This window comes from Paenibacillus solani, assembly GCF_001277345.1.
In the GTDB taxonomy this organism is placed as follows: domain Bacteria; phylum Bacillota; class Bacilli; order Paenibacillales; family Paenibacillaceae; genus Paenibacillus_AQ; species Paenibacillus_AQ solani.
In genome coordinates this window covers 1,899,152-1,956,822 of sequence record NZ_LIUT01000001.1, presented here as the reverse complement: position 1 = coordinate 1,956,822, position 57,671 = coordinate 1,899,152, and the positions used below count along the sequence as shown (strand labels likewise).

Annotated in this window: 41 protein-coding genes, 3 pseudogenes and 1 other annotated feature (1 of these 45 cut by a window edge); of the genes and pseudogenes, 36 read left to right on the top strand and 8 right to left on the bottom strand. The window is 41.5% G+C overall.

Going from position 1 to position 57,671, the window contains the following annotated elements; all coding sequences use genetic code 11:
- From AM231_RS08800 to AM231_RS29870, 3 genes and pseudogenes are all read left to right on the top strand, one after another.
- On the top strand, nucleotides 1–661 hold the 3' portion of the coding sequence (locus tag AM231_RS08800) for an abortive infection system toxin AbiGii family protein (protein ID WP_054402288.1). Its footprint begins 530 nt before the window's first position; only the last 661 of its 1,191 coding nucleotides appear in the window; its start codon lies beyond the left edge, outside the window; the stop codon is at nucleotides 659–661.
- A gap of 456 nt (nucleotides 662–1,117) precedes the next feature.
- Nucleotides 1,118–1,537, top strand: a pseudogene (locus AM231_RS28050) (phosphotransferase-like protein); the annotation flags it as partial.
- A 150-nt stretch (nucleotides 1,538–1,687) separates the two neighbouring features.
- Nucleotides 1,688–1,861 (top strand): annotated as a pseudogene (locus tag AM231_RS29870) (chloramphenicol phosphotransferase CPT family protein); the annotation flags it as partial.
- A 309-nt stretch (nucleotides 1,862–2,170) separates the two neighbouring features.
- On the opposite strand, the gene AM231_RS08790 reads toward AM231_RS29870, so the two are convergent.
- Nucleotides 2,171–2,506: a helix-turn-helix domain-containing protein gene (locus AM231_RS08790; RefSeq protein ID WP_054402287.1), complete on the bottom strand. Its 336-nt coding sequence runs from the start codon at nucleotides 2,504–2,506 to the stop codon at nucleotides 2,171–2,173.
- A gap of 334 nt (nucleotides 2,507–2,840) precedes the next feature.
- Between AM231_RS08790 and AM231_RS28045 the strand changes: the two genes are divergently transcribed.
- From AM231_RS28045 to AM231_RS08690, 22 genes and pseudogenes are all read left to right on the top strand, one after another.
- Nucleotides 2,841–3,011 (top strand): aspartyl-phosphate phosphatase Spo0E family protein, encoded by a 171-nt coding sequence (locus tag AM231_RS28045; RefSeq protein WP_082341571.1) that lies wholly within the window; start codon nucleotides 2,841–2,843, stop codon nucleotides 3,009–3,011.
- Nucleotides 3,012–3,632: 621 nt separating this feature from the next.
- Nucleotides 3,633–4,979 carry a helix-turn-helix domain-containing protein gene (locus AM231_RS08785; RefSeq protein ID WP_054402286.1) on the top strand — a complete coding sequence of 449 codons (1,347 nt, stop codon included), beginning with the start codon at nucleotides 3,633–3,635 and terminating at the stop codon, nucleotides 4,977–4,979.
- Between the two features lie 709 nt (nucleotides 4,980–5,688).
- A complete protein-coding gene (locus tag AM231_RS08780) occupies nucleotides 5,689–7,149 on the top strand; it encodes an Msr family ABC-F type ribosomal protection protein (protein ID WP_054402285.1) in 1,461 nt (486 codons plus the stop codon).
- A 50-nt stretch (nucleotides 7,150–7,199) separates the two neighbouring features.
- A complete protein-coding gene (locus AM231_RS08775) occupies nucleotides 7,200–8,405 on the top strand; it encodes an MFS transporter (RefSeq protein WP_054402284.1) in 1,206 nt (401 codons plus the stop codon).
- 856 nt (nucleotides 8,406–9,261) lie between these two features.
- Nucleotides 9,262–9,696 (top strand): hypothetical protein, encoded by a 435-nt coding sequence (locus AM231_RS08770; RefSeq protein ID WP_207383552.1) that lies wholly within the window; start codon nucleotides 9,262–9,264, stop codon nucleotides 9,694–9,696.
- Nucleotides 9,697–10,470: 774 nt separating this feature from the next.
- Complete coding sequence (locus AM231_RS08765; RefSeq protein WP_054402282.1) at nucleotides 10,471–12,210, top strand: ABC-F family ATP-binding cassette domain-containing protein; 1,740 nt, start codon at nucleotides 10,471–10,473, stop codon at nucleotides 12,208–12,210.
- A gap of 165 nt (nucleotides 12,211–12,375) precedes the next feature.
- Nucleotides 12,376–12,465: pseudogene (locus AM231_RS30415) on the top strand (Virginiamycin B lyase); the annotation flags it as partial.
- A gap of 44 nt (nucleotides 12,466–12,509) precedes the next feature.
- On the top strand, nucleotides 12,510–12,728 hold the full coding sequence (locus tag AM231_RS29480; RefSeq protein WP_054402281.1) for a hypothetical protein: 219 nt from the start codon (nucleotides 12,510–12,512) through the stop codon (nucleotides 12,726–12,728).
- Nucleotides 12,729–13,009: 281 nt separating this feature from the next.
- Nucleotides 13,010–14,455 carry an MFS transporter gene (locus AM231_RS08755; protein WP_054402280.1) on the top strand — a complete coding sequence of 482 codons (1,446 nt, stop codon included), beginning with the start codon at nucleotides 13,010–13,012 and terminating at the stop codon, nucleotides 14,453–14,455.
- A gap of 129 nt (nucleotides 14,456–14,584) precedes the next feature.
- Nucleotides 14,585–14,911, top strand: coding sequence for a metal-sensitive transcriptional regulator (locus AM231_RS08750; RefSeq protein WP_054403581.1), 327 nt, complete (start codon nucleotides 14,585–14,587; stop codon nucleotides 14,909–14,911).
- A 353-nt stretch (nucleotides 14,912–15,264) separates the two neighbouring features.
- Nucleotides 15,265–15,508, top strand: a binding site (T-box leader).
- Between the two features lie 120 nt (nucleotides 15,509–15,628).
- The gene (locus AM231_RS08745) at nucleotides 15,629–17,500 is read left to right on the top strand and encodes an alanine--tRNA ligase (RefSeq protein ID WP_054402279.1); all 1,872 of its coding nucleotides are present in this window, start codon (nucleotides 15,629–15,631) and stop codon (nucleotides 17,498–17,500) included.
- Between the two features lie 260 nt (nucleotides 17,501–17,760).
- Nucleotides 17,761–18,108 carry a hypothetical protein gene (locus AM231_RS08740; protein WP_242615095.1) on the top strand — a complete coding sequence of 116 codons (348 nt, stop codon included), beginning with the start codon at nucleotides 17,761–17,763 and terminating at the stop codon, nucleotides 18,106–18,108.
- Between the two features lie 331 nt (nucleotides 18,109–18,439).
- Entirely contained in the window at nucleotides 18,440–19,102 is a 663-nt protein-coding gene (gene lepB, locus AM231_RS08735) for a signal peptidase I (RefSeq protein ID WP_054402277.1), read from the top strand.
- A 142-nt stretch (nucleotides 19,103–19,244) separates the two neighbouring features.
- Complete coding sequence (locus AM231_RS28775; protein ID WP_131724730.1) at nucleotides 19,245–19,481, top strand: hypothetical protein; 237 nt, start codon at nucleotides 19,245–19,247, stop codon at nucleotides 19,479–19,481.
- A 22-nt stretch (nucleotides 19,482–19,503) separates the two neighbouring features.
- Nucleotides 19,504–19,881 (top strand): hypothetical protein, encoded by a 378-nt coding sequence (locus tag AM231_RS08730; protein WP_054402276.1) that lies wholly within the window; start codon nucleotides 19,504–19,506, stop codon nucleotides 19,879–19,881.
- Nucleotides 19,882–20,705: 824 nt separating this feature from the next.
- Nucleotides 20,706–22,445 (top strand): Rieske (2Fe-2S) protein, encoded by a 1,740-nt coding sequence (locus AM231_RS08725; RefSeq protein WP_054402275.1) that lies wholly within the window; start codon nucleotides 20,706–20,708, stop codon nucleotides 22,443–22,445.
- Between the two features lie 914 nt (nucleotides 22,446–23,359).
- Nucleotides 23,360–23,743, top strand: coding sequence for a hypothetical protein (locus AM231_RS29475; RefSeq protein WP_053493442.1), 384 nt, complete (start codon nucleotides 23,360–23,362; stop codon nucleotides 23,741–23,743).
- 375 nt (nucleotides 23,744–24,118) lie between these two features.
- Complete coding sequence (locus AM231_RS08715; protein WP_054402274.1) at nucleotides 24,119–25,348, top strand: copper amine oxidase N-terminal domain-containing protein; 1,230 nt, start codon at nucleotides 24,119–24,121, stop codon at nucleotides 25,346–25,348.
- Nucleotides 25,349–26,970: 1,622 nt separating this feature from the next.
- Nucleotides 26,971–27,216: a hypothetical protein gene (locus tag AM231_RS08705; protein ID WP_054402272.1), complete on the top strand. Its 246-nt coding sequence runs from the start codon at nucleotides 26,971–26,973 to the stop codon at nucleotides 27,214–27,216.
- Between the two features lie 78 nt (nucleotides 27,217–27,294).
- The gene (locus AM231_RS08700) at nucleotides 27,295–27,534 is read left to right on the top strand and encodes a hypothetical protein (RefSeq protein ID WP_054402271.1); all 240 of its coding nucleotides are present in this window, start codon (nucleotides 27,295–27,297) and stop codon (nucleotides 27,532–27,534) included.
- Nucleotides 27,535–27,702: 168 nt separating this feature from the next.
- Nucleotides 27,703–29,577 carry a hypothetical protein gene (locus AM231_RS08695; protein WP_054402270.1) on the top strand — a complete coding sequence of 625 codons (1,875 nt, stop codon included), beginning with the start codon at nucleotides 27,703–27,705 and terminating at the stop codon, nucleotides 29,575–29,577.
- Nucleotides 29,578–29,581: 4 nt separating this feature from the next.
- Entirely contained in the window at nucleotides 29,582–29,872 is a 291-nt protein-coding gene (locus tag AM231_RS08690; RefSeq protein ID WP_054402269.1) for a hypothetical protein, read from the top strand.
- Nucleotides 29,873–30,221: 349 nt separating this feature from the next.
- Here AM231_RS08690 and AM231_RS08685 read toward each other — a convergent pair whose 3' ends face one another.
- From AM231_RS08685 to AM231_RS30200, 3 genes are read right to left on the bottom strand one after another with little or no spacing between them, the layout of a single operon-like run.
- Nucleotides 30,222–30,581 carry a hypothetical protein gene (locus AM231_RS08685; RefSeq protein WP_207383550.1) on the bottom strand — a complete coding sequence of 120 codons (360 nt, stop codon included), beginning with the start codon at nucleotides 30,579–30,581 and terminating at the stop codon, nucleotides 30,222–30,224.
- Nucleotides 30,582–30,610: 29 nt separating this feature from the next.
- Complete coding sequence (locus tag AM231_RS29470) at nucleotides 30,611–30,748, bottom strand: hypothetical protein (RefSeq protein ID WP_207383549.1); 138 nt, start codon at nucleotides 30,746–30,748, stop codon at nucleotides 30,611–30,613.
- Nucleotides 30,749–30,771: 23 nt separating this feature from the next.
- Complete coding sequence (locus tag AM231_RS30200; RefSeq protein WP_278044615.1) at nucleotides 30,772–30,900, bottom strand: hypothetical protein; 129 nt, start codon at nucleotides 30,898–30,900, stop codon at nucleotides 30,772–30,774.
- A 1,140-nt stretch (nucleotides 30,901–32,040) separates the two neighbouring features.
- Between AM231_RS30200 and AM231_RS08680 the strand changes: the two genes are divergently transcribed.
- From AM231_RS08680 to AM231_RS30195, 4 genes are all read left to right on the top strand, one after another.
- Nucleotides 32,041–35,769: a hypothetical protein gene (locus AM231_RS08680; RefSeq protein ID WP_131724728.1), complete on the top strand. Its 3,729-nt coding sequence runs from the start codon at nucleotides 32,041–32,043 to the stop codon at nucleotides 35,767–35,769.
- Between the two features lie 82 nt (nucleotides 35,770–35,851).
- On the top strand, nucleotides 35,852–40,561 hold the full coding sequence (locus tag AM231_RS08675; RefSeq protein ID WP_131724727.1) for an RHS repeat-associated core domain-containing protein: 4,710 nt from the start codon (nucleotides 35,852–35,854) through the stop codon (nucleotides 40,559–40,561).
- The gene (locus tag AM231_RS08670) at nucleotides 40,554–41,099 is read left to right on the top strand and encodes a hypothetical protein (RefSeq protein WP_131724726.1); all 546 of its coding nucleotides are present in this window, start codon (nucleotides 40,554–40,556) and stop codon (nucleotides 41,097–41,099) included. Before AM231_RS08675 ends, AM231_RS08670 begins: the two co-directional genes overlap by 8 nt.
- Nucleotides 41,100–41,259: 160 nt before the next feature.
- Nucleotides 41,260–41,391 (top strand): hypothetical protein, encoded by a 132-nt coding sequence (locus AM231_RS30195; RefSeq protein WP_278044614.1) that lies wholly within the window; start codon nucleotides 41,260–41,262, stop codon nucleotides 41,389–41,391.
- 639 nt (nucleotides 41,392–42,030) lie between these two features.
- Here the strand turns inward: AM231_RS30195 and AM231_RS08665 are convergent.
- Nucleotides 42,031–43,269, bottom strand: a complete 1,239-nt coding sequence (locus AM231_RS08665) for an RNA polymerase sigma factor (RefSeq protein WP_054402264.1) — start codon at nucleotides 43,267–43,269, stop codon at nucleotides 42,031–42,033.
- A 599-nt stretch (nucleotides 43,270–43,868) separates the two neighbouring features.
- Here AM231_RS08665 and AM231_RS08660 point away from each other — a divergent pair.
- Together AM231_RS08660 and AM231_RS08655 are read left to right on the top strand one after the other, a co-directional pair.
- Complete coding sequence (locus AM231_RS08660) at nucleotides 43,869–45,344, top strand: amidase family protein (protein WP_054402263.1); 1,476 nt, start codon at nucleotides 43,869–43,871, stop codon at nucleotides 45,342–45,344.
- Between the two features lie 211 nt (nucleotides 45,345–45,555).
- On the top strand, nucleotides 45,556–46,011 hold the full coding sequence (locus AM231_RS08655; protein ID WP_242615094.1) for a RidA family protein: 456 nt from the start codon (nucleotides 45,556–45,558) through the stop codon (nucleotides 46,009–46,011).
- Between the two features lie 216 nt (nucleotides 46,012–46,227).
- Here the strand turns inward: AM231_RS08655 and AM231_RS08650 are convergent, their stop codons facing one another.
- The gene (locus AM231_RS08650) at nucleotides 46,228–47,874 is read right to left on the bottom strand and encodes an RNA polymerase sigma factor (protein WP_054402262.1); all 1,647 of its coding nucleotides are present in this window, start codon (nucleotides 47,872–47,874) and stop codon (nucleotides 46,228–46,230) included.
- A 1,345-nt stretch (nucleotides 47,875–49,219) separates the two neighbouring features.
- Here AM231_RS08650 and AM231_RS08635 point away from each other — a divergent pair.
- The 5 genes from AM231_RS08635 to AM231_RS08610 all read left to right on the top strand — a co-directional run bounded on the left by AM231_RS08635 (nucleotide 49,220) and on the right by AM231_RS08610 (nucleotide 54,384).
- The gene (locus tag AM231_RS08635) at nucleotides 49,220–50,113 is read left to right on the top strand and encodes an AraC family transcriptional regulator (protein WP_054402259.1); all 894 of its coding nucleotides are present in this window, start codon (nucleotides 49,220–49,222) and stop codon (nucleotides 50,111–50,113) included.
- A 23-nt stretch (nucleotides 50,114–50,136) separates the two neighbouring features.
- Nucleotides 50,137–50,895 (top strand): class I SAM-dependent methyltransferase, encoded by a 759-nt coding sequence (locus AM231_RS08630; RefSeq protein ID WP_054402258.1) that lies wholly within the window; start codon nucleotides 50,137–50,139, stop codon nucleotides 50,893–50,895.
- A gap of 1,043 nt (nucleotides 50,896–51,938) precedes the next feature.
- Complete coding sequence (locus tag AM231_RS08620) at nucleotides 51,939–52,952, top strand: SMODS domain-containing nucleotidyltransferase (protein ID WP_054402256.1); 1,014 nt, start codon at nucleotides 51,939–51,941, stop codon at nucleotides 52,950–52,952.
- Nucleotides 52,949–53,419: a type II CBASS E2 protein gene (locus AM231_RS08615; protein WP_053493507.1), complete on the top strand. Its 471-nt coding sequence runs from the start codon at nucleotides 52,949–52,951 to the stop codon at nucleotides 53,417–53,419. The genes AM231_RS08620 and AM231_RS08615 overlap by 4 nt, the downstream gene beginning before the upstream one ends.
- Nucleotides 53,419–54,384 carry a CBASS cGAMP-activated phospholipase gene (locus AM231_RS08610; protein WP_054402255.1) on the top strand — a complete coding sequence of 322 codons (966 nt, stop codon included), beginning with the start codon at nucleotides 53,419–53,421 and terminating at the stop codon, nucleotides 54,382–54,384. Before AM231_RS08615 ends, AM231_RS08610 begins: the two co-directional genes overlap by 1 nt.
- 524 nt (nucleotides 54,385–54,908) lie before the next feature.
- On the opposite strand, the gene AM231_RS29015 is transcribed toward AM231_RS08610, so the two are convergent.
- Nucleotides 54,909–55,082 (bottom strand): hypothetical protein, encoded by a 174-nt coding sequence (locus AM231_RS29015; RefSeq protein WP_165593382.1) that lies wholly within the window; start codon nucleotides 55,080–55,082, stop codon nucleotides 54,909–54,911.
- A 138-nt stretch (nucleotides 55,083–55,220) separates the two neighbouring features.
- Entirely contained in the window at nucleotides 55,221–56,894 is a 1,674-nt protein-coding gene (locus AM231_RS08605; RefSeq protein ID WP_054402254.1) for a ribonuclease J, read from the bottom strand.
- Between the last annotated feature and the right edge of the window lie 777 nt (nucleotides 56,895–57,671).

Here is a 57,671-nt window from a genome sequence, read left to right as displayed (position 1 = left end):
TCGGTTTTCCTTTAATTTCAATCTGCAAATAGTTCATTCAATCGATGAACTATTAAGTGTTTTATTCGTATATCAGGCATTTATTCAAGGGGACGGACAAGTTGCTGGAATGAAATTACCTCCAGCTCCAACTAGCAACGTAGAGAGAGAGACATTGAATGATCTATTAACGTTCTGGAACAAGATGAGTAGTGTTGAGAAAAAGTTGGGGGTACAATTCCCATTAGATTTGCCACTAAGTGATGAGGAAGACATCTGGTTAATGAAACTGTACTCATCCTTTGTTAAGGAAGAGCCATTCAGAGAAAATATTAAGTATACTTCGATTACATTTGCTCCCCCTGAGAATTTTGATAAAGATCGGTTAATTAGTCAAGCCGCTGGTTTTACATTTTTGCAGCCTGAGAATATCAATTTAATCGGTGTAGATCTGGAATTGTTTGCAGTGATGGGCGTATATAATTTGCGTATTTCAGATATAATTCCTAGAAAAAAAGAGCAAGGTAAGTTGGAATGTATAGTTGAAAATGAGTTCGATCAGAAAAGCTTTCGATCGATGAGATACTTTAAGACGTATGAAGAGGCTTTGGAGTTTCAAAAGAACATAAGAGCACTTCATGAGGCCCGAGATTTGTTCAGCATATTTGAAAAAGATAAATAACTTTAGCTTAGTGAGCAGCGTTACTGTAATGTGTAGATTCGGTTGGTCGATTTTTTCATATCGTGATAAGATCGGCCCAATACCATAATATGGACTAACTAATAGAGAGAATGGTGAATAGATGCTCATTTAAACATAAAGTTGCCGTCATTTTCGTAGGGAACTGTCTGGTGACAAAAACATAGTAACATTAGAAGTCGCTGATTAAGCGGCTTTTTATATTTATGTTATCAAGTTCTTGTCAAATCACGATGACAAGAACTTGATAACATTCCCGACAGATGACTAGAACATTGTTACATTCCCGATATGGATACCATCGACAGCTCGTTGAACTAACTGGCAGGATATTTGAATCGTTTCTCGAATGTTTTCTCAGTGGAATAATTTTATAAATTTTGTGAATATAACGTTATCTGAAAGATACACAATGATTATTTTTGAAGGATGATTAAATTGAAGCAAGGGATATTAGTTTATCTAAATGGAACTTCAAGTTCTGGAAAGACCTCCATATCGACTGAACTGATAAATCAGAAAGAGATTCCTTTTTATCATTTATCAATTGATGATTTTTTTAATAATTACAATGATTTTATTAATAATAAATTTCCAGATGAACCTACAAGAGAAATAGATCATCAAGTTGTCTCACAAATACTTGATGATTCCATATTTTCAGTGTATCATTCGACAATTAAATTGTTATCAGAACTAGGTTTTAATGTAATAGTAGATACCGTAATCGACAATGACAAAAGGTTTAATGAGTTTCTTGATCAATTTTTCGATCAGCCTACGTTATTTATAGGTGTAATATGCTCGAAAGAAGAACTCATAAGAAGAGAGCAAGCAAGAGGAGATAGACAGATTGGACTAGGGCGTGTATGCAAACCTAAGCGAGCCAGACCATAATTGATGCCAGCGTTAAAAAAGCCTTGAATGAGCTTGCNGTCACGTATTTCATATCGTCTCATCATACTTATTAATTACCCAAATTATAGGGTCACAGTTTGCATACAGGCCCTAGCAGCTTCACAGTTTAGCAAATTATATTGCTTTGATGAATATGACCTCGAAGTAAATACGGAAGAGATGAATCCAACAGAATGTGCCGAAAAGATATTAAGTTTTATTAAGTCCAATAAGGAATACTCGGTATTTAAAAAATCACGTAAAAGAAATGTTAGTGTTTCATAGATGACGTATCCATCAGACAACACCGTATTCAAAACAACCCCCAATCAAATGAAATGAATGGGGGTTGTTTTTGTTTCATTGAACAATCCGGGGAGGTTTTAGAACTTATTATTTGATGAAAAATGAGCTGTCGGTGTCGGGGGACGGATAAAGTTGTTTAATGCCATTTCAATAGATTCGTAAAAAGCTTACTGAGTAATCTCCTGAAGGGCATCAAGTAATGACCAGGTCCTTTTCCAAAAGCTACTGGAGGGCGGTGGTAAAGAATCTCTAGGATATACCATCTTACTTTTTGGAAATTGACTTGATTTATTTATCTTCAGTTAGCATTGCACTTAATACTTTATATATCATCTTTTGTGTTTTTTCATCTTGCTGAAGAATCAATGTCACACTATTCCAAACCCACGGTTTTTGGTATAGGTATTCCTCTTGGTCATTTTCTAACAATGCAAATATGCTAACTTCAAGAGCTTCCGCAATGCTGATAAGTGTTTGAATTCGCACATTCTTTTCACCACGTTCTAATCGCCCAATATAGGATCCCGTTGAGCCAATAGCCTCAGCTAATCGATCTTGAGTCCAATTTTTTGATAATCGATACAATCGAATTTTTGCCCCTATAAGTTCTTGGAAGTTTACCATTTCTACACCTCATAATTAAGTGTAGTCATGTAACATGAGCATTTGGAGGTCTTATAGTGCCTAAATTCGAATAGGGATTGTTGTTTTCCGAATAGTTCTGTATAATTTTCCATATACCTCCATTAATTTGCTTGGTTTATAAATGAGAACTTGAATTAGTGTTGGCTAATTAAGAATATCTATTCCTCATTTCAATTTAGAGGTGATGAACAAAAGTGTTTGCTGTTACTGTTACAGAAAAATTCTAATCATACGTCATCAAACAAGACTATCCTTCGGTATTTGATATGTATCTGGTTGTATCTGGGGATAAGATGTTTAAATTGAGGCCATTATGCTATTAGATGATTTAAGAGAGCAAATCGAAACATTCCGTTTTCATTTGTATGAGTTGGTCGAAAAATATGGGATAACCGATCCAAACGTATTGGCGAAGTCTTCGGAACTTGATGAGCTATTGAATCAGTATCAAAAACACTATGCTGAAAACAAAAAAATAATCTAACGGACAAATGAGAGTAGTATGAAGATAATAGCTTTTGCTTTTAATTTTCATTGTGCGTAAGCTCTTATGGTGATAGCGTTTTCATTAAACCTAATTAAGGCATGAAGTTTTCACAACGTAATAAGCCCCGTATAACTTTAGTACGATTAAACTGAATCTGTTAATACTAGAGCTAATCTTTAGCTAATAGAGCTTACTAGCAAAGATCATCTAAGCAAAGAAAGCAGATTCTAATTAAGTATAAAAACCATTTTATTGAATATACTAATTAATGTGAAACCGTCTGGTGTAAAACTGCTGGTTGAGGGGACTGCAGGTGTGCAGTCTCTTTGTCTATTTTAAAAATCTATGAAGTTGAATTGTAAAATATATGCAATACGTTGAAAGTTTAATATGTCATCTGGACAGCCCTTGGTCGGAATATCTGATAATAATTGTCCAGGTAGTCGATTCAGAATAAATACACAACAGAAACAACAGTTACCATCCAGTCAGAAGTATAAGAAACTTTGAGACTTGGAGTATTAAAGGCTAATATATCTCGGATTGTAAATATATATTATAATTATTTAACCGGTGCTTAATTCTTTTATCCAGAATGTAATTTTTGAGGTGAAACAAATGAATGATCATATTTCCGAAGTAAGATCCGCATTGGAGAATTATCTTAGAGATACGAATATATCACTTTCAAATTTTGCAACGATTTCTGGGATTAATTCAGGTTCACTGAGCCGTATAATGAATGATACAAGACCGATGTCCATGAGAGAATTGGACAAAATTACAGCAACTATGGGGTTGCCTGAGGACTACTTCTTTAATGCATATGTTGATGTATGTTTATTTCAATTTAAAGTGACATGGCGTAGAATCAAGCCCTTTTTATATCGTTGTGCTGACTTGGATAGGATCGACTGCATCATGAAGATCGTCAATAATATCCTGGATGAACTTAACTACGTTCCCATGTTGTTTGACGTGGCAGAAGACTTCTTTAACGACAAAAAATATCCCGCAGCTAAAGTCATATACGAAGGAATTAGCGCGAGTGAGAAATTCCAACATTCTGAGCGATTAGCGCTTTGCCAGTATCGCTTATTCCATATTTCACTGAGTGAGGACTTGGATTCCAATTATAGAGCTGCAACTGTATTCGAGGGTTATGTGGATCGTCTAGAACTGAATGATAGACTTGGAGCAATTGTGAAATTGGCTCACGTTTTTGGACCGTTAGGTCGATGGAATAAAGTTGATATGCTCGCGGAAGATTTATATAGAATCGCTAAAATTCAATACGAACTCGAGTTGAAAAATAGCTACTTGCGTCAAAAGCGCAGCCGGCCAGCCTATTACTATATTCTCTATTCCTACCTAATGAGGGCGACGGTGGCTGAAGAATATGGACAGTTTAATAAGGCCCTATTATATGTATCTTCCTATGAAGATACAGACTGGATTGAGGAAGACACCGCTGAGGCTAAGCGGATAAGTAGTCAATTCAAAGAGTGGGCGCATGTGAACCGGCTTCTATATCGCTTGAAGTCAGGTGAATTACAAGTACTACCGGAATATATTAACTGGATCGCAGATAAAGATAGGGAGATACCGTTAGCAATTCTTACAATACTTAGTGTCGCTAATCATTATCAGACAAATATTGATTATGCTTTGTCTCGCTTTTCGGAATATATTACATACAGAAAATTACCACATTTCAGTGACTCCATCCTTTTAGAACGGCATGCAAGAACATTGATCGAGTTAGGTATTTATTATCTGAGAAACAAACCAGAGATGGGCATAAAAACTATACTGCAAGGATTGGAATTCTCCGTGAAGTGTAATAACGACAAAAACATAATCAGGTGCATAACTATTTTCGAACAAAATAGAAGATTGTCTACTTCAGAGGAAGAAAACAAATATCAATACTTAGTGAATAGCTACTTTTCTTCTAGTATGTAGTCTGAATCTTATATTTCAACAAATAGAAGGACCACAAGTAGTTATACATCCAAAACCAAGCCCTGGAATAACGACATTTGGTCATGGCTGGGGAGAGGGAGAGTTTTAAGATCTCTTATATATAAATGTTTTAGAAGAACCATTTCCTATGAGGGGAGATGGTTCTTTTTATACTTTCTGAGAAACTGTGTAAAGGTAGAGGGGCCAATTGTCTTGTATGTAAACGAAAGTGGAAGCGGAATGGTACCAGCAGATATGAATGTCACAAGATCCTGACAGTCTATCAAATCGAGCCGGGATACGAATATTGACAATTGTAGTAGTCGATGTTAAGATTCGTCTATAAAAATTGAGGAGGATTGCGATCTATGATTCCACGTATTTGGTAAGCACACGATAAAAAAGCTTATTTCCACCAATGTGGGCTTTTTTGAGTTGCTTATCTTTACGTATGAGGACATCGATTGCGATCTCTACGGCCTTTTTTACTGTGCCTTGTTTCGCTCTGTCCAATTGTGTAATTCAAGCAGACCAAAGCCCCTATGCGGACTTGGGTCTGTTTTTTTATTGCTTTGAATCCAATTATAAAAGGAGTCGTAACGATGCGAGGCATACATCTGTACTTCTTTATTTAATCCTCTCTAAGTAAATCGCGGGTCAGCCTGCGAACGGTAAAACGGAAACTGCGATTTTCGAAGGAGGATTAAGTATGTTATTGATAAAAGCGAAGGATATTTATGTGGAATTTTTGGGGCGCGGCGTGCTTGATATCGAGCAGTTGGAGTTGTATGAGTGTGATCGAATCGGTCTGGTTGGCGCCAACGGAGCTGGAAAAAGTACGTTGCTCAAAGCGTTGCTAGGCAAAATCCCTTTGCAGCATGGCAAGATTGCGAGGGAGGGGACGTTTACCTATATTCCCCAATTGGAAGAGGCGGTTACCCAAGATGTACAGGATCACGCTATAGCGGGCAAGTTAGGCGTCAGTCAGGTACATGTGGAGACAATGAGCAGCGGGGAAGAGACGCGGTTAAAAATTGCGCAGGCACTGTCGGGAGAGGCGCATGGCATTTTTGCAGACGAACCGACATCCCATATGGATCGTGAAGGCATCGACTTCCTCTTAAACCGGCTTAAACATTATTCGGGGGCGTTGCTCATTATTAGTCATGACCGTTACTTCCTAGACCAGGTCATAGATAAGATCTGGGAGCTTAAAGAAGGGAAGATAACCGAATATTGGGGTGGTTATACCGACTATTTGGCCCAAAAAGAAGAAGAACGAAAAAGCCAGGCTGCCGAATATAAACAATATGTAGTGGAACGTGAACGGCTGGAACAGGCCTTTGAGGAAAAGAAAAGTCAGGCCAGAAAGCTTGATCAAAAGGCAAAAGGAGCAGACAGAAAAAACAGGACGGATAGTGGCGGACGCCTCGGCCATCAGAAATCCCAAGGCAGCAAGCAGCAGAAGCTTCATAACGCAGCCAAAAATATGGAACGGCGAATCGAAGCGCTTGGCGAAGTCACTGCGCCTGAAGCCATACGAAACGTTCAATTCCGGCAGAGCAAAGCGCTGGAATTGCACAATCCATTTCCGGTTGTGGGAAACGAAATCAGTAAACGGTTCGGAGACAAGGTGATATTCGACAATGTGTCCTTCCAGTTCCCGCTCGGGGGCAAAATTGCAATAACCGGCGCTAATGGGGCCGGAAAAACCACTTTGTTCAACATGATTCGCGATCGGGAGAGCGGTATTAAGTTATCGCCCAAAGCGGAAATCGGCTATTTTGTCCAAACCGGTTACAAGTTCGATCGGAATCAGAACGTAATGACATTCATGCAGGAAAACTGTGAATGTCAGGTTTCGGACATTCGGGCGGTACTCGCATCCATGGGGTTCACACACCAGGATGTTCGCAAAGAGCTCTCGGTATTAAGCGGCGGCGAAATCATAAAGCTCCAGTTAGCCAAATTGTTGCTTGGACGCCACAACATCCTGCTTATGGACGAACCGAGTAACTTTTTGGATATTCCCGCCGTAGAGGCTCTTGAGACCATAATGCGAAATTACCTAGGCACCATCATATTTATATCACACGATGCCCGTCTGCTCGGGGGTGTCGCCGATCAGGTATATGAGGTGAGTGATGGCCGGCTTGTACTATTGAAGTAATGTGTAAGTAAGGCGATCCGAAAGAACGAAATTAGGGGGTACAAGACTTCATGTATATGCAATGGAAAAAGACGTTCGCATTAATCTTCAGCGGGCAAATTTTTTCGATTCTAACATCTTCTATGGTTCAGTTTTCAATCATCTGGTATTTGACTGAGACGACGGGGTCGGCTACCGTGCTGATGTTTGCAGGTCTTGCCGGGTTCCTGCCGCAAGCGCTCTTAGGCCCATTCATTGGCGTCTGGCTTGACCGATGGAATCGTAAGCTTACAATGATCGTTTCTGACAGCGTCATTGCGTTTTCCAGTTTGGTTTTAGGCGCCTATTACTTATGGGGCGAACCAAGTTTATGGGTCGTGTATGCAATACTATTTATTCGATCGATAGCCTCGTCCTTCCATGCTCCTTCGTTCCAAGCCGCGATCCCTCTGATCGCACCGGAAGAACAATTAACCAGGGTGGCTGGCTGGAATCAGTTAGTGTTCTCCGCATCCAGCGTACTCGGACCAGCGCTCGGAATAGCGGTATACTCGGCTACTTCACTAGGAACGGTATTGCTCTTGGATGTGGTTGGTGCATTAATCGCTAATCTTATGCTTCTATTGGTCAATATTCATCAACCGAAGCCGGAGATCATACCAACGTCTTCGTTCCGTAGGGAGTTTACTCTCGGTTGGAAAGCGTTCCTTTCTGAAAAGTCCATTGTCACGATTACAATCGCAATGGCGATCTTTAGCGTTGTTTTTATGCCTCTGGCGATGCTGTTTCCCCTGATGACGCTGTCTCACTTCGGCCGCGGGGGTTATAGCGCCAGCCTGATTGAGGCAGTATTCGGAATTGGCATGATCCTTGGTGGCGCACTGTTGTCGGTTCTTGCTTCTAAGTGGAAGGATTTCACTTATATGAGCCTGAGCTTGGTTGCGATTGGGTTGGCCTGCGTCCTGAGCGGGGTAGTAGGGAGCGATGCGTTCCTTGCTTTCATCGTCCTATCCTTCCTTATGGGTGCGGCTGCGCCTTTGTTCAACGGTCCTTACATGGCGATGATTCAGAAGTCCTACGAGCCTGAAATATTGGGGCGTGTGCTCTCATTTGTCACGAGCATTGGACTATTGTCTTCCCCGATCGGGCTCGCTTTGGCGGGACCGGTTGCCGACCGATTCGGGGTTCAAGTTTGGTTTTTCTGGTCAGGGGTTGTCGTGGCCTTGATCGGAATTTTTATATTTTTCAAGTTTTATGGTACAGGTAAAGAAAAGTAACACATCGGTCAGTGTTCGAATGAGTGTTTTTCGAAATATGCAGGGCGTGGGCAGGTTGTTTTCCCCGAACACAGCGACCGGTAGATAGAGCAAGATGCTAGTTAATTGAAGGGCGGCTACTTATTTGTATTACTAGAATCAATTTGTTGAGCTAACGGCGAACGATAGTTGAATGTACACAGCGGCAGTCGGTCATGTGATCATCCAGGATGAAGTTGAAAGGCACGAATCCCGAGACACATTCAAAAACACCAAACAAGGACAAGATCCACAGAGATCTTGCTCCTTGTTCTACATTTAGGGAAAGAAAAAAGAATCCTTGGCTGCTACGAAGACCCAATGTGGGACAAATTTCATAAGAAAAACAACTTAGTATTTCAAGCGAGGAGAACAACTCATAAACAAACCTATATAATGTGGCACATTGACACAAGCCATGCTGTCGGGGGACAAGAACATAGTCCCATTGAAAGTCGCTAATTTAGCGGCTTTTTTGTTTTATCGGTACAAGTTCTTGTCCTGAGCCAAAGACAAGAACTTGTACCGATTGCCGTAAAGGACAAGAACATGAGCCGATTACCGATTAGATAAGTATTTGGGATTCCATGCAATTTCGTTAAGCTAACGGGCAGTATTGCTGAATATCGAAACAGGAAAAAACCGGTAAGAAAATTCTCAAGACCTAAATTATTTATAATCCTTAATTTCATGGCGTAGAACATAATGTATATAACAAATATGTTCTACGCTTTTTATTGTGTTCGTTATTGATCTTAAGAACTTGTAAATGTTTAACATATCTAATAGTATATGATTAAGAGGTGATTTTTTGTTGAGAAAAATCTATATCATTTTCGTGTTCATTTTAAGCACCCTGACTCTCGGGTGTTCACAACAGGAATCAAAACCATTAGTTGTACCAAGCGAATATCAACATGCTAAGGATATGCTCGATCTTTTAAACAATGAGGGGCTCAACATTCAAGAGATTCATAACTCTAAGTACACTGCATTCTTCAATACAAATCCTAATTACTCAATGTACATTAAAACAGATATGGGAATATTCGAACTTGTACATCTTGAACATAAGAACGGCGAGGAAATAGATATTGTAGAAAAGGAAGCAACTGATAGTGGGGAATATAAATATGTCGTTTCAGAAAATGGTGTAGACCAACTATTAATCCTAGGCTCAGAAAATTATTTCAATAAATCGGACGAATACATTACTATATCGAGAGACAAAGATTTAAATGATAAAATTAAAAAAGCTCTAGAAGTTCAATAAACCTAATTGTGTACTCGGGACGTAGTCAAACTATGATTTCGAATCGAAAATTGAATTATGCAAAAACGCGTCATATAGGATGGACACAATTAATATTTGGATATAGAATGCCATAGTATACGACAGTCGACTATATCCAAAAATAATTCTTGAGTGAAGAAAAACAGCCGTTTCTAATAGAGATTCGGCTGTTTTTTCATGGGGTGGAACGTTATTCACGGGTTAGTGGCAATGGGTGGTAATTGTATAATAAGATGTCGGGGGACAAGAACATATTCCCGTTGAAAGTCGCTATTTAGCGGCTTTTTTGTTTTATCGGTACAAGTTTTTGTCCCGAGCCAAGGACAAGAACTTGTACCGATTGCCTGAATGGACAAAAACATGTTCCCATTACCGATTAGGCATGCATCTAATCGATTTATGTCCGTTAATTCATTAAGCTAACGGGCAGGTAGTTTAAGATTAATCGCGGGGAAGCGTATCATAAATCGTCTCGAAGCATGGCATAAATCATATCATTGTGCCAGGGCACAAAGCTTGGTCCCATAATATGCGTAGGGTGGAGCATTGTCATGATTTTGTTTGATGTATTTTCATGGGATTGGATAAACGGGCAACAAGCCACCATTCTAAAGTAAGTATTAGAATATCGAAGTGAGAGTAAGGGGTAAAAATGAATTGTACTTGGTAGTAAAGAGTGTTACTCTAAAAGTCTGTGTTCGACAATACATTTAATAAATAGTCACCATTTTAGTTATAAAGAAAGGCACTACTATGATAAAAGTTGAAAACTTATCCTTCTCATTCCCACAAAAAGAACTATATAAAGACATTTCATTTACGTTAGAAGAGGCACAGCATTGCGCTTTTATTGGAACAAGTGGCAGTGGTAAAAGTACACTGATCGATATACTGATGGATCCAGAAAGATATTTGTTCGAAGGCAAGTTAGAGATAGATCCAACCTGCAAAATTGGGTATGTAAGTCAGTTCTCCCAACTAGACAGTACTAAAGAAACAACTGTTTTTGAATATATCGGAGAAGAATTTATTAAGCTACAAAATGAAATAACATCTATTTGTAATGAAATGGAAACATCATCCGATATTGAGCCGTTAATCGAAAAGTATCAATTCGCTTTAGACGCATTTGATGCAATGGGTGGAGATCATTTTGAGAGTAACATCAATAAGAAGCTAAATCTAGCAAACCTCTTGAAGCTAAAAGATGTTAGGGTATCCGACCTGAGCGGCGGGGAATTCAAACTTATTCAAGTAATGAAGGAAATGCTTCATAGTCCAGACTTAATGATCATGGACGAACCGGATGTGTTTTTAGATTTTGAGAACCTAAATGCGCTTAAAAAACTTATTAATACTCACAAAGGCATACTGTTAGTTGTTACGCACAATCGATATCTATTGAATCATTGTTTCAACAAAATTATTCACCTTGAAAACACAGAGATCCAAGAGTTTGATGGGCGATATATTGAGTATAATTTCTCATTACTTCAGACAAAAATGGAGTTGCAAGAAATCGCAGTCGCTGAAGCTGAAGAAATTGAGAGATACGATAACATTATTGATAATCTTAGAGCTATAGCAACTATTAATTCAGATGCATCTAGAGGTAGAGCGTTAAAAGCTAGAGTTAGATTTCAAGAGAGATTGGAAGCGCGTAGAATTAAGGCACCATTTGTTGATATTAAGCAACCGAATATCCGTTTCGGTATTGAGAATGAAATTGAAGACAGCATGGTTGTAAAAGTCAATAATTATAGTGTTGCCTTTGATGAACTGCTGTTAGAGAATGTTAGCTTTGAGATAAAATCTACGGATAAAGTAGCCATTATTGGTCCAAACGGTACAGGGAAAACGACTTTACTCCGAGATATCTTTAACAATAATCATGAATCCATTGACATAAATGATGATGTTAAAATGGCTTATTTATCTCAGAATCAAGGTGAAGTGCTAAAAGATTCTAATACAATACTAGAAGAATTCATCGATGCTGGGTTTAAAACTTATGATGAAGTTAGAGCGTATATTTCAAACTATGGCTTTGAAGGCGAAATCGTTAATCAAAAGATTGAATCACTATCTGGTGGAGAAAAAAACATACTTCAGTTGGCTAAAGTTTCTGCTAGTCATGCAAACGTATTGCTTCTTGATGAACCGACAAGCCATTTAGACACATATACACAAATTGCACTGGAAAAAGCCATTGAAGACTATAAAGGTGCAATTCTCATGATATCTCATGATTTCTATTCTGTAGTAAATGGTATGGATTATGTATTAATCATTGACAATAAGACGATGAGAAAAATGACTATGAAAAAATTCAAAAAGATGATTTATGCTAGCCACTTTGATAAAGACTATTTAGAGGCGGAACAAAACAAAAAAGCAGTTGAAATGAAAATAGAATTGGCTTTAAAAGATACTAATTTTGAATATGCAAAAGTATTGGTTGATGAGCTAGAAAAGCTAATTGAGTTGCTTTAAATTACAATACAGCGAATAGGGCTAAAGTGATTTAGTCTGAGTTCAACGATGAAACACGATGCTGGTGAAATAAAAGACACTGATGAATAGAATATCAGTGTCTTTTTACTACATTGATTTCTTGTAGCTCTTGCTCTAGGGAGGGAGAGAGATCATACATGAAGGAAGACAACCACAAAAGGTGATGTTACGGAATATTCAATACCAACGTCTAACTCAGCTCCAGTCGGAATTACAAGTGGACCTGATGGTTCCTATTAAAAAATCATAATTAGAGGCCGCAGTCGGGGGACAAGATTATGGTCCCATTGAAAGTCGCTAAAATAGCGGCTTTTTTGTTTTATCGGTACAAGTTCTTGTCCAGTATCTCTGAAAGCAGAGAAGTTCGGCGTATAACCAAGACTGGCATGCCGAAACCTACAGCATTGATCGGGGTTGTCAGAGCACGATGTCTTGGATGGGGCACTGCATCCGATATCGAAAAACGCCTGACTGCTTGTGTGGATAAGAGTATATAAAATCATAGCTTACAAAGAGATCCATAAGCTAATTAGGGTTCTCTTTGTTATGTTAAGACTTAGAAAGGAAAGCCAAATGATTACAACCAAAAGGAAAAAGCACGATGTAACAGTCCAAAGTAAAAAATAATCCGCTTGACAATATAGGGTAGGGGGCTATACTATATATCCAAACGGAGGAATATGGATGGGTCGTAACTCGTTAATCAGACGGCCGTCGCGAGTTAAAACGAGTGTCCGTATGAAGGCCGGTAATCAGCACTTGTTGGAGGTTGAATAATATGTCAATACAAGTTAAGGGTCTTTCACAACCTGATCCCAGAAGATGGATGGCTCTTGCATTATTATGTCTTGCAAATTTTATGGTTATTATGGATACGTCAATTATTGGGGTTGCTTTGCCAGCCATCCAAGAAGCACTTGGATATTCTCAGGAGAGCTTGCAATGGGTATTTAATGCGTACGTCATTTTCTTTGGTGGCTTATTATTACTCGGTGGAAGGTTATCCGACCTTTTCGGGCAGAGACGGATATTCATGTGGGGATTTCTTATCCTTACTTTGGCATCCCTACTTGCGGGCCTTGCCTGGAACGAAACGGCACTGAATTTGGGCCGTGCACTGCAAGGCTTCGGATCAGCACTAATTGCGCCTTCTGCTCTGACCATTGTTATGATGTTATTTAGCGGTAATCCCAAAGAGTTAGGTAAAGCATTGGGGTTTTGGGGAGCATCAGCAGCTGCAGGGGGATCTGCCGGGGTATTTCTGGGCGGGGTTATAACCGAGTGGCTGAGTTGGGAGTGGACCTTCCTTATTAATGTTCCGGTTGGAGTTTTAGCTTTAGTACTATCTCCGGGCCTTATAGCGAAAGGAACACGAGGAAAAGGAAGCATTGATCTCATCGGCTCTGTTTTTGTAACTGCAGCATTGGTTTTGATTGTTTACGGCATTGTGGCCGCGGAACACAACGGGTGGAGATCACCGGAAACAATTTGGACATTGGTCTTAGGTGCAATTCTGTTTATTCTCTTCCTCATCATTCAGGTCGTAAAGAAGCAGCCCCTTGTTCCTCTGGGCATACTTAAAACACCAAACTTGGCTGCAGGAAATATTGCATTGATAATGCTCTCCGGTGGGTGGATTCCATTGTGGTACTTCTTAAACCTCTATATGCAGCAAGTTCTTAAGTTTTCTGCCTTTGCTGGCGGGGTTGCTTTGCTTCCGATGACGATTTTGATCGCCATCTTCATGATCGTACTCACTGGAAAGTTGATCGCTGCATTTGGTGTCAAAGCAAACATTGTTATCGGATTAACAGCCCTTGGAGGATCCATGATTTTGTTCTCTAATTATACCCCAGTCGATGGTAACTTCCTGATGAATGTGCTGCCGGCATCACTATTAGGTGCACTCGGGATGTCCCTTGCTTATATTCCATCCATGATGGCAGCGATGTCTGGAGCGAAGCCAGAGGAAGCTGGACTTGCGTCAGGCCTTGCCAATACCAGCTATCAAATCGGTTCAGCCATCAGCCTTGCCGTTATGGTGGCAATTGCAGCGACAACATCCGCATCTGAAATCGGAAGTAATACTATAGAAGCACTGAATAGCGGTTTTCAGGCAGCGTTTTTCTGGTCCGGAATAGTTGCATTTACAGGTGCAGTATTGGCTCTTGTATTCATTCGTTCACCTAAGAAAGCAGAATCTGACATACCAAAAACAATGTAAATTGAAATATTGAAGAACTTCAGCCGATCCGTAATAAATGGTTGAAGTTCTTCACTTAGAATGGATTTGGCAACTAACTTTTTGACTCATAGGGTAGGGGGGTATAAAATGAGCGTTAATTGGGAATTGATGAATGATGCTTTGAAACATAGTTCGGGGTGCTGCTCCATTGATTCCGGTCGAAAAAGCCATCATTCCGATAAAGTAAAAAATAATATCATCTCCAGGTTAAACCGAATTGAAGGTCAGATTCGAGGGATCAAGGGCTTAATCGAAAAGGACACCTATTGTGATGATGTTTTAAATCAGATCGCTTCGGTTCAAGCAGCTTTAAATGGTGTGGGAAAGCTTCTACTTGAGCACCATATGAAGAGCTGCGTGATTGATCGCATTCAGGAAGGCGATATGGACGTATTAGATGAGATACTAACAACAATGAATAAACTAATGAAGTAATTCCGAAAAAAGCAGCAGTCATGCTGCTGTTCGTATAAGGCGAATAAAAAAACAACAAAAGAAGGAAAGACCAGTTTATACATGGAATGGATTGACTTGAGGTATGTTGTCCAGCAGTCCGTCCAAAAGGTATCGTTAAAAGCAAGGGAGAAGGGATTGGAGTTGATTGTCCATCCCCTTGAATCTGTTCCATTTATTCGGGGAGATGGTGTACGGATAGAGCAAATTTAAGTTTAAGTGGATCTGGCACATTCATGCAGTTTGACGGATTTTTAAGTTATGCATATTCCGGTAATAATGGAATTAAATTGACGAAGCAAGTTGAGTGTGATAGCATTGGTTTAATTTAAAACGAAAAGGCTATGATGAGAAATAGTAGCTATTAGGGATCTCACAGAGAGAAGATGGTTGGTGCGAATCTTCATTGAACTAATAGTGAAGCAGTCTCGGAGCTGTGAACCGAACAGAGGAATCTTAGTAGGCTTCAACGGAGTTCCACCGTTATTCAGGAAACAATATCGGAGATATCCCGTATTGATAGAGTGCAGAGGAATCTGAAATTAGGTGGTAACACGGACATCATAGTTCGCCCTAAGTTGACAAGAAATATGTCAGCTCAGGGCTTTTTTGTTTTATTTCTTTTCGTTTGAATATTCGCAGAATAAAGACTTTTGGGTTTTCCAAGAATAAATAATAATTGAAATGGAGGTATTGAGCATGGTGAAAATGACACCAGATGAGTTAAGAAAATCATATATTGATTTTATGAAAGGAATAGGGGCTAGCCAAGTGCCATCTTCTAGCTTGTTACCAGAAAATGATCCCTCCACGTTGTTTACAGGAAGTGGAATGCAACCTATGGTTCCCTATTTATTGGGGGAAAAGCATCCGATAGGTAATGAGATTGCTAATATTCAGAAGTGTTTAAGGACAGTGGATATTGATGAAGTAGGAGATACATCGCATCTGACATTTTTTGAAATGATAGGTCGATGGGAGTTTAAAGCAAATGAAAATAACTATAAGAAAAAGCAAATCGATGCCATTTGGAATTGGCATATTATCGAATTAGGAATTGATCCTGGCAGGCTGTATATCAGTGCTTTTATAGGAAGTGATGATTTGAATATACAGAAAGATACGGAAGCTATTCAAATCTGGTCAGAAAAATTCAAATCAGTTGGTATAGAACCTATCATTGAAGATGATCCCTATCAATATGGGGCATCTAGAGGTGGAAGAATATTCTTATACGATGAAAAAGAAAATTGGTGGAGTCGAGCCGGAAGTCCACTCCATATGCCTGTTGGTGAACCGGGTGGGCCTGATAGTGAAATGTTCTATGATCTTGAACCCGGCGGTGATCCACTGGATCATCCTGCTTCTGTGAGCGAGAGGTTTCTGGAAATTGGGAACAACGTATTCATGTGTTACAAAAAAGAAGACACCGGATTTGTAAAAATGCAAAATCCCAATATGGATTATGGAGGCGGATTAGAAAGGGTTGCAACAGCCCTTAATGGTGACAAGGATATTTATAATACGGCTTTCTTCCTTAATCCCAAGAAAAAATTGATGGAGTTAAGTGGTAAACAATATACTGACGATTTAAAGTCGTTTAGAATCATACTTGATCATGTGAGAGCGGCTACTTTTCTAATTAATGATGGTGCGGTTCCAGCTAATAGTGATGCAGGGTATATAACAAGAAGGTTATTAAGAAGGGCGATTCGTGCTGGTAAAAAAATAGGTATACAAGGAAGTTTTGTGGGTGAGCTGTCTGAAGTTTATATAGATGAAGCAACAGCTTATGAAGATTTGATCGGTAATAAAAAGAAAGTTATCGAAATAGTAAATAAGGAAGAAAATCTTTTCTATAGAACTTTACAGCAAGGAGAATTTGAAATACAAAAACATCTTAAGAATAAGGGTAAAGTTACAGGTGCAGATGCCTTTTATTTTTACGAGACATATGGGTTTCCCTTGGAGTTGACGGAAGAGTTTCTAACTGAAAGTGGATATAGCATGGAGGACAAGGCGTCTTATATAGAGGCGGCAAAGAAACATGCTGAAAAGAGCAGAACTGCTTCTGTGGGTAAATTTAAAGGTGGATTAGCTGAACATTCAACAGAAACAACAGCGCTGCACACGGTATCTCATTTATTACTTGCTGGTTTAAGGGAAGTTTTAGGTGATCATGTTCATCAACAAGGAAGTAATATTACTTCAGAACGATTACGGTTTGACTTCAACCATGATGAAAAACTTACGCCAGAGCAAATAGCTGAGGTGGAAAAATATGTGAATGATGCGATTTCATCAAAAGCAGTTACCTATATTTCAGAGATGCCTAAAATTGAAGCGAAAGAAAGTAATGTTGAAGGGAATTTTTGGGATAAATATCCGGATATCGTTAAGGTGTATACAATCAAAGATAACGAAGGGAAAGTTTGGAGTCGAGAAGTATGTGGAGGACCTCATGTAGAAGATACAACAAACTTAGGAAAGTTCAGTATTAAAAAAGAACAATCTTCTGCTGCTGGAGTTAGAAGGATTAAAGGAGTCATTAATAAAAACGCGGAACAATAGCTGATGTTTCGGGAGTGCCATTTGTAACAACGTTATGAGTTGCCGAGAATCCAGAATGAATGACAAATCCGGCAATCGAAGAGGGCTTGGCATATCGCTTGGCCATTTTATCGGTACAAGTACTTGTATAATGAATGGAATGTACTTTATTGAACAAACGAAGCAGATTAGCTCAATAAGTGAAAGGATAATATCACCATTTTGTAGTATCGTGGAGAGAGATAACTGTATTAATACATTTTAATGTAAAGAAGGGGATTATGATGAAAATTAATTTAATGATTTTTATATCATCCATAAAAGAACAAAAAGAAAACAATATCGGAGAAATAGTTATAAAAACATTTGAATCTAATATTCGTCCTGTAAAAGGGGACATTTTAGATGATCCAGGATTTCATCCAGGATTTCATAATGGATATGAAGTTGTTAAGATTACAATGAATTATGCTTTAAATGAATGCTGGGTTTCACTATGCCCCCTTGAGTTAGAAAGGGAAGAAACCGAGATAGAGACCTATATAGAGAGACTTAAAGTAAACGGTTGGTGTGTTGTCTCAAAAGAAGATTTTAAAAATATGTTTGCAGAGAATGGTTCTAATAATTAGACAAAGCTTCACCAAAGTTTGTTAAGAATTGTTGACGGGGGCACTATGTAGATGCCAAGACTGAAATCGTATGGGAAATTATAAATGTCGGGTGACAAAAACATAGTTACATTAGAAGCTGCTGATTATGCGGCTTTTTATATTTATGTTATCAAGTTCTTGTCAAAACACAATGACAAGAACATTGTTACATTCCCGATATGATTTCATCGTCGGCAGTACGCCCTTTTATTAAACTAACGGGCAGATTAGTTCAATCAAGCTACTGTAATTTTGGACCACTTAACCTTATGTTTACGTATAAAGGAAAAGAAGTCGAGGGGAGTGGGAAATGATGAAAGTGGTCATTATTGTTATTGTATTTGGACTCATATTTGCAGCATGTAGTAGTTCAGATGAGTCAAGTAAAATCATCACTGATTCCATAACCAAACCAACGATTAAAACAGTAACAAAAAATGAGTTGGATTCCGGGCAGGTCATCTACAATCATAACTATGACAACATGGATCGTGGCAATCATGATTTAGAAGGTGAGGTTGTGATTGATTTGAAGTATTACAATGAGCATGCGATTAGTCGCGGTGATATCGTATACTTTACAAATCCTGAAACTAAAAAGAATCTTGGAGAGTACAGTATTTCTAGAGTAATCGGGTTACCTGGCGAAAAGGTGAAGATTGAAAAAGGACAGATCTATATTAACGGGAAATTGCTTGATGCTTTTTACGGAAGAGCACATAGACACGGTGCTGATCTCGATAGTTTGAAAAAAGCTATAGAGCGTATTGACTTAGAAGATTACATACGAAAAAACATGGAAAATAATGTGGATAATTTTGAACAACTGAGCATGGAGGAAATCGAGATCCCCGAAGACAGCGTTTATCTTGTAGGTGATGATTGGTTACGCAGTAATGATAGCAAATTGTTCGGCCCATTACCCACAGATAAAATTGAGGGGAAAGTGGTTGGGGTGATCGGTAGCCCGTAAAGCTAACGGTACACGATAGCTTAATAAATGTCGGGGGACAAGAACATGCTCCCATTATAAGTCGCTATTTTAGCGGTTTTTTTGTTATATCGGTACAAGTTCTTATGATCCTTAAAAAAGTTTTAGTATAAGTCAAGACTTCATGAAAAACAATGGACTTAACCATCAGGCTATGACCAACAAACAGAGAGAGCTATTCAAAGAACTTAGTGAAAGTGGACGACCAAATACTATGACTGAGCATACACGTATCGCAGTTGAAGCATTACAAGCAGGCGGAGCAACTCGTAAAGAAGCACGTAGGTTGGTTGCAGAATCTCTTAATAACCTTCGTAAACAGGGTGTAAAGGTTCCAAGTAATATTCCGTGGTATAAATAATGTATCTGGAGGAGATGTTTATATGAGTGAGCAACTTGCTTTGAGTTTTTTCGGAGAGTACTTAGTTAAAAGGGTTAGAGATGAAGCTATCGATGATTGGGAGAGAATACTCAGTGGAAAAATGAAAGACCAGGGATCGCAACAAGTATTCCAGGCATTAAAGTCTTTTGACGCAGAACAATTAAAGTTTATATTTAATATGTTTCCTAAAATTATTGATACCACTTTACATCATCTATTATGGTCATTAGAGCAAGAGGAAGACATAAATGTAATGATTAAATCAAATGACCACGTGTTTGTTAACATTAAAGAAGTTAGCGATGGATTAGCAGGAGAATTATACACGGAAGATGGTTGGATTTCACGTTTCAGTAGTAAAAAACAGTTAAAAATTTAATGGAAAACCTTTAAAAGGGTTCTAGGCTTGCCTAGGACCCTTTTAAATTTATTTGGATTCTCCATTGATGAACGGAACGTCAGGTGACAAGAATTTAAGTTAAACGTATGACGATAACGGGAACCGGTTGGAGCAGGGAAGCGGCAAGATATTCGGCCTGGGCAGTAGTTGAGTTAAAACACAATGTAAATGTCGGGTGACAAAAACATAGTAACATTAGAAGCCGCTAATTATGCTGCTTTTTATATTTATGTTATCAAGTTCTTGTCAAAACACAATGACAAGAACTTGATAACATTCCCGACTGATGACAAGAACATGGTTACACTCCCGATATGACGGCGGCAGACGGTAGAAATGCTTATCAAGCATATCGAGTTATACGATATGAGTATTTGCTATGCATATAAAGGGCGCTAAAATCAATAACAAAGGAATCGGAAGCTGTTTTCAATCCTTGGTTACAGTCCCGAGAGACCGCGTCGTTACTTTTCAGAGATAGAAAAAGAATGGATTGGTAAAGGTTGATGATACATTTTTTTGCGCAAAGAAAAGACTCGAAATGCATAAAAAATCGCTAAACTTATAGAGCCGAATTAGAATAGTGCTGCGTTCGAAAAAAAGTGAATCACCTAATAAAAGGTGCAATTACAAGGGAGGAAGAAAATATGTCTACTAGGGCTTTTTAAGTTCAAGAGTGAATTTATGACCTATGCTAAATAAAACGAACACTTTTTAAACATTTATGTTTAAAAAGTGTTCGAAATAAGATATTCTATAAGCGGTAAAAGTAATTCGATTATTTTATAATTGGAGGCGTTTACATGAATGGATGGATTCAAGCGGGTACGGTAGAAGTGCTTCAAGAACAAGGACCGAAACTGATCAAGGGGGGCATCGTAGTTTTTTATCACGAGGATAAAGTGCATGCGCTTGATAACCGCTGTCCACACCTCGGTTTTCCGCTTCATATGGGAAGTTTATGCAAGGGAATTTTAACATGCCATTGGCATCATGCACGGTTTGACGTATGCAGCGGCGGAACGCTCGATCCTTGGGCGGACGACGTTCCGGTACACGATGTAACCATTCAAAACGGATTGGTTTGGGTCAACCCGAATTCCCGAAACAGTTATCAAGTACAGCAGTACAAAGATCGACTTCTGAACGGCCTTAAACAAAATATCGGGCTTGTCATAGCCAAGGCCATAGTTGGATTAATGGAAGCGGGCGTTCCAGAAACGGAAATTGCAGCGATCGGGATCGAGTTTGGGGTCAAACAGCGTAGGCAAGGGTGGGGCTCCGGATTAACCATTTTGGCAGCGATGGCCAACGTATTACCAAAACTTGATAAACAAGGCCGCATTCTTGCGTTGTTTCAAGGATTGTTGCACACGGCACGCGAATCAGCCGGAAGCGGAACGCGCTACTTGCTCGATCCGCTTCCGAATACAAGCGTCTCGGAAGAACGATTAACGGAATGGTACCGTGATTGCATCGAGGTTCGGGATACACGGGGGGCGGAACGGGTACTATTGACTGCCGTACAGGCGGGGGTCGAAGAGAAGCGGTTATTCTCCATGATGAGCATGGCAGCGACAGACCATTTCTATATAAATGGCGGTCATACATTGGATTTCCATAATAAAGCATTCGAGAGTTTGAAGTATGTCGGACATGAGCAACGCAAATATGTCCTTGCTTCGCTCGTTCCAATGTTCGGGAACGTAACCCGCAGCGAAGAGCTTCATAGCTGGCAGTCCCCGGTCAATTTAGTTCAACCGTTGACGGAAGTCTTTGAGGAGCTTTCTAAACAGGACTTATCATCTGGAAGCGGTAGCCCTATCATCGATGACGAGGAGCTATTCCAAGCACTACTTGGAGACGATCCACTCCGGACGATTCGCATGTTGACGGAAGCATTGTTTGGAGGCGCCTCTCCTGTGCGCATTTCGCAAATTGTTGCTTTGGCTGCTGCAGAACGGATCGTCCGCTTTCATACGAATAACGATTTCGGGGATTGGATTTCAGTATTACACACATTTACACATGCTCACGCCGTTCACGAAGGTTTGATCCGTTCCACCGATTCCATGCTGGTTCGCGGTATTTTCCACACTGCAGCTACAATTTACATTGATCGGTTTTTGAACATTCCAGCTGCCCAGAGACCGAATGTAATGGACGCGACGAGTGAAGCACCGCAACCATCGGAGTTGCTTGAGATTCTCGACAAGCAACAGCAAGTGGCGCCGGCAGCGGCATGGGTGATTCGCTATCTACGCAGCGGTGGAGAGCCAGAGCCACTATTCAATGTATTGGGTCATGCGCTGCTTCGTGAGGATGCGGAGTTCCATACTTTCCAGATGTACGAGGCGGCTGTGGCGGAATATGACCACTGGGCATCCGAACCTGGGGCGTTTTCCGAGAAGGCCCGGGAAACGCTGGTCCTTGCGGTTACTCGGTATTTGGCGTCTCATGCGCCGACTTCCCGTGAGACGCCCCATACGGCTAAAATTGCTTGGCGGCTCCATCGCGGCGAGAAATTGTTCGAAGAAAAATAAAACACAAACGAATCCAGATAATAATTACTTAGGATAATTATTTCATGACGAGAGAAAACCGGATACGATAGCTAAGTAAACAATATTATGGCAACCGGTCCAAAAGGATCGGTTGCTTTAACTAGGGCGTGTATGGAATCCAAGAACATACAAGCATAAGAAGTCGCGGGATACATACGCGGCTTTTTTTATTTAACGATATAAGTTCTTGTCCAAACGGCCATTGCCGTGGTGGTGGATCAAGAAACTGTAAGGTAATTCTAAGGTATCTCGAAGTATATTCACGGGTATCTCACAAATATGTAAGGTACAATCAGACGGAAGCAGTCGTTCGCATAAGGGTCAGAGGTGATTCGAAAATAACGGGTTAGTTTTCCGTACACTGGGGATCATTTGTGCAGTTCTGTCCAGAAAAGGGAGGCAATCCAAAGAAGGAAATAGCATTTCAGAAAAAAAACTGCTTGTTGAAAGGGTGTTTCAATGAAAAATAAATTTAAGATCATTCGATTTTTCATTTTCACCGTGACTGGGCCTGGCTTTAACCATAGCTAGCGTTGGCGCCGCATATATGCCGGACATGTCCAATGAAACAGAGAATTTTTACAAGAGCAACAAGGTAACCAAGAAAAAGGATGAGTTTTTAACTAGCCATCGCTAAATCGATCGTGGAACTGCACGGCGGCCGAATTGAAGTGTCGGGTGACAAAAACATAGTAACATTAGAAGCCGCTGATTAAGGGGCTTTTTATTTTTATGTTATCAAGTTCTTGTCAAATCGCAATGACAAGAACTTGATAACATTCCCGACAGATGACAAGAACATTGTTACATTACCGATATGATCTCATCGATGGAGCAGGATAGTTCGATAAATTCATGGGCAAAATAGCCAAAATTAATGGAGGATATTTCTCATGTGGTGGAGATGTATTATTTTGATTTGGGCCATAGGGGTAATCAACTTTACAATATTGGATGGTGTTGATGCTTACAGCGATGAGTCACCAACTATGAATAATGTCGATATTCAACATAAGAGCTTGGAAGAAGTTCTAATTTTTGAACTTCGTCCAAAGATCATGGACGTACTTAGGAAAGAGTATGCCAGTAACTTTCTCATCGATAGACAGCATATCTTACCTTTGAGGAAATCGAACTCTTATCCTCAACATGAGTTCATACTAGAGGGAAGAGTTACTACGAATTCTTACTCGGATATAGTTCAAATTACTTTTAAAGCTAATTTTGACGGATACAAAGTGAGTGGTTTTCATGTTGTTAATCATTCATTGAACTAACGGGAAACTATAGTTTAATAAATAACTAAAACGCGGCTGCCGCTTAGTTCGGCAGCCGCGTTGCGCTAACGGACAGTAAGGTAGGAGGGAATGTTATCATCATAAAATCAGTGACACACCCATAAAAACTCATCTGTCGAGGGACAAGAACTTGTACCAATTTCCGAAAACACAAGAAGATAAATGGTTAACCATAATTGATGTTATCAATTACGATAAGCGAGATTTATGTAAAAGCCATCCTTTATCAAATTCTGCACAGCGATCGAGCCTGTTGATCTTGTTACCAATTATTCCATACCGTATAATCTCATTATGTGACAATGCGTGCACATTAAGAAAAAGAACAAATTCAAAAAGATGAGGAAATCACCCATGAGAAAAATGCTAGTATGCACGTTAGCTGTCATGCTAAGTTTAGCTGCGTTTACCCCCGCTATTTACGCTTCCGAAGTCCAAGTATCCGTGGATGGGCGTGATGTACTACAATTCCCGGATGAGCACCCATATGTCGATCAGAGATCCAACCTTACGATGGTTCCACTTGCTTTTTTATCCGACAAGCTCGGAGCTGCTACGAAATGGGACCAAAAATTAAAACAAATCACGATCTCGCTTAACCGTGATACTGTTATTTTGGTGATTGGCGATCAACATGCACTGGTGAACGGAAAAAGAGTAGACTTTGAAGGGGCGACAGTGCTCAAAAACGGCCGCACGATGGTTCCGCTGCGTTTTATAAGTGAAGCCCTGCATGCAAATGTGGAGTGGCAGCCCACGCGCAATCTGGTGAGCATTATGACCTCCGTGGCCAATGTTCCGAAAGGAACATGGATATGGGACAGTCACATCATCAAACAGGATCAAGAGAAAATTATAAGCTTCGCAAAAATGAAGGGTGTGACATCTATTTACCTTCAGGTAAATAGAGATATCGATCCAGCGATATATGAGGGATTTATTCGAAAAGCCAAAAGCGAAGGAATTCAAGTGGAAGCACTTGAGGGGCGTCCCGAATGGGTCTATAAGTCTAAGCAGGAGGATATTCGAAAATTCATCGCGTGGGTTAAAACCTATAATTCCTCTGTTGGCCCAGAAGCAAGCTTTACAGGACTGCATTTCGATATTGAACCTTATGCGCTAAGCGAATGGACAAAGGACAACAAGGCGATTATTGAAAGCTGGATGGACAATTTGAGACTGATCGAGAAAGAAACCAGAGGGAGCGGCTTGAAAATTGCTATCGATGTTCCGTATTGGCTGAATACGATTAATGTCCCGGGGAAGGATTACAGTATGAGCGCATGGCTGCTTGAGAAGTTTGATTGCCTCGTCATCATGAATTATCGGAATCATGCAATAGGCAGCAATGGAATTGTGGAAAATGCGCAGGCCATGCTGAGAGAAGCCTCCACGCTGAAGAAGAAAGTTGTTGTTGCTGTAGAAACAGTCAAAAGCACAGAGGGTCCGCGGGTCTCATTCTATTCCATGAGCAATGAAGTGATGGAAAAGGAGCTCCAATCTGCCCATAATCAATTGGCGCGCTACGCAAGCTATGCCGGCTTTGCCGTTCACGATTTCAAAAGCTGGCAGGACATGAAATAAACAGCTGGTGTTTGTCTAATTGTCTGACGTTTAGGTCGAAGACGTTAATTTCAACCCCATTAAGCGAATGGCCATTCCTACGATTAGATAGGCATTTAAACGGCTTACAGATCGGGGAGAAATCGAAGCGAATGTATATCCGCATCGCTTTAGACATACTTATGCTTGCCAGCTACTAGATAATGGTGCCCCTGGATTTCATCCAAGGTATGTTGGGTCATGAAAAGGCATCAACCACACAAATATATGCTCAGCTCTGTGGCGAACGCCGGAGGGAACTTTACCGCAGATTCTTTTAGCTTGTAATAGCGAAGGACTGTATTGATTGCCCGTCGCTAAACTAAAGGGCAGTTATCTTCAATGAATTGGAGAGGGTATGGTCCCAGATATATGAATACTGAGCAGATGTTTTATCGAGCGACTATCGAATTACTTGTAAAAAGATACCCTACTGGATGGGGTGGGGCAGCAGCAATTTCTTTTAGGATATTTTCACTCCCTCTCAATAATTCCAAAACACCAAAACACAACAAACAAGGAGTAAGATCCATGGAGATCTTGCTCCTTGTTCTACATATAGAGAAAGAAAAAGGAATCGTTGGCTGCAACGTCCGGGATAAACCTCATAAGAAAAACAACTTAGTATTTGTCGAGGGACAATAACATGGTCCCATTGAAGTCGCTATTTTAGCGGCTTTTTTGTTTTATCGGTACAAGTTCTTGTCCCGAGCCAAGGACAAGAACTTGTACCGATAAACTGAATGGACAAGAAAATAGTCCGATTGCCGATTAGATGTTCATCTAAATAATGAGCAAATGTACTTAGAAGCTCGTTAAGTACCATAATACATGAAAATGTTCACAAAGTTATGAAACAAAGGACACGATGAGAGGTAAAGACGGGCACCTGACTATATTAGATTTTTTATGGAGAATATCGACTCATTAAAAGGTCAGAGATCCCACACTTTGTACAAAATGAGCATATTTCATTTAATGAAAATATGCTCTCTATACGTTAACTTATGTAAAATTGCGATTATATCTCCTTAAGATTTCTAAGGTAGATATCTGAACCAGATTCAATTGGGGTCTTTATAGAAGATAGGAGGATTAGTTTGAGATAAAGCTGTTTTTGCTTGTTGGCTATTTGTTGTTGGCCGGCCCGTTATTCTCTCAGAGATTTTATTTAAAAGTTCCTCAACATAAACCGCTCTGCAGTATATCAAGATGAACTCGGGTGGGGATTAGAATTCAGTGTAAATGGCCTTCCTAAAGCTGGCTGCACGGTTTGAGTAAAACTTCAAAAAAGAACGTCAGGCAACACTGTAACAAGATCCATCAGCGCGAAACAACAACTCTGCTAAAATCACGAAACTAAGAGCTGGCGAATATGTGATGAAGAAAGATTATATTGGATGCTTATGAAAGTACCGATATACAATGTAGATACCTAATTAAGACTCAGGTATTTACTGCTAAGACATCAGGTGCATTTGATGTTGCATTGATTGAGAAGGGGGAATAGTATGGCTAACGTTAATGTTAAAAGGATCACTGGCGATGTTACTGAGTAAGGGACAAAATTAATTGAAGCAGAAACGGATCGTGATGATATTTCATTGAAGGATTACGACACATTTCTGGATCTATTTAGAGAATATAACATAAAAGTTGTTTTTATCAGTGTAGAGAGACTGGAGGAAAGTGGGATTGAGGAAGAGTTAATCTCAGATGAAGATTTGGAAACAAGAGAACTTAGAAGTATCAAAGAAAAAATTAGCCAACAAATAGTTGCAATCAATAACAGACTAAAAAATTTGCTTAATAATATTGGTGAAGAGCAGAACATAAAGCTATTCTTCTAACATGAGGGCATATTCTACAATTTCAACTACATCAATATCGATTTATACCCTGATTTCAAAGAGGATTTTTTAGAAGAGATGGAAGATCAATATGAAGATGCAATAAATGAATCACGTGAACAAGATAGGTCTATTAGAGCAGAGCATTTAGATAATGTCTTAGGAAAACTTAAGGACTTTCTAGTCAATAGTGATACATTCGAAATGTGTACAAATGCTCCAGCTAGAAAAGGTTATTTGTATGAGGTTATAAGATTAGAGCAGTTCAAGAATGATTTTGAAGATATGCCGAAAGAGACTAATGCTACCTGTTATTGATGCCTTTCGGAAACGCCGGTTCGGTGCGATTTGCAGCCGGTTCGATCCAGACGAATATTTGTATGCTATCTTTTTTGCGAGTTTTTTATAATTTGAACTCGCCCCCTCTTCCGTTACGATGAGAACAAGCTAAAGCAGTAAATATCTACTCTTAGGAGGGGAACGACGATGCAAAAGTTTTTCGACGATATGCTTAAAAAGAGATTTCGCGATCACGGGCTCGATCCGGACGAACCTTCGTTGCTGGGCGACCCGCGTTACGGCGAATTCAAAAATGAAAAGGTGTACTTCAATCAAATTTTCGTCACGTTGGATTACTACATCCGCCAGGAATGGTTTCCTAACGTGGCTGCAGCAGGGATGAGAGGGCGGTTCGATCCGCAGGCGAAGTGGGATGGCAAGCCGGTCAATGCGAACGATCTGATCGAGGAAATTCGCCTTGAGACGTTCAACGAACTAGCGGGGACCCCATGGGACGACGAGCCGAAGTACGATTACGAGAATATTAAGAACAAGCTGTTCGGCACGAGTGGGCTGCGCGATAATTTGAAGCAGCGGGTCGGCTTCGATACCGCGCCGTACCGGCAGTTTCAGAAGTACGAAGAGCTCAAGTTGCTCAAAATTTTGTACCGCACCGAAAAACATCACAGTGAAAAGGTGAACATCACGAAACTGCTCGGCGATTTATCGCTCGAAATCGTCGACCGCAGTGTCCTCGGCGAGACGAGCGTTCATGGTCAGATCGTTACGGAGTTGCTGACGCAAGTACATTTAGCGATTGAACAGCGGTTTCCTGCCAGCGCGAATCAAGCGATCATTGACTTGACGATGGCCTGGAACGAAAAGCTTCTACAAATCGGCGCCCTGACTCACTCGCCACGGCCGAAAGAAGTCCGTATGGCGGAACTGCAGCGAATACAGGACTACGGGAAGCGGCTTTTGGAAAGACTGGACGAGCCACAACCGGTGTCTGACAAAAACCTGCTCGAGTCATTCTATTTGCGAGTGCTCCAATTGAAGCAAATCGCACGGACTCACGACATTGATCGGGTTACAAACTTCATCGCCAGCTCCAAACAGACGGAGGACCTCAGAAAACAAGAAGTACGGCCAATGCCGTTCCCCCCTTCCGTTATCACGGATGCAGTAACGTTCGTACGGGAGCACATGAATGCTGTTGCACCATTTATCTACCCCGGGGAGCAGATAACCGAAAAGCATAGGAGATTTTTGCTGAAACAGGCAACGGCCGTTCCCGAATTGCTGGCGCAGTATAATAAGCAAAAGATCGGCGATCAGCAGGAACTGACCACGCTCTTCCTGCTCAGCTGCTTGCAGGAAATTGAGCTCAGCCACTCCTTGATTGAGGGGGATGATGAGTACGCCTTTAAGAATGAGTACTATTTAGCAGACGGGAAACCGCGCACTCTTACGTCTGTTTTTAAGAAGATGACGAAACAGATGAATGTCGAGGAAGTGTTTCAACTGGTCTGGACAATCAAACTAGAGCGAAGAATTAATGCCAATCTGGGAAGGCTGGACGAGTATTTACTGCTGGTGGACATCGGCACCGTTTGTAATCAAATGATTAAAAAAACGATGCAGCTTCCCGATTTAGGCACGATGCACGTATGGAACGAATTTTTGCTGTCGCAAATGATCGTCAACGAGACTGTGCCGATCGTGCTGGCCGCTGGAGAATTCGACCGTATCATAACCCAGATGACCGGGCTATCCTGCGACTTTAGGACAATGCGGCTGTTCTCGTATTTTACGAGCGAGGCCATTTCAGGTGCGCTCACACAACCGATCGTACGCAAAATCGAATTGGCGATGCGGCAACCGCGGCCGGAAGATCTGCAGGTCATGAAGTTCACCCTGTTTGAGGAGGAGTTTCTTCTGGGGTTTTCCATCGACTTGGCCAGGAGAACGTTTGTTTTGCGGTTTTTCATGCCCAGAACGAACAACGAAGAGTGCACTTTGATGGCGAATGCAGGGCTAGGAAAGTTCGTCAACGGTCACGAACGGTTGACTAGACGGTAAGTTGATGGCTGTCACTCTGCAAGTTAAACAAGCATTATCCGGAATTTCTTTTTGCATCGATTTTGGGGAATCTTGGGACGGGGATGCTCTTTTAATGCTATACTCTCTTGTAGGACAAAGTGCGGTGGAGCGATCACGGCTACCTCTCGTTAAAGGGGGTGATGCCATGATCGCCCTTGTCGAGCTAGTAGACGTACTCAAAGGTTTTGCAGCTGCACTCAGCATTTTGCTGAGTGTGCGTAAGCTGCTCCGCTGGATTCGTCGTAAGCTAAACAAGCGAAAACCCACCGAATAAGGTTTGGCGACCTTCGGTGGGTTTTCGCTGATTAATTAAGTTTGCCAACACGCCGTGGGTTTCACAGCCTTTGTTCCTGCTTAGAGTCCTTACCGTTGCGAGCGGTGAGGACTCTATTTTTAGTATAGTTAAATAAGACTTGAGTAATACCTAGTCTATTCATAGTCTATTCATAGCCTATATATAGACTATACATAGTCTATATTAACACAATACCGTTCACATGATAACATTATTGAACACAAATGTATTCAGTTTTCTGAACACATTGCCGGCACATTAAAACAATCCCAATAATTCCTTTCGCTCTCCATGTGCCTTGATTCTGGATACCAGAACATCTAATTTTTCATTCGTCTTCTCTAAATTCGGATGGAGTCGCGCTGATGTAATCCGCAGCCAACAGCGTGTACTGCGTGCCCTCCAGGAACTCACCGTCCATACTCCCAGCGGCGACCCAATCCGCTGCTCTTCCCTGTCCGGGTAGGTGGCAAACTCCTCCACCTCTCATCCCGTGCCCGCAGCACCAGCAGTTCCACGTCCAATGGCTGAGGCTTCCCTGCACGATGCCGCGGAACCCCCCATACAACTTGCTCCAGATGCGCTGCTTCCAGCCCCCAATTCCGTACGCCATGTCCTCCAGCGAGGCCAGGCGATCAGCCAGCTCCGTCGGCAAGTTCAGACAGCTCCTCTTCCTCGATCGGCTCATGCAACAACGGCGCCAGGCTGTCAATCACGTCAGCCCTTCCACCGGCCGGTCCTGCTTCCTCGGCTGCCGTCAACTCGTAGGCAAGTAATTCCCAACGACCAGCCCCCCAGCAGTACCGGACCCTCCGGCAGGTGAACCTGAAGCGCCTTCATATACCGAGTCGCCATCACCGGCTACTCAAGATGCCCGCTCAGCTCACCGTAGCACACATCACATGCTCGCCTGCCGATAAACCATCATGAGCGTGCCCGCCTCCGCCCAGTAATATGCTCCTGCTCAACCGCTCAGCCACCAGCCCGGACCCTACGGACCGCCTCAAACGATTGACCTCCCAGTTCGAAAAAGTCGCCGATCACCCCGATGTCTTCCCGCTTCAGCACCCAATCGAAGAGGTCGATCCGGTATGGTAGAGCATGCCTTACCAAGACGCTGTGGAATTAGACCATCTCGGTATTGGACAATGGGTTTGGATTATCTGAAGGGACGTATTTTTATCGGGGGAGCTGGCTTGCTCAGGGTATGATACAGCTGTTTTCTCTGGATTTTCGATGTGGCAGTAACGTCCGTGCAGTAGTATCGCGACCAGCGGTGCGCGAATATGTCCAATGGCTCTATGGTGTCGAAAGTCATTCTCCAGATGGACAGTATGCCGGTATCCAACTGCAAAATCGATTACAAATTCTTGCCGGCCGCTCCTGAACACCTGCAGCTGCGCAGATGTACGCGGCCTTACTCAAAATAGGGCAAACACGGGTTGGAGGGTTGTTCAGCGGTGGGCTGATTCCCTGGTTTATCACGATCAAGTCCTACGGAATGCTGGATACGATCTGGGCGCTGTTTCTGCCTCCGTATTCAACGTCATCCTTCTCGTCAACTTCTTCTGCAGCATTCTGGAGGAGAGGGATGAGGCCGCGATGACATTTATGTTATCAAGTTCTTGTCATCATGTCGGCATCAACGAGTGTCGGGGGACAAGAACTTGGTCCCTTAGAAAGTCGCTAATTTAGCGGCCTTTTTGTTTTATCGGTACAAGTTCTTGTCCCGAGCCGAGGACAAAAACTTGTACCAATTGCCGAAATGGACAAGAAGATGAGCCTTTTACCGATTAGGCAAGTATCCAACTATGTTTCCATGCAATTTCATAAAGCCAACGGGCATATTGGTTTCATAATACCTTAGGGTAACTACATAATACTTCGCATAAGGTCAGAAAAACCCAAACCGCATTATTAATTAATGGAAGGAAGAAATCCCTGCCGTCTGCTTAAAGATGCGGGGATTATTGTTATTTTACAAATTTCGACATTATAAACCTCACAATTTGTCGTGCGATAGAGCCGATATTCCTATTCAACTGCCTACAGAGTACACCGATATCTATAAGATGTCCCAGGTAATGGAAGGAGGTGGGGTTAATTCCTGTGGCTGATTGATGATATTGCTAGAGGAGGCAGAGAAGGTGAAGTCTAAGAGAAATCGAATGATTCCATGGCTGTTGGTATTTGCATTATGTCTTAACGGATGGAATCCATTCATGGCAAATGCTGAAGGAGTTCAGCAACCTTTCGAAGAAGAGATGGTATCGGAAGGAGTGGCTGCACCCAGTGTTACGGATGCTGTATATCATAATTCAAATGTAGAATTGCTTGCGGACAAAAGGGAGGTAACTTTATACCCAGGCGAATCTTACAGATTTAATAATACGTCTACCTCAACCAAATCCATTACAAATAATGGGTCAACATCGAAGGGGATTGTGTTTGACTATGTAACCTATAATGCGGATGGCAGAATTACCAGCGCGGATATGAATCATGGCGGGAATGTTTCACAGACAAAGGGGGCATCCACCATCATTACGGTGTCAGGCATGTTCCCAGTTACGTTCTCCATTTTCCCTGAAGTGACATATTCCCTATCCTCAACACCAGCACTCCAACGTGTAACACTTCATAAGGAAGAAAGCTATATTTTTACGAATGAAGGGAATCAGTCCCTTAATCTCCAAAGTGATGCTTCCAGTGGCCAGGAGAAACGTTATGATTTTGCTGTATACACCCTTGATGGCACATTAGACAGATCGGATTTTAATAGTGTCTCAAAGCCGGGTGTAGGCATAGGGAATGAAATCATTGTAACCGGCGCTACGATCAACCCAGTTACGGTCGGGTTTCCGTACGATATGTTTAACGGTGAGTACAGTGCGGAACCAGCGTATACGAGGATCATAATGAATCAAGGACAAAGCTATCAGTTTACGAACGTGAGCTCGAAGACGGATACGCTGGAAAGTGACGGTAAGTCCAGTGACCGCTTTGATTATGTGGTTTATTTACCGGATGGAACTGAGTACTCAAGGGGAACGAATACATCAAATAAACCTAGTGTTGCAGCAGGACGTACTGCAGTACTTACTATGGTTACGGCCAATCCTGTTACCTTTGGCGTTCCATACCGAACGTTTGATGTACGGCCTACAGGAGGAAGTGCCATCAGCCGGATAACCGTTTATCCGGGAGATACCTATGTTTTTTATAATAATGGATCGCTTACGAATCCCATTCGGAATGATGCAAGTAAAGTTACCGGCTTATTTGATTTCGTCATTTATAGACCCGACGATACCATATACAGAAGCGGATTTAATCAAAAAGGTAGTCCAAGCATTCCTTCATTAGGATACGCGGTTGTCTCCAACATTGGATATACACCTATCGTATTTGATTATACCGATGATTTTGCGGTTGAAGAGAGTGCGGAACCTGCATTTGAAAGGGTGACTTTAAACCGAGGGGAGAGTTACGAGTTTACGAATATTAGTACCAGTATTGAATCTTTGGACAGCGACGCATCCTCCTCGTCCGGTAGATTATTTGATTATGTTACTTATTACGAAGATGGGACTGAACGTTCGCGAGGAAAAGCGACAAGTATTGAACCCAAAGTATATCCGAATAACAAGGCAGTTGTTACGGCCGTGTCGGATAACCCGGTAACTTTTGGTGCTATATATACTGTGTTCCAAGGCAGCGGAAGGCCTAATGAGGCCATCAGTCAAATTACCCTCAATCCAGGGGAGTCCTATATATTCCGCAACCATGGGACACTGTCTAATCCCATTAAGAATAATGCTAGTAAAGTAAAGGGCATATTTGATTACGTCATGTATAAAGCTGATGGCAGTCGATCTTCGGACGCCTTTAACCGGAGCTCCAGTCCGCAAGTACCGAAACAGGGCTACGCTAATGTCACTGTTGCCGGTTCCCAGCCTATCGTGTTTGATTATACAGACGATTTTACGGTGGAACCAAGTACAGAGCCTGCTTACCTGCGCGTAACCTTGTCCAAGGGAGAAAGCTTCTCGTTCACCAATGTCAGCATGGAAAGCGAGTATTTGGAAAGTACTGCTTCTTTGGCGGGAGGTCGTACATTTGATTACGTCATTTATGATGCAACAGGAGCAGAACATTCACGCAGAGCAGGGGCAACAGTGGAGCCTAAGGTGCCTCCCGGCTATAAAGCAGTCGTCACGACGGCTTCAGACGAAGCTGTTAGTTTCGGTGGCCTATACCGTGTATTTCGTGGACAAGATGATCCGGGCGAGATAATTGAGCATCTCACAATTTATCCAAATGAATCATATGTTCTTTATAATAATGGACCTGATGTTGAACTTCGCCACAATGCGGATGTCTTGGGCGGTTTCATGGATTATGCCCTGTATCGTTCCAATGGAACGCTTTCCTCGGACGGATTTAACGTTTCATCGAAACTTGAAATCACGTCTCAGTCCCATATCGTAATCACGAATCCTTCTTCTGTTCCGATCCTTTATGAGTATACAGGAGGAGATATTACAGCTGAGGCAAGCACAGAACCCGCATTCCACAGAGCTACACTGAATCAGGGACAGAGCTATCAATTTACTAATATCAGTACGATTGACAAGGCAATCGTAAGTGAGCCTGTACATGGTGGCCGTACGTTCGATTATGTTCTCTATGATGGTTCCGGCGTGGAAATCGATCGTCGAACAGGTACCAGCATTGAGCCTGTCGTTGCACCTGGAAATAAGGTGATCGTGACGGTTTCTTCAGACAGTCAAGTTTTGTTTGGAGCCGTATATCGGCTATTTCAGGCAGAACCTGCTAAGGAGCCGGTGGGAGAAACGATAACCGTAAGACAGCATGAGAGCGTAATCTTTACCAACCCAGAAACCACAAGTCAAATGATTAAAACGAACGCTATTGAAGGAAAGAGTTTTTACGATTATGCAATATACGGTCCGGGGAATAAACCGGAACAGGCTCAAATCAATTCTACTGATCAGGAGGTTACCATTCCTGCACGCAGTACCCTCGTAGTAACGGTAAATTCAGCGAAATCCATTACCTATAAATATTCGATACCAGTTATTGCAGAGGCTAGCGATGAGAAGGCGTTACTTAAAAAGGAATTGGCTGCTGGAGAGCTAGGAAAGTTTACAAATACGGGGCAATTTGAAGCCAAGCTGCTGACGGATGCATCTGTTGTCTCTGACCGGTATTATGATTATCGGGTGCTGGACGCAATTGGAAACGTTATCAGAGAGGAAACCGAAACGGATGAGGAACAAATCGTGCCGAACGGTGCAAGTCTAGAAGTGACCATATCATCATCAAAGAACGTACTTTTTGCGGGACCATCCAGAAGTTTTACATTTACTGAAATGACGGATCCGTTTATCGACCTCTTAGAACGGAGAGCAGAAGACATTGACTTAAAGGAGAAACAGGAGAACTACTATCGATTTAAGCCGGAGGCGGATGGATTATACCGATTTGTTGTCAAAGAGAGCAAGAATTTCGAGAAGGAGCCTCAACTGACATTGTACACTGATGCTGGACTAACCGATGAACTAGCTACGACTGTCGACCAAGAGAGAGAGCACGGTTGGGATTACACCGTCTTGGAATGGGAACTGAAAGCGGGCCAGGTTTACTATTTAAAACTAGTAGAGAAAGATGGAGCCGCTTTTGAAGGGGTGATCAATTCTGCTCTAATGATACTAGCAGCGGAAAACAAGTATCACTATAGCTCAAATAACCGGCTTTCTAAAGTGATTCTCCGTACGGGAGATGAGATCCTATATGAATACGACAATAATGGTAACGTAACGAAGCGAAGCAAAAAGGTATTTCCATTCTAATTCCATCAGATGCGATAGAGGTGACGATGTGTTCAAAAAAGGATTTATAGCTGTTTTATGTATATGTTTATTATTGGCAAGTATGGGCTCTCTGGTATATGGAGACAGCAGTAAGATAACAGCCAAGTCAAGAGAGATTTCTTCACCTGCAATTACGATTCCGGTGTTGGCTCAACAGTATGGTGTAGACACCGCTTGGATTCAAGAGAAGATTGCGGATGGATATACCTTGTATCAGATATACTCATCTCTGGACGGCAATAAAAGCTCAAAAGCAGCCGATACCGTTCTGGCTAATATACAGGTACCGGATGCTGTGCAATATGATGAGAAGGCTATCGTGTCATTATCCAAAACGTTAGCTGAAGATTCAAATGATGTGGACGAAGCAGCTCTTGAGCAGGTACGAATTCATGACGACTCGTCGGCCTACTTCAACAGCTACGGTCTCGATTCGGTCTCCATGGCTACCGGTGATTTAAATTATGCCAGTGTAGATTTGGAGCTACCGGGTATGATCCCTTTTTCATTAACACGGGTATACGACAGCTCGAAGGCGAACGAAGAGATCGGAATCCGCAAGGATGAGGGAACTGGACAGGCCGTTAACGACACTAATATGCGAAGAGAGGAGTCAACTTACGGCATAGGTCGGGGTTGGAGATGGGATCTTCCCCATATCCAAGAGCATGGTGGTAAACATTATTTGTATTTTCCCGGAGCGGGCACCTACTCATTGTCCGATACTCTAGATATCGTCGGATATACCTGGAATGATATGAGTTTGAGCACGGATCAAGGTGTGATGGTGAATGGAGAACAGAGTCAATATAAACTGACTGTTCTTAATGGATATGTTTATTATTTTAATGCAAACGGCCATCTACTGCAGATCAGGGATAATTACGGCAATACAGTAAACTTCTATTATGATCAGCAACCTGATGGACCTGTATTAAAGCGGATTTCGAATAGCGAAGGAAATACTCTCCAATTTAACTATAATACATTGAGTCTTTCTGTGGTTTTGGAGGGAACTGACCAAAGCATGGAATATCGTAAGGTTCAGAAAGAGGGTTTTACACTTCTTGCGGAGGCTGTCGACTCCATGTCTCGAAGTACCACCTATGTGTACAACCAACCGGTAGCGAGATTTAATTTCCTATCCGGGCTGGTGAGCATACCTGAACAGCATGAAGCTGACGGAACGGTTTTATTGACTCGTATCGTGTACCCGACATCTCGGATCACCGATATTCAATATGATGCGTCTTTGAAACAGATTGGGAATTATGCAACTAAGCATGTATTTAAGGTCAGCTCCCGCAAGGATTCATTCAGTTCCACATTTGGAGAAAAAATACTGGGTTCCCGCAGCTTTAAGTATACGGGTGAAGACTTGAATCGTTATGGTCAAGATGTGAACTGGACCACGACAGTAAGCAGCAGTAAATGGGACGAAACGTACAAGCTGAGCAGTACCTTTGAGGGAAGCTCAAGCCCAGCACTTCATTACTTGCAGGAGTATCGCCAATCGGGAGATTCGGTTAGTTATATCGAAGAGTATGCCTATGATGAGACGAACAAACGAAATGCACCGCAGCAAACCCAAGAACGATATATTCAAAATGGTGCAGCTTCTGAGCCTGTTTCCACATCGTATACCTATGATGAATTTGGTCTCATCACATCGGAGAGGTCAAGCACCGGCCAGGAAACAAGCTATGAATACCAGCAAATGACGGGTACAGCAGAGTGGAAGGAACCTTCCAAGGTAACCGTCAAAATGAATGATACACAGTCTCAGGTTACACAGCTGGAATATGACGGGCAGGGCAGTGTAACGAAAGTGGGAGTGTCCCAAGGAACGGGCGGAACACTGCTTGCTCAATCCGAGTATGAGTATGACACTTTCGGCAACCGGACAAAAACCAAAGTCAGGGATGATTCACGATTTATTGAACAGACGTACAAGTACGAGTCTCCGTATGGACGTCATCTGCTGACAAACCAAAGCATGGTCGTGAAGGACGCAGCTGCACGGTCATCCGTCATTACGACGGACTATTCATATTGGCCGACAGGACAGCTCAAGAGCCAGAGAGATAGCGATGGAAACGTGCAAGCATACACTTATGATAAATGGGGGAGAATCACCCAGCTTGAATACAGTGACGGCACGTTATCGAGCGTTCGTTACGATGATGCACTGAATCGCGTTACTCAAACAGCACCGGACGGCGTGATTACGACAAAGCAGTTTGATCCTTTTGGGCTGTTGGTACAGGAAAAGACGTTTGATGCATTATACGAGTATGAATATGATGATGAAGGGAACATGACGGAAGTAACCGATGCCGAGGGCAACACAACGAACCTAACGTATGACGCTTTTGGAAGAAATACAAGTAAGGTATACGCTGATGGAACCAGCAGCAGCACGGATTATCAGGTTGTGGAACGGACAACCACATATAGCGACGCTGCTGGAAACAAACAGCGTGAAACCTATGATGTACTGGGAAGAACAATATCAATGCAAGAGTGGAAAAATGGAGGGTTTACGCCGCTTCAGCAACTGGAATACGATCTGCTCGGTCTGGTGACCGCATCCATTGACGGCAATCAGCAGCGCACCGAGTATATGTACGACGTGCTGGGCCGCTTGACCTCGGTGAAGGACCCGAAGGGGGAGGTTACCCGCTATATTTATAGTCTGGCTGGTGATCTGATTCAGGTTGTGTTGCCCGACCAACAGAAAGTAACAAAGTCGTATGACGAGATGGGCCGTTTGATCCGTCAGACTGATATGGCTAATCAAACCACGGCCTACCATTACGATAATCGTAGTAATGTCACGCAAGTGGTGGACCGTAAGAACCAGATCTATAACTTCGGTTATAACTCCGAGAATCAGCTTATTTCAAAAAGCGGACCGGATTTCTCGGTGAATTACACCTATGATGACGCAGGTCGCCGGACCAGTATGACCGATTCTACGGGTAAGACGGCGTATTCTTACAATCCTGAGGATGGGACGCTGAAGGAACTGGAGTTTCCGGATGGCACCAAGGTGTTGTATGAATATAATACGCAGTCGAAAACCGGATATATCCTGACGGACGCTGCCGGAGCATCCATTCGCATATCTTCTGAGCTTGATGAAATGAACCGGGTCTTGGCGATGGATATCAGCACAGGAAGCAGTGGACCTTCCTTGATGTTTGTTTCTCCGGTTGATCGAATGACTTTTGAATATAGGGCTAACAGTTTACTGGAGCGCCGAAGCTTTGATAGTGGACTCAGTACCGGTTATAACTATGACGGATATGACTTGTCAGGCGTAACCGTTCAACAGGGAAGCACATCCGTGCACGAATTCGGATATAGCTATGACCTGAACAAAAATATCATCTCCCGCACGGAGAACGGAACGTCAGGGCAATTCACTTATGATCCGCTGAACCGGATTCAGACGGAAACGTCAGGTGACAAGAATTTAAGTTATACGTATGACGCTAACGGGAATCGGCTGGAGCAGGGAAGCGGCAAGATATTCGGCCTGAAGGAAGCAGATTATACGTTCGACAGCCAGAACCGGTTAACCCAGGTTGCTGGGGAAGGCAAGAAAGTCAGCTATACTTATAACGGGGACGGGTTACTGTATGAACGTAAGGAAGGTACGGATACGACGCGTTATTACTATGACGAGGAAGCCAAGCTCATTGCGGAAGCGGAAGTCTCCGGGAGCCATGTTACCCTTACCTATGCCTATGTCTATGACCTGTACGGTCAGTTAACGGCAAGGCAGGACCGAGCCACTGGGAAGCTACAGTACTACCAATTCAACGGCCATGGCGATGTCGTTGGTCTGGTTGATGAGCAGGGTAAGCAGCTAAACAGTTACTCCTATGATATTTGGGGTGGTCCGGTTGAAACCGAAGAAACCGTCCCGAACGTAATGCGGTATGCCGGCGAGTATTGGGATGAAACGACGGGCCTGCAGTACCTGCGTGCCCGCTGGTACGATCCGGGTACGGCACGGTTTATGGGTGAGGATACGTATGAAGGCGAAATGGATAACCCGTTAAGTCAGAATCGTTATACGTATGTTCACAATAATCCATTGACTCAGGTGGATCCGAGTGGGAATTATTGTGTATCTACAAATGGGTATTATTCACATAGTGGAAGTTGTTCTGATGACTACGGATTATATGTACCAGACTCAAAGGTTAAAGGACTTTCCCGTAAGGAAGCAATAGAGTATACTTTAAAAAATGGTGGGTTATGGTTTGTTCGTGAACAATTAATTAAGACTCTTGCTCAACAAATAATAGATAACAATCAGCCTAAACAAAAAAAGAGTGGTTCCGATAAAGTAATAGAATTTCTCGATCAATTAACAGGACGGCAAGACCTTCTTGATCTAACTAATCCAGAATCAGATCCTTTAACAGCATTGATTGCCTCTTTAAATTTTTTACCTGGACCAGATGGGCACGGAAAAAATAAAACACTAAAAACCCAGGTAATTGGCCGCACAAAGAAACTTACAAAAAGTGAGGTGTTGCAGTTAGCAAAATATCTTGGATTTACTGAGGTTAAGAATGGCTACAAATTAAATAAAGCAAAACAACCTGTATTTACGAACGGAAAAGTATTTATTGTACAAGATGTTGATTCACATATTGGAGGGACTTGGAAAATGGGGAAAAGTATTAAGGATTTGAATAAAAAGAAAACTCGGTATGGGACTTACGATGCTCTCTTAAACTGGATTGGTGAATAAGATGTTGCATTCCTACAGAGTAACCAAATACGATCCTAAATGTAGAGATGACAGAGGAAGATACACTAAGGACGATTGGACTTCAATGACAGATATCTGTAAAGTGTTCAATGGTGTCCAATTAACAAAAAAAGAGTATCTAAAAATTGAAAACCTTTATATCGAGGCGATTACTAGTTTTATGCAATATTTAAAGATACCTTGCCTAGAATTGAAGATGCTAAGTAAATGGCAGGATAAAATTGATATAAAAAATTACCCGGAGATAAATCCTGGAGAACTGCTACGATTTTACTCACATGTAAGAGAAGGAATGATAATCCCTCTTAGTGAGGTTGTTAATATAGCAAAGCTCGCTCTCCGAGATGAGTTAGGATGCAAATTAATAAGTCAGAGTGGTCTTCAAGTGCATTTTGGTTATGATTTTTACATGTATATAATCTCTTCATATAAGTGTGAAGACGTGGTGGATAACATAAAAGCATCAGGATTGTTTGTTGAGTCGTTGGAGTCTCCCTATATGGATGACGACATTTAACTGATAACAAGGTCACATGAAAGGGAAATATTTCATGTGACCTTTTAAAAAATTCAAAAACATAGAAAAAAACTGTCGGGGGACAAGAACATGGTCACATAGAAAGTCGCTAATATAGCGTTAACGGGAAAAGATAGCTCACGTGTCGAGGGACAAGAACATGGTACCATTGAATGTCGCTAATTTAGCGGCTTTTTTTATTTTATCGGTACAAGTTCTTGTCCTTGGCTCGGGACAAGAACTTGTACCGATTGCCGTAAAGGACAAGAACATGAGCCGATTCACGATTTAGATAAGTATCTAACTATGTTCCCATGCAATTTCATTAAGCTAACGGGCAGGATAGCGTAATGATTTTGTTGGTTGAATACTTCTGTTCAACGAGACCGCGCCGAGGAGATGACTACCTCTAAAAAAATGACGAACAAATGAATGACAACCCTATATAAAAATTTAAATCCACTGATTCTTCATTCAGTGGATTTTTTATTTCGGTCACCAGGAAAGGAAGGAAGGAATTTAAATTTAAAGGACAATGATAAATCAACTAACCTATAATAAATGATTGATTGTGACACAATCCATTAGATGTCGGGTGACAAAAACATAGTAACAATAGAAGCCGCGAATTAAGCGGCTTTTTATATTTATGTTATCAAGTTCTTGTCAAATCACAATGACAAGAACTTGATAACATTCCCGACAGATGACAAGAACATTGTTACATTCCCGATATGATGTCATCGACGGCGGCTAATAAAGATGATTAGACGCCTTTTTATTAAACTAACGGGCAGGATAGTTTAATGATAGGGACTATAAGGCGGTACTAGATAGAACAATGTATAGTGTACTGTTGAGCTAAGGGAGACCATAACAAAACCACCTTTTAGAAGGTGGTTTTGTTATGGTCAAATATCATTATTAAAGTTTAACATAGCCTAGATTTTAAATATTGCACCCACATCGCGTGCAGCTCAGCTTCCGATACCTGAAATGCGCCATGAAAATCAGTGGCATCGCGTATGAATTTGTTAAGCTCATCAGAACTGTAAGAATGGAGGAGAAATTCAACGATCAAATACGAGAATCCATATCCCCCCATCCTCTCGAATTCCCACGTATCGTTAGTTAATGCTTGAAAGCTAGGGACAGCCTCATTTCGAATCGATTCGGAGGTGCTATACTTGATATATTCTTGCGACATTTGTTTGGCTTCATGTCCGCCAAGCCCATGAGTAAGCCATTTCGGTGCCAACGCATTAATATCATTCACTAACCACATCGTAAACAAACTTATCGTGTGTCGTAGTACCGATTGGTACGTATGTTCAGGGCCTGGGTTCAGTGGGGATACGATTCTTATTTTGTTGTGTTCGTAGGTACCCATGAACCAGTTAGGCGCATCCGGTTCGCCTACTGCTTGGTGAAAAGTGGACAGATCCGGATAGATTTCGATAGTGATTTTCTGAGATGGTCGATGACGATAGGTTGTTAGAATTCGCTCTACATTTGATTTCAATTCCTCGAATAAGTCATGGTATACCTTATTCATACCATCATTCTTGGTGGAAGCCTCGTTCTTATCCACAATCGATATCAATTCTTTGATAGACATGATTGTAATGTCACCCCATTCTTTTAATGCTATTTTTAGTTTGTTTAATGCGCGGTAGAGTCTGTTCTTAACCGCGCTTTCAGGCATTCCGATGATTTTGGATATGTCTAATAGAGTGCAGTCGACGAAAAACCGCAATGATATGATTTGCTGATCTAACTCATTCAATTGGGCTAATGCAGCACTAATATCAAGACGGATATCAACATCTTTAACGATATCGAGGGAAATCGATTGGGACTGAAAATCGATAACTTCGTGCACTATTTCTTTATTTCGTGATCTTTTACGATACTCGTTTTTCACGATATTCTGCGCGATTTTGAATAGCCAAGTAAATATACTGGAGTTATGCTTAAACAAGTGAAAGTTTTCCATTGCTTTTAAAAAAGCTTGTTGCGTTAAGTCATCAGCAACTGCTGAATTTGTTTTTACTGCGATATACTTTCGAATTCTCTCCTGATATTGATTATAAATTTCTTCGAAATGCTGGATGTGTTCCTGCTCCTCCGGAAGAACAGGGATTTTCGTTTTGTCTTGAGCTCTTGACACCAGTAGTACCTCCTCCTGAACTTACAATTAATTAGACACCGAAGGGAGGTAAAAAGCCACATCATTTTTAAAAATAAAATTTTCATGACGCCATCCTTCATCAAACGGATAAATGATAACAAGACCAGCGAGAGACAAAACGGAAGCAATGAAAAGGTCACAGGAGTTAATGATGGAATTTGAAGAACAAGATTAGGGAGTGAATGCACTAACGGAGATACTTTAGCTAAATTACGATACAGCGGAAGCCGGCCAACGGTTGCAGTTTTCTCAACTAACGGGCAGGATAGTTCAATAGAGACATTTGATGACAGCCAGTTTTGGCTGTCTTTTTCAACTATCAGAAATAGTTGTATGGCTATTTAAGTGTAAAATCAAATGGGTCAGAACATGGATCTATTTCCGATTTTTAATATTTCGCTAAACAGGTGAAGTAAAGTAAATATCATCAAGAGGATTAGGTAATATTTGATTATAAACGAATATGGCCTTTACTGTACTTTATCGAATTATTTATAATTTATCCCATCAAACCGTTCATCATCAACTGAATGGAATATACTTCTAAAATTCATCTGTACCGGAGGGTATCTTACTATATGAACACCAACTTGTATGATTGGATTCAGAATGCAGATTTCATGAGCATTCAAAAGGCAATGGCTATGGGTGAATGTACTTCTGAATCCCTTGTCCTTGCATATATCGAAAGAATTCATAGGTATAATCCATTAATCAATGCTGTATTAGAGATTAATCCAGATGCGATTGAGATCGCAAGGAATCTTGACCGTGAGCTAAAATCAACCGGAAGTCGGGGACCTCTGCACGGAATTCCAATTCTACTAAAGGATAACATCGATACACATGATCAAATGCATACAAGCGCTGGTTCACTTGCATTGGCAGAGTCGTTTGCTTATGAAGATTCGTTCATAGCTACAAAGCTCCGCGCTGCCGGCGCAGTTCTCTTAGGAAAAGCAAATATGACCGAGTGGTCAAATTTTATGTCTAGCCGTATGCCAGCCGGATACAGTTCTAGAGGTGGATATGTACTGAATCCATATGGGCCTGGCAAGCTTTTCGTTAGCGGGTCAAGTTCAGGATCTGCTGCAGCCATAGCAGCAAACCTGGCAGCTGCTGCAATAGGGACAGAAACCGCAGGTTCGATTATTGGACCGGCCAGCCAACATTTTCTCGTCGGGATTAAGCCAACGGTTGGGCTCGCAAGCCGTAGCGGTATTATCCCGATATCTTTAAGTCAGGATACACCGGGACCAATTTGTAAAACAGTCGCTGACGCAGCAACTTTACTCGGAGTAATTGTTGGATATGATGAGAATGATCAGGCAACTTGGAATAGTCCACATCCTACTTATCATGACTATACAACTTATCTCAACAAGGATTCTCTACGTAATGCTCGCATCGGGATTCCTAGACATTACTATCAATCCTTAGATGAAGAAAGACTTTCAATTATGGAGTCCGCCATCAATGTTCTACGAGAGCAAGGTGCTACAGTTATCGATCCAGTAGATTTACATTTGGAACTGCATCCATGGAACAATGATGTTATCTGTTACGAATTCAAAACAGGCCTAGATCAGTACTTATCTAAGTTGAACCCGGATCTCCCCGTGCATTCTCTACAAGAATTGATTGCATATAATCAGAAGCATGCTGCATCTTCATTGAAGTTTGGTCAAGACAATCTGATACGCTCTGAACGAAATGGTCTAAACGAAGCAACCTATCAACTTAAACGAAAAGAATATAACCATCCGGCTATAGCAGAAGGGATTGACTACGCACTCGATCAACACAGATTAGATGCATTAATGCTACCTGGTGACATTGATGGAATGTACATTGCTGCACGGCTAGGGTATCCTCTAATTACGGTACCAGCAGGTTATTCATCAAAAGGAATAATTGATGCGAATGGTGATTCGACGCAGGGTCCTTTTGGTGTAGTTTTTTCAGGGAGGGCTTTTAGTGAGCCAACACTAATCAGAATCGCCTACAGTTTTGAACAAGCTACACTATTACGTCAACCACCAAATTTGAACTAGTTGATGTAGTATCAGCTCGAAGTAAATCGTTCTACTAACGGGACACGATAACATAATAAATAACTAAAACGCGGCTGCCGGCATGATCGGCAGCCGCGTTGTGCTAACGGGCAGGATGACATGGAAATACATGTTAAATAAATCATTTTACAATTCGGAACATACGTTCTAATATGGAGGGGTTATCGCATATACATAGGAGGTTCATGAAATGATAAACCGGATTCTAACACCATTTAGCTACTCAGCAGCTGTTTCGGCAGGAGATTATGTGTTTCTTGGATTACATAGAGGTTTTGGACAAACCTTTACTGAGCAAATACATGATACTTTTTCTCATTTAAAAGACACACTTAACCAACTTGATGTACCACTTCAATACCTTGTAAAAGTTAATGTCTACCTCAAAAGTATTAAGGATTTACCCGAAATGGAACAAGTTTTTTTTGATTATTTTGAAAAGGATAATTCCCCTGCAAGAATGACATCCACAACAGAGTTCATTGATTCAGACTGTCTTATGCCTCAGAGGATGGCCCTAAAACTTGCCGTTACAGACAGCGCGGAGAACCGTACCACAAGTAGGGCAAATTATGGATATGAAAAGTATCAATTTGACCGTCTTGCATCTCGTTATTTTGCCTTAGGGCGCGAGATGCGTACATAGTAATATTAGAAGCCGCTAATTAAGCGGCTTTTTATATTTATGTTATCAACTTCTTGTCAAAACATAATGACAAGAAGTTGATAACATTCCCGACTGATGACAAGGGGCAGTGGTGAAATAGCGATGTCATAATCACTTCGTTGGACAGACAGAGTTTTGTGTAAAAATGGCCACCGCCCGGGAACGACCATTCTTCGTATACATTTCCGAACCGACTTACTTGACCGGCCCCATCCAGGTTGAAATCGTCTTCTGCTGGTGCGGCAACGGCGGTTTCAACTTCCCGTTATCGATCAAATGCTTCAAAATATAAGCGACAAGCCGGCCTCCGCCGGTGTTGCCTCTCACCATGTAAGCAAGCTGCGGCTCCAAATGCTTCGGCTGATTTTGCAGGAACAGCTTGAGCATTTTATCGTAGAGCTTGCCGACAGCAGGCGCATACAGAGCGGACAAATCCGGCATTGCCTTGTTCAACCGATCCAACGTTTGCGGAGAGTCGATCCAAACCGCATTGAACTTGTACCCCTCCTCCGTTTTGCGGATGTACCCCTTCTCCAGCAGGAACGAATATTGCTCGCTGTTCTCTTCGTTGTCGGGCAGTTCCCCTTGTTGGAACGCATGACAAATCTCGACATTCCGGTATTCCAGGAAACGCCAATCCACCTGGCGGTCACTCCAGTACGTATTGAATTGCCACAAGTATAAGGGAGTGTCTTCGACGTAGCGGAGCGACGGACCGAAGGTGACGTAACTACTCAAATCAAAACCCGGATCGGCATTGCGGCTCCGGTTCAACGCCGCATAGGCAATATACTGACCTCCGTCCTTTCGCATTGGTGCGACCGCATCGAAGTTGTCGCCCGCCGGCATGCTCCGCCAAGATTGCTCCTCGACGTTCTTGGGCAGCAAGGTCCAGAGCAGGAAGTTATAGTCTCCGTCCGGAACGTACACTCCGCTATCCTCGACTTGCCTGCGAACTTCCATTAACGCGTCGAAATGAACATCAGCCACTTCGGCGGCGCAATCTTGCCAGAATTGATGACCGGCTATGGCCAACTCGAAGAGGTCCCAGACGATGGTATTGCTTTGATATTTGCCGGGAGAGGTTTGGATGAGAAAATTGTAATCGGCCAGGTGCCGGACTTCGCCTTCCAGCAAAGACGGCGGCATTCCGAGCTCCTCCGCGATTTGATGTACGGTACGCGCCTTGTGATAAGCCGCGTAAACGATATTTTGCGCCAAGGCGCGTCCAAGAAAATCGTTGGTTTCGCCCAGTCTGCCGGCCGAACCGGAATGGCCCATTTCCCCCATGCTGACCGGATTGACACTTAAAGTTCCTGTTGCACGCATACGTTTCATCCCTTTCCGTAACTCCTTTTTGGCCTCGCTCAAATGCCACTTCACCGTGTTGACAGGAATGTTCAGAGCAATCGCGATATCGCCGATTTTAAGCTCGTCGTAGTAATGCATGACCACGATCCGGCGATGGATGTCGGACAGAAACGCGACTTCTCGGCGCAGCTCGCGGTAAGCTTCGGTTACCAGCAGCCGGTCAAGCGGCTCCCGGGAAGGGGCGGCCGACAGTTCGGACATGCCGTTGATTTCGATCGCTTGGGGAGCGTTCGCACGCTTTTTCAACCAATTCACCCAAGTGTATCGGGCAACCGTCCAAACGTAAGCCTCAAGGCATCTAATGTCCCGCACCCCGGAGAAGGATTTCAACAACTGCAGCATAATCTCCTGAGCCAGATCCTCCGCCTCGGCCCGCTGCTTGACCCGGTTTAACGCAAAACCGAAAATCGGTTTGACATAGCTCCGAATCGCTTCCGCCGCTTCTTTTCCGTTCTTCCCAATTGAATCCATTTTTTGCCTCCATAGTTGCATTTGTAATTCCTGACAATTATATAGTGTGCCAGGCGAAATAAAGGTTGGGATATTTTCAAAAAAAATTGGACGTCCTACCGGATCACTCATACATGTATAATTACAAACATCGAAGAACTTCGGCTCGTGCTCCTAGTTTGTATCCTCCCATAGTTGAACGGAAAAAAGTATCTTTATATACTAAAAGTGAGACCGCATAATTGAGGTTCACTAAACTAACTGGGAACGATAGATCAATAAAACCAAAGGAGGCAGCCGATCAAAATGATCGCCTACCTTTATTCACTAACAGGCAGGGTTAATGTAGGAAAAAGATATGCACGTTACCGGAACGGAGCTTTTAAATATATCGGCGTGGAATATAAAAGATTTTGTATCGTGAAAGATTCGTTTAAGGGTTTAAACCTCTCTGATTTTACTTTTGAGGAGTGCCATGGAGGGAGCTCTGTTGCGGATCGAAAAAAATCCATATGTCACGAGCGATTTAACTTTCTATGAGTATACTAGGATAAAAACGAAAGGGAGATGTGAACAAAAAAATGACTACTCAATTTTGGGGAATGGTTGGGGACTTTAGAAGTGAAGAGCCTTGCCAAGCACTTCCGATGGGCCGGGGTTAAGCAGTTCTGCTTAGAGAAAGCCCTAATAACTTGAAGGAGCGTCGACACCAAAGGGAGTAAGGAGATGTCGTTCAGACTTGCGGTTATCTCCAACGATTATCAAGACGGTTGGGGAAAAGTTCGCACAGATATGAGTAAAACGTACATGCCACAGGCGATTAGCTTCTTTCTCAGTTTGGGAACATACTCAAATCTTAAACACCCACTGGAGATACGTCAAATAAGCAAGTTACAGGCTATGATTTTACAATATAAGATGGGTCATTGGTTAACGGATGGAAGAACTAACTTCAAATAATTGTTGTAAGTAAGTAAGTAAGTAAGTATTTATGTTATCAAGTTCTTGTCAAAATACAATGACAAGAACTTGATAACATTCCCGACAGATGACAAGAACATAGTATCATTCCTGATATGATCTCATCGACGATGTCTAATAAAGATGATTAGACGCTCTTTTATTAAACTGACGGGCAGTTAAACGCAATGCAATACCTAATGGAATGTAATTGTATCTCAAAAAAGTTTCAGCTTACGTGACACAATTGTTTAAATCAAATGGAGCAGACTTGAACGAACTAGAGCGATTCTTCAATATCTAAAGAAACAAAAATGTAAACAGTATATTAGCAAAAACGGAACAGCATCTCATTTTACAAATTGTTATAATAAATTCGTCATACAGAAGAGGGTAGGTTGGTACATTGAATTATAATGATGACATTAATCGTAGTATCAAATATATTGAAATGCACATCAAGAAAGAACTTAGCGCAAATGAAATTGCAGAGCATGTCGGATATTCTGTTTTCCACTTTTGCAGAGTTTTCAGTTTGTTGCAGGGAACATCACTTATGGATTTTGTTCGTAAAAAAAGATTGATTCAAGCTAGAGAAGAACTTCTATCAAACAGAAAAATCATTGACATTGCTTTTGATTTTGGTTTTAAAACAGCAAGTGGATTTTCAAAAGCGTTTCGGAAAGAATTTGGTTACAGTCCAACTATTTATATTGCAAGAAACAATAGCTTGAGTACAAGCAAAAATATAATAAAGATTGAAGGTTTTAACATGATTCCTACCTTTACTAAAAAATCTGCTTTTAAGGTTGCTGGTTATGGGATCGAAACGAATATCTCAAATGGGTATATGAAAGATATTGCTGCATATTGGGATACTTATACTGGTGAAAATTTAGAGAGCAAAATGTATGAGCAATTGAATCCACCAAAGCATGGAGAAGTTGGGATTTGCGTATCTTCATCTGACGAAAGTAATGTCAAATATTTGTTCGGCCTCATTGTAGATGATTTTTCAAAGGTAACGACGGATATGATGACATTTGATGTTCCAGAAGCAGAATATGCCGTTTTCACAACTCCACCTGTTGACAATGTTGCAACAGCAGCAACCTACAATGAAGACCCATTATCAGATGCAGTAAAGGCAACATGGAAATATATTTTTGAAGAATGGTTTCAAAACAGTGAATATGTTTTTGATGAAACAAAAATAGACTTTGAATTTTACGATGAACGTTGTCATGGTTTAGAAAATGCAGTAATGGAAATTTATATACCAATTAAAAAGAAATCATAAGTTTTAATATCGGAGGGAATAAAATGTTTAGTTATTATGGCGCATTATGTACGGAGGTTTATGATTTTACCAAACCAGTGGGATATTCAATTGACGGTGATATTGAATACTACCTAGAACGATTAAAAACATGCAAAGGGCGAGTTCTAGAAGCTGCAGTTGGGTCAGGTCGATTTATTATTCCATTACTAGAGGCAGGATATATCGTTGATGGGATCGATTATTCTCCTGAAATGTTAAATTCTTGTCGAAAACGTTGCGAAGAACGGGGGTATCATCCGAATTTGTATGAAGAAAATTTAAAGGGATTTTCTTTGCCGTCAAATTATGAGGCGATTATTATTCCTACTGGTTCTTTTTGTTTGATTGAAAATCGAGAAGATTCTTTAGCCGCATTAAAATGTTTTTATAAGCACTTGGTTTCAGGGGGGCGTTTAATTGTTGACCTTGAATTACCTCATGGTTGGAAACCAGGTGTGATATCCACTTCAACTCTTTCTCTACCAAGTGGGGATGGGATTACGATGGAAAGCAAGTGTATTGAAATGGATTGGCTTAATCAAATAACGGTATCCTATATAAAATATGAGAAGTGGCGAAATGGAACGTTGATTGGAACTGAATTGCAAAAATTCGCCATGCGTTGGTATGGTATTGAAGAATTCAAACTTATTTTAGAAAGTATAGGCTTTACTGATATCACATGTTCAGCTAATTATAAATATATGGAGCAACCATCAAATGCGAGTCAAATCTTTACATTTGAAGCCGTAAGAAAATAATGTAGGGTGACAAAAACATGTTAACATTTGAAGCCGCTTATTAAGCGGTTTTTTTATTTATGTTATCAAGTTCTTGTCAAACCACAATGACAAGAACTTGATAACATTCCCGACAGATGACAAGAACATTGTTACATTCGCGATATGGTTTCATGAACAACAGCAGACTGCCTTTTTATTAAACTAACGGGCATTTGATCTAAAGCTCTTAAGCGAGGGACAAGCGATAATGTTGGTTTGTGACACAACCCATGTGAATCTATCGAATTATCTTTAAAAAAGCTCTGTACACGATGTTTAAAATACGATGATGCTATAGAGCTAATAAGTACAAAGAAACACAATCTGCTTGAACTTTGGAATGGTTCTCAAGATAAGCATGCAGAAGGACCAATGAATTTTTTCCCGATTCCTCATCCAGAGCAAATTGATTTCTATATTAAATTGGTTAATGCAGTAGATGGATCTTCTTCGCGTTACAGATACCCGACAGATAATAATCTTGAACATTACAACCCTAGTTCATATCGTTATCATTTCGGCATCCAGTATTACTTGTTACGTACTTGTTTTGAAAGAATCCGGTTTACCGAGTATATTATTGACGAGGCTACTGAAGGTAGAGAAGACTATCGGGAGCTTCGAATGTAATTCGGCATACATGATAGAACTTCTTATTCTACTTGATACCTCTTCGTAATCTCACAGCTAAAGTCGCATAATATGCGACTTTTTATATTTATGAAATAGGTTGAACATCCGGCAGTGTGATAATCCCGATCTTTTAGCAATTAAGCTCTTAGTTTGTGCGCTAGATTAGCTGCCTGTTCTATCCTCCGAAGTTCTATATAGTATTTCATCGAATTTACGAAAACCCTTCGACAGAAAAAAATCTTAACGTATAAGGTTTGTGTATACAATATATTGTGTTAGAATAATTATATATATCAACATAGAGTGTATAGGAGCGAGAAGTTGACATCGCGTGAAGAATTGCACCTGAGCTAATCTATGCCTTGAAAATGAAACGAGGGGTCAGAAACATGAAACATACGGAGCATTTTAAGGAGTTAATCGGGGGGCTTTCTCTCAATCCGACACGCGAAGAAAGAATTGATAAAGCTTATAGTAATTGGGAGAGTTTATTGAAAAAGGATGACGAAATTAAAGATCTATTTGTAGATTTTTACCTTCAAGGATCCTATGCCACCAAGACATCCATACGTCCTCAAAAAAAGGATGAAGAGTTTGATGTCGACGCGGTATTATTGTTAGAGCTTGATAGCGATTTGAAGCCCAAGGAGGCTTTATCGTGGCTCGCTAAGCGAATGAAAGAAAATGATGAGTACGACATTAAAGAGAGGGATCGCTGCGTTAGAATCAATTACGCCGGCGATTTTCACATGGATGTCGTCTTAGCTAAGCCCTCATCATTCGGGGATTATATTTATATCCCTAGCAAGAAGGAGGGGCAGTGGAAAAAGACGAATCCAGCAGGCTTTAAAACCTGGTGTGATGGAATTCATGCTGATCATAATTATCAGTTCCAAAATATAGTGAAACTTCTTCGTTACTGGAGAGATCTTAGAGTGGGAAAAGACACGGCACCAAAATCAATTCTTCTAACAACGCTTATTGGAGAGAACATGGTTGGCAAAAACTCTGTTGCGGAAAGTCTGTTAGAGACGTTGAACGAAATGCTTGATGCCCTGGATTCTTATATTCAATGGGACCGTACCGTCTTTGTCGGAAATCCTTCATTATCTGAGGAGAATCTTGCGAGGGACTGGGATGAGGATAGGCTGAGAACATTCAAGAAAAAGCTTACCAAGCTTCAAAGCGATGTAAAGGATGCTTTTGATGAAACAGATAAAGAAAAGAGTTTAAATAAATGGAAGGAAATTTTTCCGAAATTCCCTAAAGAGCTTAGTGAAGCCTCAAACATGGCGTTGAAGATCAACTCGGGCGCAATTGTTGTGAACTCGTTAGGTCAATTAAGTAATACGGACGGGATCCCATCCCCTAAGCACCGATTTTTCGGAGGAAGCCACCAATGAGGCTGAAAAAAAAGCGCGAAGACAAGCCTATTGTCCGTAAACATTACATCAACATCGCGTGTCAGGATATGCTAATGAAGCAATACTTCCCGCAGTTCAAATTTTACACGAGGGCGACACAATCATATTGGCTAGGCGAAATCACATCAAACCGTGATGTAATCTACAAAGTGAAAATCGTCTATCACTCAAGTAGACCGCAAGTCTTTATACTTGACCCTCCACTGCTTAAGAAGAGCCCTCATGTGTACGAAGATGATTCATTGTGCCTTTACTATCCAAGCGATCATAGCTTTGATAAGGAAAAAATGATCGCTAAGACGATCCTACCCTGGGTGTGTGAGTGGGTTTATTATTATGAGGTTTGGCAAGAGGAAGGGGTTTGGTGGGGGCCTGAGGCTCCACACCGTTTAGATTCAAACAAAGGAAAGAGAATTGCTAAGAAGTACGCGAGGGGAGTTCTTTAATGGATTGGGAGAATATTAAAAACAATGGGTGGGCGACAAGACATGGAAAGGAACTCAGGATACTTTCTTTAGATGGAGGCGGAATTCGAGGTGTTTTTCCGGCAACCTTTTTGGCTATGTTTGAAGAAGAAACAAGATATAAGGTCTCGGATTATTTCGATATGATTGTGGGTACGTCTACAGGAGGAATACTAGCCCTTGGATTATCAATAGGTATGCCGGCGAAGGATCTTGTGGACTTATATTTAGAAAATGCAAACAAAATATTTAAGAAGAAGTGGTTTGGAAGGTTTGGGGCACTAACGCATCAGTACAGCAATGATGGTCTTCGGCAGATGCTGGATCAGAAGTTTGGAGACAAGATTATAGCTGACGCTAAAACTATGCTCTGTATTCCGTCTGTAGAGCATGGTAAGGCAAGTCCTAAAGTGTTTAAAACTCCTCACCTCCCAACTTATTTTGTAGATGCTAATTGTCGAATGTCGAGTGTAGCGTTAGCAACTTCTGCAGCTCCGACCTATTTTCCAGCTGTACAAACGAATGGGTCAGATTGCAAAATCGATGGTGGGCTTTGGGCGAATAATCCATCGATTGTAGGGATCGCTGAAGCTCATGCATTAAATTATGGTGTGGAATCCATCAAGATGCTGTCTATTGGCACCGGATGTCATATGTACGCAGTGAATAACAACGTGGCGAAGGCAAGTTCTCTGCTGAGATATCGAGAGCGACTTGTAGAGTTAACGATGCAGTCGCAGACTGCAGGTGCACATCATATGGCTTCATATATGCTTAAAGACCATTATTTGAGAATTGACTCGTTAATCAAAAAACCGATCAAGCTTGGTGAAACGAGAAGGCCAGTTCTGTCACTTTTGCAGCACGAAGCAAGAGAAGCGTTTGCAAGATCATTTTTAATGGTACAGAACTTATTTGAAAGCGAACAACAGCTTTCTGTGGTGTAGAAGAAAGACCCGAATCGGTGGGTTAAAGTAGTTCCGCCAATCCAGGTTTGTTACAAATACTGAACAAGAAACAGGACTGCGAATTCTCTTTTTTATAAGACTTGACATCCCACTTTAGAAGAGTAAGTTTGCTTGTTCGGAAATCTGTATTGGTTTCTGTGGTGTTTTAAAAGAATTAGCTCTTCTAGAGTTAATTCTTTTTTATTTTAGGAAGATCTAAAGCCGCCGAAGAGGAGGAGAAATAAGATAAGAAGGGATAATGCTATTTAAGAACATAAAAAATAATACATACATATGTACAAAATACGAGTTTTGTGAAATAGATGCAAAGTTTTTCTAACTGACCTTTGATTTTGTTGCTTATTCTTATTAGATCAGATTTATAGATTTATTTCACTTTTTTCACGATCATCTCGTTATCATCCTTTATCATCTCATTTATCGTACTTTCATAATTCAGTTTGTGTAACCTTCGATAATATTTGTTTGTGTCGCTTTTGAATTACTTTTGAATTTTGTATTTATCAATCATAATGAATAACTTCGTGTCCGGTTATTTTAACATTGTCACTCTTGTTATCAATCCTAATTTCATTTGATTGTCCATATTCATTCACGTACTGCCAAACCTTAACATAAAAATTAATAACACATTTATCTGTTTGTTTTTGTTGTATTAGCTCTTTACTATTTTTCATATTGCCTCCCTTCTACATTTTTATTATTTCCCATTTATTGTTATTTATGAACAGCTTCACTATCCATTTAATTCACTTCAAAATCAATGTAAAAAGCACAACCTTGTTTTAGGCTGTGCTTTTTACATTCCAAGTGACTTATACTTCAATAACGATGGGCAAAATCATCGGCCTTCTCTTCGTCTCGCTATATATGAATTTGCCAACATGATCTTTCAAGGTCTGCTTGATAAGATTCCATTGGGTAGACCCGGTCTCCGTTAAATCCCTCATTGATGACGTGACGATATCGTGGATTTGACCGATGAATTCCTCCGAATCTTTCACGAAGATGAACCCTCTAGATATGATCTCGGGTTTGGCTACCATCTGCTTTTCCGTTTTGCTGAGCGTTGTTACGATAATGAGCATCCCATCGGAGGACAGCTGTCTACGGTCACGCAAAACGATGTTGCCTACGTTTCCGATCATCAATCCGTCCACCAAGCTGTTACCTGAAGGTATTTTGGGACCTAAGGATGCCATTCCCTGCTCGATCTGTATCGTGTCGCCATTCTGGATGATGAACACATTTTCATTAGGAATCCCCACGGAATCCGCCAGCTGCCGATGCTGATAGAGCATTCGGAATTCACCATGAACAGGAATCAAATAGTCCGGTTTCATCAAGGTAAGCATTAATTTCAACTCTTCTTGGCTACCGTGCCCCGAAACATGCATACCTGAAGCTGCACCGGAACCATAGATAACCTGGGCGCCCAGCACATACAAATTATCGATTACATGAGCAAGGTTCCGTTCATTCCCCGGTATCGCTCCTGCAGCAATGATGACGGTATCGCCAGGCAAAATCTCGATATGGGGATGTTTGGAGTTGGCTAATCGTGATAATGCCGCCATAGGCTCGCCTTGACTTCCCGTACATAGCACGGCGATTTTATCCGGTGGGTATCGCTCACTGTCACCTGCATCAATCAGTAAGTCATCAGGGATGTTTAAATAGCCATGCTCCTTCGAAACGGCAACGACATTAACCATGCTGCGGCCGAGCAGAATGAGTTTTCGCCCTGTTTCAACGGCGGCATCAATGATCTGCTGTACACGGTTCACGTTGGAAGCAAACGTAGAAATGAATACCTGCTGTTTTGCTTGCGCAAATGCTTCCAGAATATGTCCGCCAACAAGTCGTTCAGAAGGTGTAAATCCCGGTCTCTCAGCGTTTGTACTTTCGGACAGTAACACCTTAACCCCCTGCTTGCCGATATCAGCCATTCGATGCAGATCCGGATAAGGTCCCTTCACAGGTGACATGTCAAATTTAAAATCCCCCGTATGGACAACATTGCCTTCCGGGGTCTGAAAGACGATACCTACGCAGTCCGGAATACTGTGGCTGGTCGAAAAAAAAGAGGCATGAATGGAGCCTGCTTCAATGGTGGAAGTCGCATCGATCGTATGAAGATCGGATTCACGCAGAATGCGATGCTCTTTCAGCTTGATTTTAATCAGCTCAATTGTGAGTTTTGTTCCATACACAGGTATCGGGAGCTGCTTCAGTAAATAGGGAATCCCTCCAATATGGTCTTCATGTCCATGGGTGACAACAAGAGCTCTGACCTTATCGGCATGATCCAGCAAATAGGTAAAGTCAGGCACAATCAAATCGATGCCGGGTAGATTTTCGTCAGGGAATTTAGAACCGCAATCAATGATTACGATATCTTGATCATACTGAATGAAGTACATATTCTTTCCAATTTCATTAACGCCACCTAGTGCTGCGACCAGCAGTTTATGTTCAGCTATATTCATAACGATGAGGCCTCCTTCTCCCTAATCCAACTAGTCCAATTCTTACATGCTATCGTTTCTCTATATTATTGAAATTGTCACAAAACTTATGCACCAAGGTAAACAATGACACATTCTGCGTTCGTGGCAATGAAAGAACAGCAAAAAAACCGCCATCCATTAGGCGGACCAGATGTTCATCTGTAGTAAAACCTACCGGATTTAAGACTCAACAAAGCATGATCACTCCTAAGGGTTACATATTATATTTTATGTAAACCTTTTTTAGCCACAATCCTTCTTTTTCGTCTGAAGCTACAAGCTGACTTGGGTCAAATCCACTTGCTGCGTGTATTCTCCCGCTGCCGTATAATAAAGATAACAGGAAAATACTCAGAAACCAAACATATGTTCTAAAATATATTAAGCCTCATCCGATCTTCTATTACAAAAGATCCGGTCACAAATAGAGGCCATGACTCCCTGGTTGCTGTTCGATCGATTCCTGGGACATGCTATTCTTTGCACCATACATGTTCACTTGTCCAGGCGACGTTGCGTTAATACTGGACCTTTCGATCATTCAGCGTGACCTACCATTGGTCCACAGTAATAAAATGTTGGTTCAAGTGTCTGGAAACGCCAGAAATCTTCGAGAATGAGTACCTCCTTGTATTCTCGCCCCGTATCGAACGTTTGTTCCTCTTTCGTCGATTGAGCACTCCTCATTTACACCTGAAAGAACTTGCAACTCTCCAGGTGCATAAATAAGAATGGAATCGCTCGCAACCTGGCGTA

Bases quoted from the DNA above. Each gene is read 5' to 3' on its own strand.
- AM231_RS08790 (WP_054402287.1), bottom strand. From the start codon at position 2,506: ATGGTAAACTTCCAAGAACTTATAGGGGCAAAAATTCGATTGTATCGA.
- AM231_RS28045 (WP_082341571.1), top strand. From the start codon at position 2,841: ATGCTATTAGATGATTTAAGAGAGCAAATCGAAACATTCCGTTTTCAT.
- AM231_RS08785 (WP_054402286.1), top strand. From the start codon at position 3,633: ATGAATGATCATATTTCCGAAGTAAGATCCGCATTGGAGAATTATCTT.
- AM231_RS08780 (WP_054402285.1), top strand. From the start codon at position 5,689: ATGTTATTGATAAAAGCGAAGGATATTTATGTGGAATTTTTGGGGCGC.
- AM231_RS08775 (WP_054402284.1), top strand. From the start codon at position 7,200: ATGTATATGCAATGGAAAAAGACGTTCGCATTAATCTTCAGCGGGCAA.
- AM231_RS08765 (WP_054402282.1), top strand. From the start codon at position 10,471: ATGATAAAAGTTGAAAACTTATCCTTCTCATTCCCACAAAAAGAACTA.
- AM231_RS29480 (WP_054402281.1), top strand. From the start codon at position 12,510: ATGGTCCCATTGAAAGTCGCTAAAATAGCGGCTTTTTTGTTTTATCGG.
- AM231_RS08755 (WP_054402280.1), top strand. From the start codon at position 13,010: ATGTCAATACAAGTTAAGGGTCTTTCACAACCTGATCCCAGAAGATGG.
- AM231_RS08750 (WP_054403581.1), top strand. From the start codon at position 14,585: ATGAATGATGCTTTGAAACATAGTTCGGGGTGCTGCTCCATTGATTCC.
- AM231_RS08745 (WP_054402279.1), top strand. From the start codon at position 15,629: ATGGTGAAAATGACACCAGATGAGTTAAGAAAATCATATATTGATTTT.
- AM231_RS08740 (WP_242615095.1), top strand. From the start codon at position 17,761: ATGATGAAAATTAATTTAATGATTTTTATATCATCCATAAAAGAACAA.
- lepB (WP_054402277.1), top strand. From the start codon at position 18,440: ATGATGAAAGTGGTCATTATTGTTATTGTATTTGGACTCATATTTGCA.
- AM231_RS28775 (WP_131724730.1), top strand. From the start codon at position 19,245: ATGAAAAACAATGGACTTAACCATCAGGCTATGACCAACAAACAGAGA.
- AM231_RS08730 (WP_054402276.1), top strand. From the start codon at position 19,504: ATGAGTGAGCAACTTGCTTTGAGTTTTTTCGGAGAGTACTTAGTTAAA.
- AM231_RS08725 (WP_054402275.1), top strand. From the start codon at position 20,706: ATGAATGGATGGATTCAAGCGGGTACGGTAGAAGTGCTTCAAGAACAA.
- AM231_RS29475 (WP_053493442.1), top strand. From the start codon at position 23,360: ATGTGGTGGAGATGTATTATTTTGATTTGGGCCATAGGGGTAATCAAC.
- AM231_RS08715 (WP_054402274.1), top strand. From the start codon at position 24,119: ATGAGAAAAATGCTAGTATGCACGTTAGCTGTCATGCTAAGTTTAGCT.
- AM231_RS08700 (WP_054402271.1), top strand. From the start codon at position 27,295: ATGGAAGATCAATATGAAGATGCAATAAATGAATCACGTGAACAAGAT.
- AM231_RS08695 (WP_054402270.1), top strand. From the start codon at position 27,703: ATGCAAAAGTTTTTCGACGATATGCTTAAAAAGAGATTTCGCGATCAC.
- AM231_RS08690 (WP_054402269.1), top strand. From the start codon at position 29,582: ATGGCTGTCACTCTGCAAGTTAAACAAGCATTATCCGGAATTTCTTTT.
- AM231_RS08685 (WP_207383550.1), bottom strand. From the start codon at position 30,581: ATGAGCCGATCGAGGAAGAGGAGCTGTCTGAACTTGCCGACGGAGCTG.
- AM231_RS29470 (WP_207383549.1), bottom strand. From the start codon at position 30,748: ATGGCGACTCGGTATATGAAGGCGCTTCAGGTTCACCTGCCGGAGGGT.
- AM231_RS08675 (WP_131724727.1), top strand. From the start codon at position 35,852: ATGGGCTCTCTGGTATATGGAGACAGCAGTAAGATAACAGCCAAGTCA.
- AM231_RS30195 (WP_278044614.1), top strand. From the start codon at position 41,260: ATGGTACCATTGAATGTCGCTAATTTAGCGGCTTTTTTTATTTTATCG.
- AM231_RS08660 (WP_054402263.1), top strand. From the start codon at position 43,869: ATGAACACCAACTTGTATGATTGGATTCAGAATGCAGATTTCATGAGC.
- AM231_RS08655 (WP_242615094.1), top strand. From the start codon at position 45,556: ATGATAAACCGGATTCTAACACCATTTAGCTACTCAGCAGCTGTTTCG.
- AM231_RS08650 (WP_054402262.1), bottom strand. From the start codon at position 47,874: ATGGATTCAATTGGGAAGAACGGAAAAGAAGCGGCGGAAGCGATTCGG.
- AM231_RS08630 (WP_054402258.1), top strand. From the start codon at position 50,137: ATGTTTAGTTATTATGGCGCATTATGTACGGAGGTTTATGATTTTACC.
- AM231_RS08620 (WP_054402256.1), top strand. From the start codon at position 51,939: ATGAAACATACGGAGCATTTTAAGGAGTTAATCGGGGGGCTTTCTCTC.
- AM231_RS08615 (WP_053493507.1), top strand. From the start codon at position 52,949: ATGAGGCTGAAAAAAAAGCGCGAAGACAAGCCTATTGTCCGTAAACAT.
- AM231_RS08610 (WP_054402255.1), top strand. From the start codon at position 53,419: ATGGATTGGGAGAATATTAAAAACAATGGGTGGGCGACAAGACATGGA.
- AM231_RS29015 (WP_165593382.1), bottom strand. From the start codon at position 55,082: ATGAAAAATAGTAAAGAGCTAATACAACAAAAACAAACAGATAAATGT.
- AM231_RS08605 (WP_054402254.1), bottom strand. From the start codon at position 56,894: ATGAATATAGCTGAACATAAACTGCTGGTCGCAGCACTAGGTGGCGTT.